Annotated in this window: 57 protein-coding genes (1 of these 57 cut by a window edge); 15 read left to right on the top strand and 42 right to left on the bottom strand. The window is 60.7% G+C overall.

Annotated elements, in window-relative coordinates; all coding sequences use genetic code 11:
• The 14 genes from J3P73_RS11555 to J3P73_RS11490 form a co-directional block, all read right to left on the bottom strand.
• Positions 1–445 carry the 5' portion of an AAA family ATPase gene (locus tag J3P73_RS11555; protein WP_207580008.1) on the bottom strand. The gene continues 104 nt to the left of window position 1, outside the view, so the window shows 445 of its 549 coding nt (coding positions 1–445); its start codon is at positions 443–445; the stop codon falls past the left edge of the window.
• Between the two features lie 68 nt (positions 446–513).
• Complete coding sequence (lipA, locus tag J3P73_RS11550; RefSeq protein WP_018073481.1) at positions 514–1,485, bottom strand: lipoyl synthase; 972 nt, start codon at positions 1,483–1,485, stop codon at positions 514–516.
• A gap of 143 nt (positions 1,486–1,628) precedes the next feature.
• Positions 1,629–1,877, bottom strand: a complete 249-nt coding sequence (locus J3P73_RS11545) for a GlsB/YeaQ/YmgE family stress response membrane protein (protein ID WP_012757333.1) — start codon at positions 1,875–1,877, stop codon at positions 1,629–1,631.
• 25 nt (positions 1,878–1,902) lie between these two features.
• Complete coding sequence (locus J3P73_RS11540) at positions 1,903–2,157, bottom strand: GlsB/YeaQ/YmgE family stress response membrane protein (RefSeq protein ID WP_003539329.1); 255 nt, start codon at positions 2,155–2,157, stop codon at positions 1,903–1,905.
• 114 nt (positions 2,158–2,271) lie between these two features.
• Positions 2,272–3,738 (bottom strand): dihydrolipoyl dehydrogenase, encoded by a 1,467-nt coding sequence (lpdA, locus tag J3P73_RS11535; RefSeq protein ID WP_024320713.1) that lies wholly within the window; start codon positions 3,736–3,738, stop codon positions 2,272–2,274.
• 16 nt (positions 3,739–3,754) lie between these two features.
• Positions 3,755–4,336, bottom strand: coding sequence for a GNAT family N-acetyltransferase (locus tag J3P73_RS11530; RefSeq protein WP_018073479.1), 582 nt, complete (start codon positions 4,334–4,336; stop codon positions 3,755–3,757).
• Positions 4,337–4,338: 2 nt separating this feature from the next.
• Entirely contained in the window at positions 4,339–4,980 is a 642-nt protein-coding gene (locus J3P73_RS11525) for an SGNH/GDSL hydrolase family protein (RefSeq protein ID WP_012757330.1), read from the bottom strand.
• A 19-nt stretch (positions 4,981–4,999) separates the two neighbouring features.
• Entirely contained in the window at positions 5,000–6,349 is a 1,350-nt protein-coding gene (locus J3P73_RS11520) for a pyruvate dehydrogenase complex dihydrolipoamide acetyltransferase (RefSeq protein ID WP_018073478.1), read from the bottom strand.
• 15 nt (positions 6,350–6,364) lie between these two features.
• Entirely contained in the window at positions 6,365–7,744 is a 1,380-nt protein-coding gene (locus J3P73_RS11515) for a pyruvate dehydrogenase complex E1 component subunit beta (protein ID WP_130691681.1), read from the bottom strand.
• A gap of 15 nt (positions 7,745–7,759) precedes the next feature.
• Positions 7,760–8,806, bottom strand: a complete 1,047-nt coding sequence (pdhA, locus tag J3P73_RS11510) for a pyruvate dehydrogenase (acetyl-transferring) E1 component subunit alpha (protein ID WP_062943634.1) — start codon at positions 8,804–8,806, stop codon at positions 7,760–7,762.
• 145 nt (positions 8,807–8,951) lie between these two features.
• Positions 8,952–9,272, bottom strand: a complete 321-nt coding sequence (locus J3P73_RS11505; protein ID WP_018073475.1) for an FtsB family cell division protein — start codon at positions 9,270–9,272, stop codon at positions 8,952–8,954.
• A 136-nt stretch (positions 9,273–9,408) separates the two neighbouring features.
• Positions 9,409–10,683: a phosphopyruvate hydratase gene (gene eno / locus J3P73_RS11500; protein ID WP_003559096.1), complete on the bottom strand. Its 1,275-nt coding sequence runs from the start codon at positions 10,681–10,683 to the stop codon at positions 9,409–9,411.
• 141 nt (positions 10,684–10,824) lie between these two features.
• On the bottom strand, positions 10,825–11,670 hold the full coding sequence (gene kdsA / locus J3P73_RS11495; RefSeq protein WP_130691679.1) for a 3-deoxy-8-phosphooctulonate synthase: 846 nt from the start codon (positions 11,668–11,670) through the stop codon (positions 10,825–10,827).
• Entirely contained in the window at positions 11,667–12,563 is an 897-nt protein-coding gene (locus J3P73_RS11490; protein WP_130691677.1) for a VOC family protein, read from the bottom strand. Before J3P73_RS11490 ends, kdsA begins: the two co-directional genes overlap by 4 nt.
• A 199-nt stretch (positions 12,564–12,762) precedes the next feature.
• Here J3P73_RS11490 and lexA point away from each other — a divergent pair, with 199 nt between their 5' ends.
• Entirely contained in the window at positions 12,763–13,482 is a 720-nt protein-coding gene (lexA, locus tag J3P73_RS11485; protein WP_018484707.1) for a transcriptional repressor LexA, read from the top strand.
• On the opposite strand, the gene J3P73_RS11480 is transcribed toward lexA, so the two are convergent.
• Positions 13,463–15,895, bottom strand: coding sequence for a ComEC/Rec2 family competence protein (locus tag J3P73_RS11480; RefSeq protein ID WP_130693075.1), 2,433 nt, complete (start codon positions 15,893–15,895; stop codon positions 13,463–13,465). The two genes, lexA and J3P73_RS11480, sit on opposite strands and share 20 nt — an antisense overlap.
• A gap of 289 nt (positions 15,896–16,184) precedes the next feature.
• Here J3P73_RS11480 and gltA point away from each other — a divergent pair, with 289 nt between their 5' ends.
• On the top strand, positions 16,185–17,474 hold the full coding sequence (gene gltA / locus J3P73_RS11475) for a citrate synthase (RefSeq protein WP_018073470.1): 1,290 nt from the start codon (positions 16,185–16,187) through the stop codon (positions 17,472–17,474).
• Positions 17,475–17,505: 31 nt separating this feature from the next.
• Here the strand turns inward: gltA and lpxB are convergent, their stop codons facing one another.
• The 18 genes from lpxB to J3P73_RS11385 form a co-directional block, all read right to left on the bottom strand.
• The gene (lpxB, locus tag J3P73_RS11470) at positions 17,506–18,684 is read right to left on the bottom strand and encodes a lipid-A-disaccharide synthase (protein ID WP_130689600.1); all 1,179 of its coding nucleotides are present in this window, start codon (positions 18,682–18,684) and stop codon (positions 17,506–17,508) included.
• A complete protein-coding gene (locus tag J3P73_RS11465; protein ID WP_018073468.1) occupies positions 18,681–19,562 on the bottom strand; it encodes an LpxI family protein in 882 nt (293 codons plus the stop codon). The genes lpxB and J3P73_RS11465 overlap by 4 nt, the downstream gene beginning before the upstream one ends.
• 3 nt (positions 19,563–19,565) lie before the next feature.
• On the bottom strand, positions 19,566–20,384 hold the full coding sequence (gene lpxA / locus J3P73_RS11460) for an acyl-ACP--UDP-N-acetylglucosamine O-acyltransferase (RefSeq protein WP_018073467.1): 819 nt from the start codon (positions 20,382–20,384) through the stop codon (positions 19,566–19,568).
• Positions 20,381–20,848: a 3-hydroxyacyl-ACP dehydratase FabZ gene (gene fabZ, locus J3P73_RS11455; protein ID WP_018484702.1), complete on the bottom strand. Its 468-nt coding sequence runs from the start codon at positions 20,846–20,848 to the stop codon at positions 20,381–20,383. The genes lpxA and fabZ overlap by 4 nt, the downstream gene beginning before the upstream one ends.
• On the bottom strand, positions 20,841–21,905 hold the full coding sequence (lpxD, locus tag J3P73_RS11450) for a UDP-3-O-(3-hydroxymyristoyl)glucosamine N-acyltransferase (RefSeq protein WP_024320705.1): 1,065 nt from the start codon (positions 21,903–21,905) through the stop codon (positions 20,841–20,843). Before lpxD ends, fabZ begins: the two co-directional genes overlap by 8 nt.
• 50 nt (positions 21,906–21,955) lie before the next feature.
• Positions 21,956–24,289 (bottom strand): outer membrane protein assembly factor BamA, encoded by a 2,334-nt coding sequence (bamA, locus tag J3P73_RS11445; RefSeq protein ID WP_130693074.1) that lies wholly within the window; start codon positions 24,287–24,289, stop codon positions 21,956–21,958.
• A 198-nt stretch (positions 24,290–24,487) separates the two neighbouring features.
• Positions 24,488–25,621 carry an RIP metalloprotease RseP gene (rseP, locus tag J3P73_RS11440; RefSeq protein ID WP_018073463.1) on the bottom strand — a complete coding sequence of 378 codons (1,134 nt, stop codon included), beginning with the start codon at positions 25,619–25,621 and terminating at the stop codon, positions 24,488–24,490.
• A gap of 28 nt (positions 25,622–25,649) precedes the next feature.
• Complete coding sequence (locus J3P73_RS11435; protein ID WP_130655311.1) at positions 25,650–26,480, bottom strand: phosphatidate cytidylyltransferase; 831 nt, start codon at positions 26,478–26,480, stop codon at positions 25,650–25,652.
• Complete coding sequence (locus J3P73_RS11430) at positions 26,480–27,223, bottom strand: isoprenyl transferase (RefSeq protein ID WP_018073461.1); 744 nt, start codon at positions 27,221–27,223, stop codon at positions 26,480–26,482. The genes J3P73_RS11435 and J3P73_RS11430 overlap by 1 nt, the downstream gene beginning before the upstream one ends.
• A gap of 37 nt (positions 27,224–27,260) precedes the next feature.
• Positions 27,261–27,821 carry a ribosome recycling factor gene (gene frr, locus J3P73_RS11425; protein ID WP_017964143.1) on the bottom strand — a complete coding sequence of 187 codons (561 nt, stop codon included), beginning with the start codon at positions 27,819–27,821 and terminating at the stop codon, positions 27,261–27,263.
• A gap of 52 nt (positions 27,822–27,873) precedes the next feature.
• Positions 27,874–28,596 carry a UMP kinase gene (gene pyrH, locus J3P73_RS11420; RefSeq protein ID WP_003539289.1) on the bottom strand — a complete coding sequence of 241 codons (723 nt, stop codon included), beginning with the start codon at positions 28,594–28,596 and terminating at the stop codon, positions 27,874–27,876.
• 96 nt (positions 28,597–28,692) lie between these two features.
• A complete protein-coding gene (tsf, locus tag J3P73_RS11415) occupies positions 28,693–29,619 on the bottom strand; it encodes a translation elongation factor Ts (protein ID WP_064250069.1) in 927 nt (308 codons plus the stop codon).
• A 256-nt stretch (positions 29,620–29,875) separates the two neighbouring features.
• Complete coding sequence (rpsB, locus tag J3P73_RS11410) at positions 29,876–30,643, bottom strand: 30S ribosomal protein S2 (protein WP_018073459.1); 768 nt, start codon at positions 30,641–30,643, stop codon at positions 29,876–29,878.
• 181 nt (positions 30,644–30,824) lie between these two features.
• On the bottom strand, positions 30,825–31,931 hold the full coding sequence (locus tag J3P73_RS11405) for a type 2 periplasmic-binding domain-containing protein (protein ID WP_018073458.1): 1,107 nt from the start codon (positions 31,929–31,931) through the stop codon (positions 30,825–30,827).
• A complete protein-coding gene (locus tag J3P73_RS11400; protein WP_018073457.1) occupies positions 31,931–32,548 on the bottom strand; it encodes a 5-bromo-4-chloroindolyl phosphate hydrolysis family protein in 618 nt (205 codons plus the stop codon). The genes J3P73_RS11405 and J3P73_RS11400 overlap by 1 nt, the downstream gene beginning before the upstream one ends.
• A 7-nt stretch (positions 32,549–32,555) precedes the next feature.
• Positions 32,556–34,124 (bottom strand): substrate-binding domain-containing protein, encoded by a 1,569-nt coding sequence (locus J3P73_RS11395; protein ID WP_207580007.1) that lies wholly within the window; start codon positions 34,122–34,124, stop codon positions 32,556–32,558.
• 14 nt (positions 34,125–34,138) lie between these two features.
• Positions 34,139–35,215: a toxic anion resistance protein gene (locus J3P73_RS11390; protein ID WP_207579974.1), complete on the bottom strand. Its 1,077-nt coding sequence runs from the start codon at positions 35,213–35,215 to the stop codon at positions 34,139–34,141.
• Between the two features lie 191 nt (positions 35,216–35,406).
• A complete protein-coding gene (locus tag J3P73_RS11385) occupies positions 35,407–36,243 on the bottom strand; it encodes a cell envelope integrity EipB family protein (protein WP_018073454.1) in 837 nt (278 codons plus the stop codon).
• A gap of 136 nt (positions 36,244–36,379) precedes the next feature.
• Here J3P73_RS11385 and J3P73_RS11380 point away from each other — a divergent pair, with 136 nt between their 5' ends.
• The 5 genes from J3P73_RS11380 to J3P73_RS11360 all read left to right on the top strand — a co-directional run bounded on the left by J3P73_RS11380 (position 36,380) and on the right by J3P73_RS11360 (position 39,770).
• Positions 36,380–36,850 (top strand): RidA family protein, encoded by a 471-nt coding sequence (locus tag J3P73_RS11380; RefSeq protein ID WP_130713431.1) that lies wholly within the window; start codon positions 36,380–36,382, stop codon positions 36,848–36,850.
• Positions 36,847–37,566 (top strand): glycerophosphodiester phosphodiesterase, encoded by a 720-nt coding sequence (locus J3P73_RS11375; RefSeq protein ID WP_018073452.1) that lies wholly within the window; start codon positions 36,847–36,849, stop codon positions 37,564–37,566. Before J3P73_RS11380 ends, J3P73_RS11375 begins: the two co-directional genes overlap by 4 nt.
• A gap of 78 nt (positions 37,567–37,644) precedes the next feature.
• A complete protein-coding gene (locus J3P73_RS11370) occupies positions 37,645–38,835 on the top strand; it encodes a GNAT family N-acetyltransferase (RefSeq protein WP_024320700.1) in 1,191 nt (396 codons plus the stop codon).
• Positions 38,836–38,990: 155 nt separating this feature from the next.
• Positions 38,991–39,422 (top strand): HIT family protein, encoded by a 432-nt coding sequence (locus J3P73_RS11365; RefSeq protein WP_024320699.1) that lies wholly within the window; start codon positions 38,991–38,993, stop codon positions 39,420–39,422.
• 57 nt (positions 39,423–39,479) lie between these two features.
• A complete protein-coding gene (locus J3P73_RS11360) occupies positions 39,480–39,770 on the top strand; it encodes a Dabb family protein (protein ID WP_018073449.1) in 291 nt (96 codons plus the stop codon).
• Positions 39,771–39,842: 72 nt separating this feature from the next.
• On the opposite strand, the gene clpA is transcribed toward J3P73_RS11360, so the two are convergent.
• From clpA to J3P73_RS11330, 6 genes are all read right to left on the bottom strand, one after another.
• Positions 39,843–42,335 (bottom strand): ATP-dependent Clp protease ATP-binding subunit ClpA, encoded by a 2,493-nt coding sequence (gene clpA, locus J3P73_RS11355; protein WP_018073448.1) that lies wholly within the window; start codon positions 42,333–42,335, stop codon positions 39,843–39,845.
• Between the two features lie 10 nt (positions 42,336–42,345).
• Complete coding sequence (clpS, locus tag J3P73_RS11350) at positions 42,346–42,696, bottom strand: ATP-dependent Clp protease adapter ClpS (RefSeq protein ID WP_017988219.1); 351 nt, start codon at positions 42,694–42,696, stop codon at positions 42,346–42,348.
• Between the two features lie 276 nt (positions 42,697–42,972).
• Entirely contained in the window at positions 42,973–43,344 is a 372-nt protein-coding gene (locus tag J3P73_RS11345) for a phasin family protein (RefSeq protein WP_018073447.1), read from the bottom strand.
• A gap of 274 nt (positions 43,345–43,618) precedes the next feature.
• On the bottom strand, positions 43,619–43,822 hold the full coding sequence (locus J3P73_RS11340) for a DUF3126 family protein (protein WP_003539277.1): 204 nt from the start codon (positions 43,820–43,822) through the stop codon (positions 43,619–43,621).
• 140 nt (positions 43,823–43,962) lie between these two features.
• Positions 43,963–44,796, bottom strand: a complete 834-nt coding sequence (gene cysE / locus J3P73_RS11335) for a serine O-acetyltransferase (RefSeq protein WP_003539276.1) — start codon at positions 44,794–44,796, stop codon at positions 43,963–43,965.
• 128 nt (positions 44,797–44,924) lie between these two features.
• A complete protein-coding gene (locus J3P73_RS11330; protein WP_064251098.1) occupies positions 44,925–45,710 on the bottom strand; it encodes an alpha/beta fold hydrolase in 786 nt (261 codons plus the stop codon).
• Positions 45,711–45,868: 158 nt separating this feature from the next.
• Between J3P73_RS11330 and J3P73_RS11325 the strand changes: the two genes are divergently transcribed.
• Complete coding sequence (locus J3P73_RS11325; protein ID WP_003539274.1) at positions 45,869–46,114, top strand: zinc-finger domain-containing protein; 246 nt, start codon at positions 45,869–45,871, stop codon at positions 46,112–46,114.
• Between the two features lie 27 nt (positions 46,115–46,141).
• Positions 46,142–47,296: an FAD-dependent monooxygenase gene (locus J3P73_RS11320; protein ID WP_064251096.1), complete on the top strand. Its 1,155-nt coding sequence runs from the start codon at positions 46,142–46,144 to the stop codon at positions 47,294–47,296.
• A gap of 31 nt (positions 47,297–47,327) precedes the next feature.
• Here J3P73_RS11320 and J3P73_RS11315 read toward each other — a convergent pair whose 3' ends face one another.
• Positions 47,328–48,518, bottom strand: coding sequence for a cystathionine beta-lyase (locus tag J3P73_RS11315; RefSeq protein ID WP_018073443.1), 1,191 nt, complete (start codon positions 48,516–48,518; stop codon positions 47,328–47,330).
• A gap of 361 nt (positions 48,519–48,879) precedes the next feature.
• On the opposite strand from J3P73_RS11315, the gene J3P73_RS11310 reads away from it, so the two are divergent.
• The 4 genes from J3P73_RS11310 to J3P73_RS11295 all read left to right on the top strand — a co-directional run bounded on the left by J3P73_RS11310 (position 48,880) and on the right by J3P73_RS11295 (position 53,176).
• The gene (locus tag J3P73_RS11310; protein ID WP_017964125.1) at positions 48,880–49,905 is read left to right on the top strand and encodes an amino acid ABC transporter substrate-binding protein; all 1,026 of its coding nucleotides are present in this window, start codon (positions 48,880–48,882) and stop codon (positions 49,903–49,905) included.
• Positions 49,906–50,008: 103 nt separating this feature from the next.
• Positions 50,009–51,211, top strand: coding sequence for an amino acid ABC transporter permease (locus tag J3P73_RS11305; RefSeq protein WP_018073442.1), 1,203 nt, complete (start codon positions 50,009–50,011; stop codon positions 51,209–51,211).
• A gap of 1 nt (position 51,212) precedes the next feature.
• A complete protein-coding gene (locus J3P73_RS11300; RefSeq protein WP_018073441.1) occupies positions 51,213–52,367 on the top strand; it encodes an amino acid ABC transporter permease in 1,155 nt (384 codons plus the stop codon).
• Positions 52,368–52,402: 35 nt separating this feature from the next.
• Positions 52,403–53,176 (top strand): amino acid ABC transporter ATP-binding protein, encoded by a 774-nt coding sequence (locus tag J3P73_RS11295; RefSeq protein ID WP_018073440.1) that lies wholly within the window; start codon positions 52,403–52,405, stop codon positions 53,174–53,176.
• 161 nt (positions 53,177–53,337) lie between these two features.
• On the opposite strand, the gene J3P73_RS11290 is transcribed toward J3P73_RS11295, so the two are convergent.
• Complete coding sequence (locus J3P73_RS11290) at positions 53,338–54,003, bottom strand: hypothetical protein (protein WP_130661506.1); 666 nt, start codon at positions 54,001–54,003, stop codon at positions 53,338–53,340.
• 401 nt (positions 54,004–54,404) lie between these two features.
• Here J3P73_RS11290 and J3P73_RS11285 point away from each other — a divergent pair, with 401 nt between their 5' ends.
• Positions 54,405–54,833, top strand: a complete 429-nt coding sequence (locus J3P73_RS11285; RefSeq protein ID WP_018073439.1) for a DUF3597 domain-containing protein — start codon at positions 54,405–54,407, stop codon at positions 54,831–54,833.
• A gap of 212 nt (positions 54,834–55,045) precedes the next feature.
• Positions 55,046–55,357: a hypothetical protein gene (locus J3P73_RS11280; protein ID WP_130655303.1), complete on the top strand. Its 312-nt coding sequence runs from the start codon at positions 55,046–55,048 to the stop codon at positions 55,355–55,357.
• A 152-nt stretch (positions 55,358–55,509) separates the two neighbouring features.
• Here the strand turns inward: J3P73_RS11280 and J3P73_RS11275 are convergent, their stop codons facing one another.
• The gene (locus tag J3P73_RS11275) at positions 55,510–55,689 is read right to left on the bottom strand and encodes a hypothetical protein (RefSeq protein WP_017964118.1); all 180 of its coding nucleotides are present in this window, start codon (positions 55,687–55,689) and stop codon (positions 55,510–55,512) included.
• Positions 55,690–56,016: the final 327 nt, after the last annotated feature.

Here is a 56,016-nt window from a genome sequence, read left to right as displayed (position 1 = left end):
CGGCATCGCGCTCGAAATTCCAGATATAGGCAAGCGCGTCCAGCGAAAGGCGTTCGGGGCAGCCGGCAGGCAGTTCTGGGCGGTTGCGCCCAAAATAACGGAACGCTCTCGAGGTGGCGCCGCACAGGCATGCATATCTGGGCAGCCGAAGCCAAATGACGGCGTCGGCGCGCGGCAGGCGAAGATGGAAGGAGCTGAGGCCGGTTCCATCCATGATCCAGCGTTGTTCCGCCACGGCCCTGGCGATCCGGCGGTCGATCTCGTCGCGCGGTCTCTTTCTCCAGCCCGGTTGCCAGTAGAAGTCGCGGTCCATGGAGATGTAGTCAAGGTCGAGCGCTCGCGAAAGCCGCGTTGCGAACGTGCTCTTGCCGCTGCCGGGGCAGCCGATCACCAGGATACGGTTGGCTTCGATCAGCGGCGATTTCAATCCGGAGGTGATATTCATCATCGGCTGCCCAAAGAAAAACCGCGGCGAAAATCGCCGCGGTTCGATCAAAAAGCAAGTGCCGGCGCTTACTCAGCCGCCAGCAGCAGCTTCTTCTCACGCGCCGCTCTCAGCCGGGCAAAGTCGTCGCCGGCATGGTGGGAGGAGCGGGTCAGCGGGCTCGAGGCGACCATCAGGAAGCCCTTGCTGTAGGCGACGGTCTCATAAGACTTGAACTCGTCGGGGGTGACGAAGCTTTCGACCTTATGGTGCTTGCGCGTCGGCTGCAGGTACTGGCCGATCGTCAGGAAGTCGACATCGGCGGTGCGCAAATCGTCCATCAGCTGGAGGACTTCGTTTCGCTCTTCGCCGAGACCGACCATGATGCCCGATTTGGTGAACATGGTGGGATCGAGTTCCTTCACCCGCTGCAGCAGGCGGACGGAATGGAAGTAGCGGGCGCCAGGGCGAACCGTCAGATAGTTGCCGGGCACCGTTTCCATATTGTGGTTGAAGACGTCGGGCTTGGCGGCGACGACGCGTTCCAGCGCACCAGGCTTCTTCAGGAAGTCGGGCGTCAGGATCTCGATCGTCGTCATCGGCGAGGCGGCACGGATTGCCCAGATCACCTTTTCGAAGTGTTCGGCGCCGCCGTCCTCCAGGTCGTCACGGTCGACCGAGGTGATGACGACGTGGGATAGGCCCATCTCCTTGACCGCCTTGGCAACATTCTCCGGCTCGGCCATGTCGAGCGCATTCGGCTTGCCGGTGGCGACGTTGCAGAAGGCACAGGCGCGGGTACAGATCTCGCCCATGATCATGAAGGTCGCGTGCTTCTTGTCCCAGCACTCGCCGATATTCGGGCAGCCGGCCTCCTCGCAGACGGTGACGAGCTTGTGCTCCTTCACGATCGCGCGCGTTTCGGCATAACCCTTGGAGGTCGGCGCCTTGACGCGAATCCAGTCCGGCTTGCGCATGACTTCCGTATCAGGCCGATGCGCCTTCTCGGGATGCCGCACGCGCTTGGCGTCGGGATTGATCGTATCGAGGATCGTCACCATTGCAGTTTCAGCTTTCTACCGCCCCTATGCGGCAAATCATCTAAAGAGCATCGCGTCAAACCGGAGTCATGCGACGCTCTTTAAGTCTTTGTTTTGTGCAAGTCGTTATCCCAAAACCGCTGCGCACTTTTGGGCGACATGCATTAGCGCCGCACCAGCCGCGCAAGGAATATCAACAAGCAGGCGCCGAGGAAACCCGTCACGAAGTAACCGAGCCGCCCGCCGACCACCTCGACATGGAACTGCGCGAGGACGGCGCTTGCGACGACCGAACCGACGATGCCGAGCACGATGTTCAGGAAAATACCGTATCGCGCTTCCATCAGCTTGCCGGCGAGCCAGCCCGCAAGCCCGCCGATGATGATTGCCGAAATCCAGCCGACGCTTTCCATGTCTTCCCCTACCCTCAGTTACGCCTCAAGCGACCGCCCTTGCGATCAGAACCACGATGATGGCGCCGACGGTGGCGTGGATGATCTGCACCACCAGCGCGTTTTCAATGCCCAGCGAAATGCCGAGCGCGCTGAACAGATAACCGCCGACAAAGGCGCCGATAATGCCGCTCAGCAGGCATCTTATCAGCCCGCCGCCACCGACGACCAGGCTTGCGAGGAAGCCTGCAACCAGGCCGATCAGCAAAAATACCAGCAACGCCTGCGTCTCCATAGACATGATGATTTCCTTTCGTTTTTTCCACCCCAGCGGAATGGCTTTACACTCCGGGGGATGGCCCACCCCGAGGGGATGGATTCTCCACCCCGGGATAAAGGGCAGCTTCGGAAATTCTCAAGCGTTCAGCACACGGCCGTAGGCATCTAGCACCGCTTCCTTCATCGTTTCGGACACGGTGGGATGCGGGAAGATCGTGTGCATCAGCTCTTCCTCGGTCGTTTCGAGGTTCATCGCGACGACGAAGCCCTGGATGAGTTCGGTGACTTCGGCGCCGACCATGTGGGCGCCGAGGAGCTCGCCGGTCTTCTTGTCGAAGATCACCTTCACCATGCCCTGGTCTTCGCCGAGCGCGATCGCCTTGCCGTTTGCCGCGAAGGAGAAGCGACCGACGCGGATGTCGCGGCCCTGCTCCTTGGCTTTGGCTTCGGTGATGCCGACGGAGGCGACCTGCGGATTGCAATAGGTGCAGCCCGGGACCTTGCCCTTGTCTGTGGGATGAACGTTCGGGAGGCCGGCGATCTTTTCGACGCAGACGACGCCCTCATGCTCTGCCTTGTGCGCCAGCATCGGTGGGCCGGCGACATCGCCGATCGCATAGATGCCGGCGACATTGGTCTTGCCGTAGCCGTCGATGACGACGCAGCCGCGGTCGGTCTTGACGCCGAGCGCCTCGAGACCGAGGTTTTCGATATTGCCCTGAACACCGACGGCCGAAATCAGCCGGTCGGCAGTGATCTGCTGCACCTTGCCATCGGCCGTCTCGACATGGGCGGTAACGCTGTTCGTGGCCTTGTCGACCTTCGAGACCTTGGCGCTGGTGAAGATCTTGAGGCCGCGCTTTTCAAGCTGCTTGCGGGCGATCGCCGTTATCTCGGCATCCTCGACCGGCATGATGGTCGGCATGACTTCGACGACGGTCACATCGACGCCCATCGAGCGATAGAAGCTGGCGAATTCGATGCCGATCGCGCCGGAACCCATGACGATCAGCGACTTCGGCAGCACGTCCGGCTTCAGCGCCTCGAAATAGGTCCAGATCAGCTTGCCATCCGGCTCGATGCCGGGCAGCGCGCGCGGGCGGGCGCCGGTAGCGATGATGATGTGTTTGGCGGTATAAGTGCCCTCGCCGCTCTTGACGTTCTTCGGCAGCGGATGCTGCGGCTCGACGACCGGCTTCGACGACTTGCCGACGACGATCTCGCCCGCCTGGGTCCCGGTCGAAGCCTTGGTGATCTTCGCTTCGCCCCAGATGATGTCGATCTTGTTCTTCTTCATCAGGAAGCCGACGCCGGCATTCAGGCGGGCGGAGACGGCGCGCGAGCGGCCGACGACGGCTTTGGCATCCGGCTTGACCGTGCCTTCGAGAACGAGGCCGTAATCCTTGAAGTGATTGGCGTGGTCGAGCACCTCGGCCGAGCGCAGCAGCGCCTTGGTCGGGATGCAGCCCCAGTTCAGGCAGATGCCTCCCATATGCTCGCGCTCGACGATCGCGGTCTTAAGACCGAGCTGGCTGGCGCGGATGGCGGCGACATAGCCGCCGGGACCGGAGCCGATGATGATGACGTCGTAGGATTCAGCCATGTGTTTCCTGCCTTTGTTACGCTGCGCTGCGGGTCATGAGCACCCACGCGTGTCTCTTGCTGTTTTCGAAGAGCGGCACGGCATCGGCGCGCGCAGCCTCCAGGAATCCGTTTTTTCCATAAAGCGACAAAGCCGCTTCGTTGTCGCTTGCGGTGATCAGGCTGACGGGCCGCCGATCGGCCCTTTCGATCTGATCGTCCAGCAGCCTGCGTCCGATGCCGATGCCGCGCAGATGGCGATAGACGCCGAGACTGCCGATGAACCAGCTTCCCACAACCGTTTTCTGCAAGGCGAGCATCGGTGCGGTCGCCGGAATCGTCGCTTCGATATCGCCTATCCCCTCATCCAGCGCATGGCCGATCGCCACACCCGCGACCTCGCCATAGGCCTCGGCAATGACGGCATTCCGCCAGCTGCCGACAGCTTCGTCCTCGCTCATCTTCAGCCGGCCCCGCTCCAGCGGCGTGTCGCTGACGCCGTTTTCCACATCGGCAAACCAGAGCCAGGTGGCAAAACCGCGCGATGCGATATCCGCCAGAATCGCCAGCTCCGAGGCATCCCGCCGTGAGGCCTGCCGGAGGGCGATGAAGGAGGTCATGGTCAGATCCCCAGCATCATCCGCACGATCGATTCCAGCCCGCGGCCGAGCGCACGCGTATTCTCCGCATCGAGGTGAATGCCATCGATCGGTGTGGTCTTGGCGACGGAATTGCCGTCGAAGAAGCCACAACCGAGTTCGTCGGCAAGATCACGATAAAGCGTTGCAAGTTTTGCCGATTCCTCGATGCCGCCCGGAAACGACGCGGCGAAGGGCACATTGCCCGTCGCGCGGATCGCCGGCGGCGCCACGATCAGAATCTCCGGCCCATCGAATTCGAAGGGCCAGGCGTGATTGCGGATCAGCCGCACGAGCCGGCTGATGCCCTGGCATGCGGCAAAGGCCGAGCCCGCCACGACCGGCTTCATGTCATTGGTGCCGAGCAGAAGGACAACGAGGTCGAGCGGCGCATGCGTCTGCAGGATCGTCGGCAGGATGCGCGCACCGTTGCGGTCGCAATCGGCGAGGTGGTCGTCGAAAGCGGTCGTGCGGCCGTTCAGGCCTTCGGCGATGACGCGCGCCTCACTGCCGAGCGCGGCTTGAAGCACGCTCGGCCAGCGATTCTTGTAGTCATGACGGCCGATCGTCTCGGCGTCATAACCCCAGGTCAGCGAGTCGCCATAGCAAAGAACGGTCTTGGTCATTTCCGCCTCCGCGCCGCTATCAGACAAGCATGCCCATCGGGTTCTCGATGTAGCCCTTGAAGGCCTGGAGCAGCTCGGCGCCGAGCGCGCCGTCGACGCAGCGATGGTCGGTCGAGAGCGTGACTGACATCACGGTGGCGATTGCCATTTCGCCCTTCTTGACGACAACCCGCTGTTCGCCGGCACCGACCGCGAGGATCGTCGCATGCGGCGGGTTGACGACGGCTGCGAAGTTCTTCACGCCCATCATGCCCATGTTGGAGACCGAGCTGGTGCCGCCCTGATATTCCTCAGGCTTCAGCTTGCGATCCTTGGCCCGCTTGCCGAGATCGCGCATCTCGTTGGAGATCGTCGACAGGGTCTTTTCCTCGGCCTTGCGGATGATCGGCGTGATCAGGCCGCCGGGGATCGAGACAGCAACGCCGACATCGGCGTGCTTGTGCTTGACCATGTTGCTGTCGGTCCAGGAGACATTGGCATCCGGAACGTCGCGCAGCGCCAGCGCCATGGCCTTGATGACCATGTCGTTGACCGAGAGCTTGTAGGCCGGAGCGTTGTCCTTGCGCGGAGCCGCATCGTTCAGCTGGGCGCGCAGCGCCAGCAGCGCATCGAGTTCGCAATCGACGCTGACGTAGAAATGCGGGATCGTCTGCTTGGATTCGACCAGGCGCCTGGCGATCGTCTTGCGCATGCCGTCATGCGGCACGAGCTCGTAGGAACCAGGTTCGAAGAGCTTAAGCACGGCTTCTTCGGACGCGCCCTTCGGTGCAGCGGCGGCCGGAGCCGGCGCGGCGGCCGCAGATACGGGCGCAGCAGCAGCCTTGGCGCCACCGCCGGCAACGGCGGCTTCGATGTCGCTCTTGACGACGCGGCCGTGCGGGCCGGAGCCTGCAACTGCCGAAAGGTCGATACCGGCTTCCTTGGCCAGCCTGCGGGCAAGCGGCGAAGAGAAGGTGCGGTTGCCATCAGATGAAACCGAGGCGGCTGCGGCGGTGGTTACAGGTGCCGCAGCCGGAGTAGACTGGGCGGGAGCCGGTGCAGCCTCGGCCTTCGGCGCGGCTGCACCGTCAGCTTTCGGGGCCGGAGCGGCGGAACCCGCACTGCTTGCGGCAGCGGAGACATCCTCGCCATCGGCGGCGAGAACCGCTATCAGCGCATTGACCTTGACGCCTTCGGTGCCGGCGGCAACGACGAGCTTGGCGACAGTGCCTTCATCGACGGCTTCGACTTCCATCGTCGCCTTGTCGGTTTCGATCTCGGCGATCACATCGCCGGACTTGACCTTGTCGCCTTCCTTGACCAGCCATTTGGAAAGATTGCCTTCCTCCATGGTCGGAGAGAGGGCGGGCATCGTGATATTGATCGGCATCGAAACACCCTCCCCTTATTTGTAGCAAACAGCCTTCACCGCATCGACCACTTCGCCGACGTTCGGAAGGGCGAGCTTTTCGAGATTGGCGGCGTAAGGCATCGGAACGTCCTTGCCTGCGATCGTCAGGATCGGCGCATCGAGATAATCGAAGGCCTGCTGCATGACGCGGGTGGCGATTTCGGTGCCGACTGATGATTGCGGATAACCTTCCTCGACGGTCACCAGACGGCCGGTCTTCTTCACCGATTCGATCACAGCCGGCAGGTCCATCGGGCGGATAGTGCGAAGGTCGATCAGTTCGACATCGATGCCGAGCTTTTCGAGTTCGGCGACAGCCTTGATCGCATAGGTCATGCCGATGCCGAAGGAGACGACCGTGACGTCCTTGCCCGGACGATGGATGCGCGCCTTGCCGATCGGCAGGACGAAATTGTCGAGCTTCGGCACATCGAAATGCTGGCCGTAGAGAATTTCGTTTTCGAGGAAGATGACCGGGTTCGGATCGCGGATCGCAGCCTTCAGCAGGCCCTTGGCATCGGATGCCGTGTAGGGCATGACGACCTTCAGGCCGGGAATGGCGCTGTACCAGGCTGCATAATCCTGGCTGTGCTGGGCGCCGACACGGGCCGCTGCACCATTCGGGCCGCGGAAGACGATCGGAGCGCCCATCTGGCCGCCTGACATATAAAGCGTCTTGGCAGCGGAGTTGATGATCTGGTCGATTGCCTGCATGGCGAAGTTGAAGGTCATGAATTCGACGATCGGCCGAAGGCCGGCCATTGCGGCACCGACGCCGACGCCGGCAAAGCCATGCTCGGTGATCGGCGTATCGACGACGCGGCGGGGGCCGAATTCCTGCAGCAGCCCCTGCGTGACCTTGTAGGCGCCCTGATATTCGGCGACTTCCTCGCCCATGACGAAGACGTTTTCGTCGGCGCGCATTTCCTCGGCCATGGCGTCACGAAGCGCTTCGCGCACGGTCGTCGACACCATTTCGGTGCCGGCCGGGATTTCGGGGTCGTTCTGCACCTGGGCTTTCGGCTCGGCCGGAACGGGTGCGGATGCCGGAGTTGCGGCAGCCGGTTTTTCCTCCTGCGCGGCCTGCGGTGCAGCAGCCGGAGCGGACGCAGACATGTCGGATGCGGATTCACCGTCCTGCAGGAGAACGGCGATCTTGGCGTTCACCTTGACGCCTTCGGTTCCGGCAGGAACCAGAAGCTTGCCGATGACGCCTTCGTCGACGGCTTCGACTTCCATCGTCGCCTTGTCGGTTTCGATTTCGGCGATCACGTCGCCTGAGGTGACCTTGTCACCTTCCTGCTTCAGCCATTTGGACAGTGTGCCTTCTTCCATGGTCGGAGAGAGGGCGGGCATGAGGATATCGATAGGCATGGGTTCCCTCCCCGATTAGAGCAGAATGTCGGTATAGAGCTCGGATACATCCGGCTCCGGATCGGCCTGGGCGAAGTCGGCGCTGTCGGCGACGATGTCGCGGACATCCTTGTCGATCGCCTTCAGATCGTCTTCGGAAGCCCAGCCCTTTTCGACGAGGCGAGCCTTGACCTGTTCGATCGGGTCGTGCTCGGAGCGCATCTTCTGCACCTCGTCCTTGGAGCGATACTTCGCCGGGTCGGACATGGAGTGACCGCGATAACGATAGGTCAGCATTTCGAGAATGATCGGGCCCTTGCCGGAACGGCAATGTTCGAGCGCCTCGTCGGCCGCCGCCTTGACGGCGCGGACGTCCATGCCATCGACCTGAATGCCGGGGATGCCGAAGCCGGATCCACGCAGCGAGTAATTCGACTGCGCGGTGGCGCGGGCGGTCGAGGTGCCCATGGCGTAACGGTTGTTCTCGACGATATAGACGATCGGCAGCTTCCAGAGAGCAGCCATGTTGAAGCTCTCGTAGACCTGGCCCTGGTTGGCAGCGCCGTCGCCGAAATAGGCGATGGAGACATTGTCGTTGCCGCGGTAGCGGTTTGCGAAGGCAAGACCCGTTCCGAGCGAGACCTGGGCGCCGACGATGCCGTGACCGCCGTAGAAATGCTTCTCTTTCGAGAACATGTGCATCGAGCCGCCTTTGCCGTGGGAATAGCCGCTGCGACGCCCGGTCAGTTCCGCCATGACGCCGCGCGCTTCCATGCCGGTTGCCAGCATATGGCCGTGGTCGCGATAGGCGGTGATGACCTGGTCGCCATCCTTCTGCGCCATCTGCATGCCGACGACGACAGCTTCCTGACCGATGTAGAGGTGACAAAAGCCGCCGATGAAGCCCATGCCGTAAAGCTGACCGGCCTTCTCCTCGAAGCGGCGGATCAACAGCATCTCGCGATAGGCCTTCAGCTCTTCATTGCGATCGAAGTCGGCTACCGGGCCGCCATTCGATGCTTTGGCTGCCGGTTTTGCTGCAGTTTTGCGGCTGGAAACGGTCGCGGTCTTTCGCGGCGCCATTCAACCCTCCCTATGGGTTTGTCGTTTCTTGGTGGCGCGTACCATAGGGAAGAAATATGACCACAGCAATGCCATAATTGCATGGCTCGTATTCGGCACTAAATTATTGATAAATATACAGAAATAGCAATTAACCAATTTCAAGTTAATTGGAATAGTGATTGAATACGACGATCTCGTCCGCGCGCGACATATTGAGCTGATAGCGCGCTTTTTCGTCCAGCATATCCTTGTCGAGCGAGCCGTCACTCAGGAGCGCGACCTGATTTTCCAGATGTTCGCGCTTCGCCTTCAAGATCGCAAGCTCTTTGTCACGCGCGACACGCTGATGCTCGAACGCCTCCGTCGCGCGCAGGCCGTAATCGCCATGGATGCAATGATAACCGAAATAGGAGAGGAAGGCGACCGTCATGGCCGGAATGACGAAGCGGCCGATCTTTCTCTTCTTATGATGCTTTGTCCACATACACGCATGCTCTTGAACGCATTACCAATTCGTTCAATCTAGCGCGCAGAGATTAACCGTTCGTTGACTCTAAAAACCGCGCAATAAAAAACCCGCGCCGAGAGGCGCGGGCCAAACCATTGGAAATCAGATCCGATCAGCCGCGAATGATCGAGCGGCCGGCATACTGGGCCTGCGGGCCGAGGCCTTCCTCGATGCGGATCAGCTGGTTGTACTTGGCAAGACGGTCAGAACGCGACAGCGAGCCGGTCTTGATCTGACCGCAGTTGGTGGCGACCGCGAGATCGGCGATGGTCGAATCTTCGGTCTCGCCGGAGCGGTGGGACATGACGGCGGTATAGGCCGCCTTGTGCGCCGTGTTGACGGCATCGAGGGTTTCCGTCAGCGAGCCGATCTGGTTGACCTTGACGAGGATCGAGTTGGCAACACCCATGCGGATGCCGTCGCGAAGACGGGCGGAGTTGGTGACGAAGAGATCGTCGCCGACGAGCTGGGTCTTCTTGCCGGCCAGGTCGGTCAGCGTCTTCCAGCCATCCCAGTCGTCTTCGGCCATTCCGTCCTCGATCGAGATGATCGGATACTTGGCGGCGAGCTCGGCCAGATATTCGGCCATGGCGCCCGATTCCAGCGTGCGGCCTTCCCCTTCGAGAACGTATTTGCCGTCCTTGAAGAATTCCGTCGAGGCGCAATCGAGGCCGAGGTAGATGTCCTCGCCCGGCTTGTAGCCGGCTTTCTCGACCGACTTCATGATGAAGTCGAGAGCTTCCGGCGCGCTCTTCAGGCCCGGTGCGAAACCGCCTTCGTCGCCGACATTGGTGTTGTGGCCCTGTGCGGCAAGTTCCTTGCGCAGCGTATGGAAGACTTCCGAACCCATGCGCACGGCTTCGGCGATCGTATCGGCGCCGACCGGCAGGATCATGAACTCCTGGAAATCGATCGGGTTGTCGGCGTGGGCGCCGCCGTTGATGATGTTCATCATCGGCACCGGCAGCAGGCTGGCGGAAGCGCCGCCGACATAACGGTAGAGCGGCAGGCCGGAAGCCTGGGCGGCAGCCTTGGCAACGGCGAGCGAGACGCCGAGGATGGCGTTGGCGCCGAGGCGCGACTTGTTCGGCGTGCCGTCCAGCTCGATCATGATGTTGTCGATCTGGATCTGGTTTTCGGCGTCAATGCCGCCGATCGCGTCGAAGATCTCGGTGTTGGCGGCGTCGACCGCCTTTTGGACGCCCTTGCCGAGGTAGCGCTTGCCGCCGTCGCGCAGTTCGACCGCCTCATGCGCGCCCGTCGAGGCGCCCGAGGGAACGGCCGCGCGGCCCATGCTGCCATCTTCGAGATAGACATCGACTTCGACGGTGGGGTTGCCACGGCTATCGAGAATCTCGCGGGCGATGATATCGGTGATTGCAGTCATGGGTTCTTCCTGCTCGGTGGGTGATAAGTCGGTTCGAAAACTGTCTTAGTCGAAGGCGGGCAAATTACAATGCTGCAATTTCCAGCCTTCGAACCGTGTTCGGATCTCGCCTATAGCACGATCATGTCAGGCTGTTGAACGTCAAGCCTTGGCGACCGCATCGAAGGCGAGCAGCTTTTCAAGCAGCCGCGGCATGTCCTTGAGATAGACCATGTTGGGGCCGTCGGAAGGTGCATTGTCGGGGTCCTGATGGGTTTCGATGAAGACCCCGGCGATACCGGCAGCCACCGCTGCGCGCGCCAGCGTTTCCACGAATTCCCGCTGACCGCCGGAAGAATCGCCCTGCCCGCCCGGCTGCGCCACAGAATGGGTCGCATCGAAGATAACAGGGGCGCCCATCGCTGCCATGATCGGCAGCGAGCGCATGTCGGAGACCAGCGTATTGTACCCGAAGGAGGCGCCGCGCTCACACAGCAGCACGTTCGGATTGCCGCTGGCATTGAGCTTCTTCAGGACGTTCTTCATATCCCAGGGAGCGAGGAACTGGCCCTTCTTGACATTGACGACGCGGCCGGTCTTGGCGGCGGCGATGAGAAGGTCGGTCTGGCGGCAAAGGAAGGCCGGGATCTGCAGGACGTCGACGACCTTTGCCACCTCCGCGCATTGCTCTGCGGTATGAACGTCGGTCAGGACAGGAAAGCCGAATTCCTTCTTCAGGTCGGCAAAGACCTCCATGCCCTTTTCGATCCCGATACCGCGTTCAGCCGAGAGCGAGGTCCGGTTCGCCTTGTCGAAGGAGCTCTTGTAAACGAGGCCGATGCCGAGCTTTTCACAAAGCTCTTTCAGCGTGCCGGCAACCATGAAGGCGTGGTCGCGGCTCTCCATCTGGCAGGGGCCGGCAATCAGCGACAGGCGGCCGGTATTGGAAAAGCTGACCTGGCCTTGGCCCTCGCCGATCCTGACTTCTGAATTCGTATCAGTGCTCATCGTGTTTCCTCGAAGGCGAAGAGCGCGCCCTGCCCGGGCGCAGGCTTCACCACAATGCGATTGTTCTTGCGCGTGTATGTCACCCCGTTAGCAGCCAAATGCGCTTCTGTCACGGCAAGATCGGCGACGGCAAAGAGGATTGCCCTGCCGCGCAGGCCGCGATCGCCGGATGAGACGGCGATGTCGAAATAGGCTTCCAGCCCTTCCTGCGTCATCAGGCTGATTTTCGCGTTCGACGCTGCGATATTGACGCCAAAACTCGTTTTCTCGACTGTCGCTTGCGCCACGGCAAGGCCGACGAAGGCAGCAAAGGCGGCGGCGTCGGGTGCGCAAAGCGCTATCTCGGTTATGCCGCTGACGCCATTGGCATGCGTCTCCAGCGCGCCGCGGTCGGCCGGCAGCGGATTGACGCGCTCGACGGTGAAGAGGAAGAGGTCAGGCGCGCGCAGGTCGCCGGCGAAAGCCAGTTTGAAGCCGGCAATCGTCTGCGCACCGTCCGGCATCGTCATCGGCCGGGTGAACTGCAGCACTTCGCCAGCGCTCGATCCGTCGCCGACGAAGTTCTGATGATCGAGGCTGGCATCCTCACTGCCGAAAGCCAGCCCCGAAAGCCCTTCCTCGCCGCAGCGGAAGCGGAAGGCACGGTTGCGGGCGGTGAAGACATTGCCTTGCCGCGCAGAAGCCTCGCTCTCCTCGGCGCTCGCAATCCCGAGCGGCTCCAGATAGGTCTTGTCGGCAAAAAAGACGCAGGCATTCTCCGTTCCGAAGGGATGGCGCGCATCGGCGGCAACGGTGAAGCCGAGCTTGCCGATCCTTTCGCGCGCCACATCAATATTGACGACGGGCAGCACGACATGATCCAGCGGATGCGGTTTGGCGGAATGCGTGTTCATCATAATCCCTCCTCAAAACGGCAAGAGATTTGCGACAGCGCCACCCTCAATGCAAGACTTGTGTCCCAATCCGGCCAATGAAAATAAAAATCTCGACGAGTTGGCGCGAAGTTTTACGGAAATTTAGCTACTTGCGGAACACATATGGAACATATAGTGTCTGTTCTGGATTTGTTTCAATCACGAGGTCACAACGTCGATGCTCACGCGCAAACAACAGGAGCTTCTCCTTTTCATTCACGAGCGCATGAAAGAATCCGGCGTTCCGCCGTCTTTCGACGAAATGAAGGATGCGCTGGACCTCGCCTCGAAGTCCGGGATTCACCGGCTGATCACGGCGCTCGAGGAACGTGGCTTCATTCGCCGCCTACCGAACCGTGCTCGTGCGCTTGAGGTCATCAAGCTTCCGGAGGCCTACAGCCCCAGCATTCAGCCCCGGCGCGGCTTTTCGCCGAGCGTCATCGAGGGCAGCCTCGGCAAGCCCCAGCCGGTCGCCGCCCCCGCTGCCGCAAAACCCGTTGCCGACAACGGCAACTCGGTTTCCGTGCCGGTCATGGGCCGTATCGCCGCCGGCGTTCCGATCTCGGCGATCCAGAACAATACCCACGACATCGTCGTTCCGGCCGACATGCTCGGTTCCGGTGAACATTATGCGCTGGAGGTCAAGGGCGATTCGATGATCGACGCCGGCATCTTCGACGGCGACACGGTGATCATTCGCAACGGCAGCACCGCAAGTCCCGGTGACATCGTCGTGGCTCTCGTCGACGACGAGGAAGCAACACTCAAACGCTTCCGCCGCAAGGGCGCCTCGATCGCGCTCGAAGCCGCCAACCCGGCTTACGAGACCCGAATCTTCGGGCCGGACCGCGTCAAGGTGCAAGGCAAACTCGTCGGTCTCATTCGCCGCTATCACTGACACTGGGCGGGCCGGATTCGGCAAAACTGTTGCTGCGCCAGTCATAGGCGCGATGGCGCATCCATGGCCGCGACAGATCATCGAATGCGGCTGTGACGTCCAGGCCGGCATCGGCGAAGCGTAATTCGACGGAACCGGTCCTGCGCAGCGTCTCACCGGTGAAGAGCGTCGCACCTGAGCGGCAGCTGTTGAAGCGCAGGCGCACCGACGTCACGACGATATCGGCCGCATCGCAGGCCGGACCGAGATAGGCGGCATTGTCGATGACAGCAACCACGCGACCATTGCCAAGCCTTGATGTGCACCAGGCCTTCTTGACGCAAGAAAAGCGGTTTGCGTCAGCGCTCGTTGCAGCCGCCCGCATCGCCGACCTTGCTTCGTTCTGCTGATCGCGGGAAAGCCTGACGCGGCGGTCTTCTCCCTCCGGCGGGATAGCAGGCCCCTCCAGCATCTTCGGCGGGTGATGCGTCGGCAGGACCAGCGCTCTCTGCCACTGGTCGAAGATGAAATCCGGCGGTCTTTCGCGGTTGGAAGCCATGGCCGCCGTCTCGACGACCGCGACGAGACCACCATCCTCCGAAATTACCAGATCCGGCGGCCGGGGAACTGGCAGAAGCAACAGGATGAGTGTTGCGACCGCGATGATTGATGTGCCGATATGGCGCAGCCGGGTGCGGAGCAGCGTCAACAGCAGAAAGCCGGCGACGGCGACCGCGAAATACCAGGCGGGCAAGCGGCCGACGTCGATATTGCCACCCCAGCCGGACACGGTCTTTGCGACCGCGATCACCAGATCGAGGCCGAATCCGACGACCTTCCAGGGCAAAACGTCCAGACCGAAAGGCATGAGCAGCATCGCCAGCAGGCCGGCCGGCATGATGATGAAGGAGATGATCGGCATCGTCGCGAGGTTTGCCGGCAGGCCGTAGGCGGTCAAGCGATGAAAATGCTCGATCGAAAACAGCGCGGTGGAAAACCCACCGATCAGCGAGGTCAGGAAGACGCCGCCGAAGAAGCCCGCAACCGTAACGATGGGCCGAAACACCGGCAGCTTCAGGAAGGCGTTTTCGCGGATGCCCCGGTCCTTCCACAGCTGATAACCCGATACCAACGCCAACGTCGCGGCAAAGGACATCTGGAAGCTCGGACCCAAGACCTCGGACGGTGAAATGGCGATGATGACAAGCGCGGAGAGCGCGACGTTGCGCAGGCTGATCGACGGCCGGTCGAAGAAGACCGCAATCAACATGATGGCCATCATGATGAAGGCGCGTTCGGCGGAGACCGCAAAGCCCGAGATCAGGAAATAGGCCGTGACGGCAAGCAGCGCGCCGGCGGCGGCGATCTTCTTGGTCGGATAGGCCTGGGCGACGCCGGGAAAGAGGCTGAGCAGCATCCGGAAACCGACGAAGAAGATGCCGGCCGACAGCGCCATGTTGAGGCCCGAGATGGCGATGATATGAGCCAGGCCGGACTGGCGCAGCGCCTCCGTCGTTTCATTCGAGATGGCACGCCGCTCGTCCGTCACGAGAGCAGCGGCGAAAGCGCCGGTGTCGCCGGGTAGGATCGACCTTATGCGGTCGCCAATGCCGCTGCGCAGCCGGTAGAGCCCTTCGAGCAGTGCTTCCCACGTCGATCTTGCGGCCTGCGGACCTGCCTGCAAGTCGACCTTCTCCGGCGCCCCGTAGAAGAAGCCGTTGGCGCCGATGCCATCGAAATAGGCACCGAAGCAGAAGTCGTTGAGCTCAGGAAGTGCCGGGCCTGCCGGCGGCGTCAGCCGCGCCCTGCCGGTGATGATATCACCGATTTCGAAAGGCGCCTCCGCGCCGCGGGCGATCGCGGTTATGCGTTCCGGCGGCCGCTTCACCTCCGGCGCCTCCGTGCCGGTGACGGCAAGAATATAGCGCCACCGGCCGCGACCGTCGCCTTCGCGCCGTTCGACACGGCCGGTCACCGTCGTCGTGACGGCGGAATCGAGGATCACGGTCGAAGCCCGCCGGCTCTCGAGCTGCGCCGAAACCACGCCGCAGGCCACAAGTGCAAGCGCCAGCAGCGTTGCCCGCAACGCCGCCCGGCTGCGGCTGGCGATGAGAACCGCGACGGTCAGCACCAACAGGCAGAGCAGCGATGCAACGAGCGGAAAGTCCGATGCGGCCAGAAACCAGAAGGCTGCCCCGGCGCCGAGGAAGACCGGCGAGACCAGCAGCAGACGGCCATGGTCCGCCTCTTCGCCCAGCAAGCGCATGCCGATACACAGCGATTGCGAGGCTGCCGCCGGCAGCCGGTACCGCAAGGGGCTCGTCGACTGCGTCCTTGCCGGCCGCGTCACCACAACAGGCGGAGAAAAACCGGCAGTGTCGGCAAGGCCGGCGCCTGCTTCCGGCCGCAATTCGACTGTCGTCAACTCCTGCATGTGCCGCCCAAGATCACCCGCCCAGGCAGCCAGAATGCAACCGCCAATCAAATCCGGCAAGAATAATCGATTGAAAAGCGAGGGAAAATTGAAGGAGCCAAAAGAGCAGTCGAATCATCGGCTTCGATATGCGTATAGCTCATCGCTGCACTGCCTAAAAGATGATGCCGCAATGCACAAAATGCCGCCACGGTAACTTGGCATTAGCCTCGCGATCATATAGCTATCGATGAGGACGCTTAACCCCTATGGCGCTTTTATGGCGCCACCGCCATTTCGGAGGATCAGCATGACGGATCAAAGCGCTACAATAAAAATCGGTGACAAGTCTGTCGACCTTGCTGTCAAAAGCGGCACGATCGGCCCGAGCGTCATCGATATCGGTGCCCTCTACAAGAACACGGCTTCCTTCACCTACGATCCGGGTTTCACCTCGACTGCATCCTGTGAATCGAAGATCACCTACATCGACGGCGACGAAGGTGTCCTGTTGCATCGCGGCTATCCGATCGAGCAGCTCGCCGAGCATGGCGACTTCCTCGAGGTCTGCTACCTGCTGCTTTACGGCGAGCTGCCGACCACCGTGCAGAAGAAGGATTTCGATTACCGCGTCACGCACCACACCATGGTGCACGAGCAGATGAGCCGCTTCTTCACCGGCTTCCGCCGCGATGCGCATCCGATGGCTGTCATGTGCGGCTGCGTCGGCGCGCTGTCGGCCTTCTATCACGACTCCACAGACATCACCGATCCGCACCAGCGCATGGTCGCCAGCCTGCGTATGATCGCCAAGATGCCGACACTTGCCGCAATGGCCTACAAGTACCATATCGGCCAGCCCTTCGTTTATCCGAAGAACGACCTCGACTACGCCTCGAACTTCCTGCGCATGTGCTTTGCTGTGCCTTGCGAGGAATATGTGGTCAATCCGGTGCTTGCCCGCGCCATGGACCGCATCTTCATCCTGCATGCCGATCACGAGCAGAACGCTTCGACCTCGACCGTCCGTCTCGCCGGTTCGTCGGGCGCCAACCCGTTCGCCTGCATCGCCGCCGGTATCGCCTGCCTCTGGGGCCCCGCCCACGGCGGCGCCAACGAAGCAGCGCTCAACATGCTGCACGAAATCGGCACAGTCGACCACATTCCGGAATATATCGCTCGCGCCAAGGACAAGAACGATCCGTTCCGCCTGATGGGCTTCGGCCACCGCGTCTACAAGAACTATGATCCGCGCGCCAAGATCATGCAGAAGACGACGCATGAAGTGCTCGGCGAACTCGGCATCAAGGACGATCCGTTGCTTGAAGTGGCGATGGAGCTGGAGCGCATCGCGCTCACCGATGAATATTTCATCGAGAAGAAGCTCTATCCGAACATCGACTTCTATTCCGGAATCACCCTGAAGGCGCTGGGCTTCCCCACGACCATGTTCACTGTGCTCTTCGCGCTCGCCCGCACCGTCGGCTGGATCGCGCAGTGGAACGAGATGATCGAGGATCCGGAACAGCGCATCGGCCGTCCGCGCCAGCTCTATGTCGGCGAACCGAAGCGCGATTACATCCCGGTTTCGAAGCGCTGATCGCTTCAAAAGAACCCAAAAGAAAACCCGGTCAGAAACGACCGGGTTTTTTCTTTTTTAAGACGTCGAGAAGGATCTCGGCAGCGTGCTCGCCGGGCGGCGTTTCGGTCTGCATGCGTTGCCAGACGAGATCGTAACCCTCGTTCATCGCCTTCAGTTGGAACGTGTCGGCCGACAGCCGCTCCATCCAGCGCGCCAGGCTGGCGCCGCGAACGATCTCGTTCAGATATTCCGGCACGACGGCATAATCGGCGATGATATTGGGCAATGCGCCCGTCCACACCTTGATGCGCGGGGCGAGCAGGCGGATGATCCAATCCGTCTTGTAGACGGACACTGTTGGCACGCCGGCAAGGGCGAGTTCGAGGATCACCGTGCCGGAGGCTGCCATCGCTGCATCCGCTTCGGCAAAGGCCTTCCATTTCTGCGCCGGCCCGACCGCCACCTCCGGCGGCGTGGCCCAGCCGGCAACCAGACCCTTCACCAGCGCTTCGTTGTGCGGCACGGTCGGCAGCAGGAATCGCATCGGGCCGTTGCGGGCGACGAGTTCCTTGGCCGCGTCCTCGAAGAACGGCAGGAGCTTGGCGATTTCGGAGGATCTTGATCCCGGGAGCATCAGGATCGCCCTGCCCGCTTCGCCGGCGAGTGCACGCGCGGCACGCAGCCGCCGCGCTTCGAGCAGCGCTGGGTCGGCGGTCAGACGATGGCCGACATAAGTGGTCTCAGGCCCGCCGAGCGCACGCATCGTCGCCGGCTCGAAGGGCAGGACGGCGAGCACGTGATCGACATAGGGCAGCATGCGCGTCGCGCGATATTCCTTCCAGGCCCAGACGCTCGGACAGACATAATTGACGACAGGCAGATCGGGCAGTGCGGTACGGACACGCTTAGCGACTCGGTGGGTGAAATCCGGGCTGTCGATGATGAGCAGGATATCTGGCCTGGTAGCGATGATGGCCGCTGTCGTCTGGCGGATCAGGGTATAGAGCCTTGGCAGCCGGCTCAGCACCTGGGTGATGCCCATGATCGACAGCTCGGAAAAATCGAACAGCGATTTCAAACCTTGGGCCTGAAGCCCCTCACCGCCGACACCGACGAGTTCGATCGGTCCGGCATGGATCCGCTTCAGGGCCGCGACCAGATCGGCGCCGAGCAGGTCACCCGACACCTCGCCGGCGATGACGGCGATCTTCAGCGGCGCCCCGGTCATTCAAGCCCCCATGCCGGCAGCTCGCGATCGATGCCGCAGACGAAAAGCCCGGCCTCATCGGCGGCCTTGAGGACGGCGGCGCGATCGAGCACGAGCGAACGGCCCGCCTCGACCGCAACGCCGGCAAGGCCCGCCTTCTTTGCATTCAGGACCGTGGAAACGCCGATCGCCGGCAGGTCTGCGCGAATATCCTGCTGAGGCTTGCAGAGCTTGACGAGCGCGCCGCGACGGCGTGGAGAGATGCGTCCGGCGGCTCTGAGACCGGCGACACGCTCCAGCATCTCGTCCGTGCCTTCCGGCCCCTCCAGCGCGACGATGCGCCCGCCGATGGCCACGGCGCCCTGGCCGACATCCAGCCGGCCGAGCATTTCGGCGGCTTCCGCCGCGCGGTTGATATCGCGCCGGTCTTCTTCGCCCGGTATCGCCGTGCCGAGCGGGCCGACGGCGGCAAGAAGGTCGGGGGCGATCTCATGGGCGCCGACGACACGCCGGCCGTTTCCCTCGATCAGCCGGATCACCATCTGCAGCACCGTATCGTCGCCGCCGGACAGCAAGGTGCGGATCGCGGCCGGCATCTTCATGAGAGTGCGCAGCGTCGGCCGCACCTCGCGCCATTCCGGCCGGCGGCGCACGCTGCCGGACATGACGACACGGCCGATGCCATAGCGGTTGAGCAACCCCTCAAGGGCTGCAAAATCGCCGATGGCGATGACGGCGTGGTCATAACCTTCCCAGCGCCGGTCGCTTTCATCCTTCAGCGCGACGATGACGGGATTTTCGCCCGCCGCGCGCGCGGCTTCGGCGACATAGGAAGGCAGAAGACCGCCGCCGGCGATGATCGCCAGCCGGCCCGCAGCGGTGTCGCCTGATAAAGCCACGGACTAACCCTTCTGCCCCCGGGTCGGCGAGGACAAGGCGCGGTCGCTGTCGGCGGCGATGAAGTCGAGGATGTGGACCACCGGCTCGCAATCGGCATATTCTTCGCGGATGGCGGCAGCGTTTTCACGGACGGAGCCCGTTCCTTCGAAGATCGACTTATAGGCGCGACGTACCCTGTGAATGACGGCGCGGTCGACGCCGGCGCGCGTCATGCCGACGACGTTGAGGCCGCTCAGCAGCCCGGGATTGCCGTTCAGCATGCCGTAGGGAATGACGTCGTAACTCACTGCCGAGAGCCCGCCGACGAAGGCGTGACGGCCGACGCGGGTGAACTGGTGAACGGCCGAACCGCCGCCCAGGATGACGCGATCCTCGATGACGACATGGCCGGCGAGCATGACGTTGTTCGACATGATCACATGATTGCCGACCCGGCAGTCGTGCGCGACATGCGAATTGGCAAGGAAGAGGTTATTATCGCCGACGATTGTCTGGCCACCAAAATCGGCCGTGCCGGTGTTCATCGTCACGCCTTCGCGGATCGTGCAGTTGGCGCCGACCGTCAGCGTCGTCTCCTCGCCGCCGTGATGCACGCTCTGCGGATCGCCGCCGACGACCGCCATCGGGAAGATGCGCGTGCCCTTGCCGATCACGGTGCGGCCGGTCACGACCGCATGCGACAAAAGCTCGACATTCGCATGCAGGATGACGTGCGAGCCTACATGGCAGAACGGACCGATCTTGACGCCCTCACCGATGGTCGCGCCGTCTTCAACGACAGCCATCGGATGAATGCGGGCGCTTTCGGCGATAGTACTCATGCCTGATCCTTACGAACGATCATCGCGCCGATATCGGCCTCGGCAACAAGCGCGCCGTCGACCTTGGCATCGCAATGGAATTTCCAGATATTGCCACGCTGCTTCTGCTTCCTGACATGGAATTCAACACGATCGCCGGGTAAGACGGGCTTGCGGAAGCGCGCATTCTCGATGGTCATGAAATAGACGAGGTTGCCGGGCTGGCCATCCTTCTTGGCACAGATCGCACCCGCGGTCTGAGCCATGCCCTCGATCAAGAGAACGCCGGGCATGATCGGAGATTCCGGAAAATGGCCGGTGAAATGTGGTTCGTTCACTGTGACGTTCTTGATGCCGATCGCCGTGTTATCGCCGTCGATCTCGATGATCTTGTCGACCATGAGAAACGGGTAACGATGCGGCAGCAGCTTCATGATCTCGATGATGTCAGCCGAAGAAAGCGTTGTCGTGGCTTCCTCAGTCATTTTGCTCGCCTCCAGGTTTCTTCCCGCGCAACTTCGTCTTGGACATTTGTTGCGCGACATCTCTCAGATAGTCATTCAGCGGACGCGCAGGTGTACCACCATATTGTCCGCCGGCGGCAAGATCGGTCATGATACCGCTTTGGGCGGCGATCTGCACGCCGTCGCCGATCGTCACATGCCCCTTGATGCCGACCTGGCCGCCGATCTGCACGCCATTGCCGATCTTCGCGCTGCCGGCAATGCCGACCTGCGCGACGATGGCGCAATGGCGGCCGATCTGAACGTTGTGGCCGATCTGTACCTGGTTGTCGATCTTGGTGCCTTCACCGATCACCGTATCGTCCATGGCGCCACGGTCGATCGTGGTGTTGGCGCCGATCTCGACATTATCCTGGATGATCACCCGGCCAATCTGGACGATCTTGATCATGCCGCGCGGACCCGGCGCATAACCGAAACCATCCTGGCCAATGCGGGCGCCGTTGTGGATAATGACGCCGTTGCCGAGCAGAGCGCAGAGAATGCTCGCGCCGGCCGCAATCGAACAATCCCGGCCAATCTTGACATTCGGGCCGATGATGCTCTGCGCGCCAATACGCGTCCCTTCGCCGATCTCGGCATGCGCACCGATGACGGCCATCGGCTCGACGATCACACCTTTTTCAAGCTTGGCGCTCGGATCGATCACCGCGCTTGGCGCGATCTCACTTTCACCGGAAATGGCGACCGGGCGCAGTGCCGCGGGATAGAATAGGCCGCCAGCCATCGCGAAGGCCGCATGCGGATTAGACGACAGCATGACCGGGAGATGTTGGGGGACGAGATCGGCGAGCGCCTTGTCGCAGATCACCGCCGAGGCTTCGCATGTCGCCAGTTCATCGCGGCTGCGGCGCGACAGGATATAACAGATATCGCCTGCCCGTGCCCGACTGATGGGGGCAACGGACTTGACGATAACATCGGCATGGTCGGAATTGACAAGCTCCGCCCCAAGAAACTCTGCCAGCTCAGCGAGCCTCAGACCTTCATGGGGCAGAAAAAAAACGTTTTGCTCCATCGGCAATGCTCCAGAACGGAATTGAGTCTTACAGTTCCGGACTGCCGATATCAGAATTGGTTGTTGATGCCAAACTTGAAGTTCTGCGTCTTGTCGAAGTCTTCCTTGAGGACCGGGATCGCGTAATCCAGACGCAATGCACCGAAGGGAGACTGCCAGACAACACCGACACCGACGGAAGCACGCAGCGAAGCGCTGGTGCCCTCGGCCTGGTCGGACCCGAGAAGCTCGACATCATTGCCAAACAGCGTGCCGGCATCGGCAAAGACTGCGCCGCGCAGATTGAAGTCACGCGGGAAGCCCGGCATTGGGAAGGTCGCTTCAGCAGACGCCGTGAAATAGGTCGTGCCACCGAGCGGATCGTCGTGGTCCCCGGTGATGCGCGGGCCGATACCCTTGTTCTCGAAACCGCGAATATCGCCGTTGGTCAGCGTGAACTGGTCGAAGACGTTCAGATGGTCTCCGAAAGGAACGACATAACCAGCCGAACCCGAGACCGAGCCGATGATATCAGCATCGTCGGCAAGCAGATGGTAATAGCGGGCCTTGCCGTAGATCTTGTAGAACTGCGAGTCGCCGCCGAGGCCGGCAATTTCCTGCGTCGCCGTCGCATAGATGCCTTCACGCGGCAGGACGGTGTCGTCAAGCGTGTTGTAGGTCAGCGTCTGCGAGACGGAAGAGCGTGTCCACGGGCTCTCGTCGACCAGATTGGCGTAGGTCGCCGACAGGTCAGAGGTATCGCCGTCGTATTTCATCTGCTTGTAGTTATAACGGAAGGTCGTCGCCAGATCTTCGGTAATCGGCGCGGTGACGCGCAGGACGACGCTGGTTTCCTCGTAATCGTAGTCGTCATTGCTCGACGTTTCGCTGCGATTGACGTCGAAGCCTGCCGCCAGACGGTAGCCGAGGAAATAGGGTTCGGTGAAGCTGACGCCGTAAGCGCGCGAGCCTTCCTGGCCGCCGCCGGCCGAGATGCGGATGTATTGGCCGCGGCCGAGGAAGTTCTTTTCCTCGATCGATGCTTCGAGCAGCAAGCCGTCGCCGCCGGCGGCATAACCCGCGCCGATACCGAACGAACCGGTCGACTGATCCTGCACGTCGACGACCACCACGACACGGTCCGGGGAACTGCCCGGCTGGGTGGAGATGTTGACCGAGGAGAAATAACCGAGCGCTTCGAGACGACGCTTGGCCTTGGTGATCATCTGCTGGTTGAAGGCGTCGCCTTCGCTCATGTCGAATTCGCGGCGGATGACGTAGTCGCGCGTGCGGCTGTTGCCGCGGATCTCGATGCGCTCGACATAGGCGCGCTCGCCCTGGTCGACGAGATATTCAACACCGATCGTGTCGTTGTTGAGGTCGCGGTTACCGCGCGGCGTGACGCGTGCAAAGGGATAACCGGCAGACGCCACCTGATCGGAGATCGCCTCGATCGACTTCTGCACTTCCTTGGCGCTGTAGACCTGGCCTTCGCGGGTGCGCACGAGCGGCTGCAACTGGTCTGAGCCGACGCCTTCGACGGTCGACTGGACGGTCACCGGTCCGAAGTCGTAACGCTGGCCTTCCTCGATGTTGAAGGTCAGCGTATATTTGTTGGTCGCATCGTCGAAGGTGGCATCGGAAGAGACGATGCGCATGTCGGCGTAGCCGCGATTGTAATAGAACTGGCGCAGCGCTTCTTCGTCGGCGTGGAGCTTGTCTTCGTTGTAGACGTCCTTGCGGGTCAGGAACGACAGGAAGTTCGAACGCTTGGTGGCGATCACGGCAGCCAGGCGGCCGGCGCTATAGGCATTATTGCCGACGAAGTTGATCGAATCGATCTTGGTGCGGTCACCCTCGTTGATGACGAAGGCAAGGTTGACGCGGCCTTCGCCGAGCGGCACCACCTGCGTCGTGACTTCGACCTCGCTGCGACCGGTGGCCGCGTAGGCGTCCTTGATCGACTGGATGTCAGCCTGAATCTGGGTGTCGCTATAAGGGCCGGCAGCATGGGTCTGGACGACAGTCGCGAGCTTGTCGTCCTTGATCTTGCGGTTGCCGTTGAAGACAACCTGATTGACGAGCTGGGCTTCCTGGACGTTGACGACGAGCGTGCTTCCGGAGACCGAGATCTTGACGTCGGAGAAGTAACCCGTCCCGTAGAGCTGCTTGACCGAGGCATCGATATCGCTGTTGGAAAAACTCTTGCCGGGAGCGATGGTAAGGTTCGACCGTACGGCTTCCGCGCCGACGCGGCTTGCGCCGCGCACATCGATGCGCTGGATAACCGCGGCCTCAGCGGCCGTAGCGGAAACGAACGTCAAAGCACCTGCGCCCGAAGCAACAACACTAGCAGACAGCGCAACCGCCGATACTGCGTTCAAAAACTTTGAACCAGCCTTCATTTCACCCATTACCTTTGTTTCCCTCGTCCCCGGTTCCGGGAGAACCCGATTCCGGTCACGTGTGTCGTTTTACCCGCTTTTGACATACAAGCAAGGCAGGTCGTTAATTTCTGTTTACTTCATTTGCAAGCGTGACCCATTCGCCACTACAGCCTTGAAACATCGTAAATAAATAGTAATTAGCCTCGCCCTGCGCGTTTACCCTATCCACGACCCGATGTCATTCCAAGTCGTGAAAACCATCAACGTCAGGATCATCGCCAGGCCGATGCGAAATGCAATTTCCTGGGCTGTGGAACCCAGCGGCTTCCCCCTCACCGCTTCCACCGCATAGAACATCAAGTGGCCGCCATCAAGTACCGGAACCGGCATCAGGTTAAGCAATCCTATCGAAACAGAAAGCACCGCCGCAAGCTGCAACACTGCGCCTATCCCAAGCGACGCCATCTGGCCCGAGGCTTGCGCGACGCGGATCGGCCCACCCAATTGATCGGCGCGCATCGTTCCGCTGAAGATGTTACCGATATATTTGAAGGTGCCTGTGACGATATCCCGGGTCTGGAGCACAGACTCACGCAGCGCCTGGAGCGGCGTATAGGTCTGCAGGCGGAAATTGCCGGCCTGCTGGTTGGTGACGATGCCGATCTGGCCGACCTCAGCCTTGTTACCGAACTGGTCAGTCGTGTCGGTGCGTTGCGGCACCATCGGCACGTCGAGCTTCTGGCCGGCGCGCTCGATCGTCACGACGATCTGCTGGCTCGGCCGGATGCTGACATAGCGGCGCACGTCGTCGAAGGTCTCGACCTTGCCGCCATCGATGGCGACCAATAGATCGCCTGGAAGGATGCCGGCGGCAGCAGCAGCGCCATCAGGCTTGACCTCGGCAACGACAGGATCGGCGATCATGCGGCCGTAGACCGAGAAAAGAATGGTGAAGATGGCGATCGCCAGCAGAAAATTGGCAATCGGGCCAGCCGCGACGGTTGCAGCGCGTTTCCACAGCTTGGCGCCGGCAAAGGAGCGCGCCCTGTCCTCTTCGGACATGGCGGCGATCTTGTCGGTGTCGGGCTTGCTCGAAGCATCCTCGTCGCCGAAGAACCGGACGTAGCCGCCAAGCGGGATCACCGAGATCTTCCAGCGGGTTCCGTGGCGGTCGGTGAAGCCGAATATCTCCGGACCGAAACCGACGGAAAAGGCAAGGATGCGAATGCCGCTCCAACGCCCGACGAGGTAATGGCCCATCTCATGCACGAAGACGAGCAGTGACAGCACGAGGATGAAGGTAACGATATTCCCCATCAAAAATGCGTATATGCCGCTCAGCGTTTCCATGAGTGCCTTCCGTCAGACTGCCGCGTTGTCAGAGTCCGAACAATGCCGCACCGAGCGACGTCATTCCGGTCCCCTTTATCAGGGAAAAAAGCCCTGCAAGCAAGAACGCCGAAAAACAGGCAAAAATCAGTCCGTCGACACGGTCCATGACGCCGCCATGGCCCGGAATGAGACGGCTGGAATCCTTGACGCCGAATTTCCGCTTGATGAACGATTCGAAAAGATCGCCGGACTGGCTGCAAACCGACAGAACAAGCGCCACGAAGGCGGCGATGATTTCAGCGCCCGGAAGGAGAAAATGAACGAGAACGACGCCGGCTGCGAGCGCCGAAACGGCGCCGCCGATTGCACCAGACCAGGTCTTTCCAGGCGAGATCGAAGGGGCAAGCTTCGGTCCGCCGAGCGCCCTGCCGACGAAATAGGCAAGGATATCGGTTGCCCAGACGACCGCAAAGACGAAGAGCATGGCGTAAAGGCCGGGCCGGTCATCGCTTCTGATCGCGGCAAGCGCCAGGCCGGTAGCGCCGGCATAAAACAGGCCAGCCGGAAACCAGCGGCTCGTGCCCTGCAAGATGATCAGGGCGATGCCGACGGCGGTGACGCCGGCCAGCATGCCGGCGGCGAATTCGAAATTGCCGACAAGCACGAGGAAGGCGATCGCCGCCTCGCCGATCCAGCCGACGGCATTGGCAACCCAATCGCGGGCGATACCGGTGATCTTCGACCATTCATAGTAGATCAGCAAGCCAATGACGACCGCCAGAATGCGGAAGGCAAGGCCGCCATACCAGGTGGCGGCGAGAACGATGGCCGCAAGAATCAGTCCTGAAACAATGCGGAGCTTCAATTCCCTCTGCATCAGGTGCCGACCGCGGCTGCCTGCGACGAGAGGCCGCCGAAGCGCCGGTCGCGAGAGGCGAATGTCTCGAGCGCCGAACGGAAGATCTCGGGGGTGAAATCCGGCCAGTATTCCGGAAGGAAGATGAATTCCGAATAGGCGGCCTGCCAAAGGAGGAAGTTGGAAAGCCGCTCCTCGCCGCTGGTGCGGATGATGAGATCCGGATCGGGGATACCTGCCGTGTCGAGACGGGCGTTGATCAGCGCCGGGGTGATGTCCTGCGCCCTCAGGCGGCCAGCCTCGACATCCCTGGCGAGGCTCACCGCGGCACGGGCGATCTCGTCACGAGAGCCATAGTTGAAGGCGATGACCAGCGTCAGCGCCGTGTTGTCCTTGGTCGTTTCCTCGGCTTCGAGCAGCAGGCCGAAAATGTCGCTGCGCAGGCTGTGGCGGTCGCCGATCACCTTGATCCGCACGTTCTGGCGATGGAGCTCGGCGAGGTCACGGCGGATGAAAGCCTTGAGCAGACCGAGCAGATCGGAGACCTCGGCTTCGGGCCGACGCCAGTTCTCCGAGGAGAAGGCAAAGAGGGTCAGATATTTTATGCCGACGGCGCCGGCGGCGCGTACTGTCTCGCGTACCGCCTCCACACCCTTGCGATGACCCATCGTGCGCGGCAGACCACGCTGCTTGGCCCAACGGCCATTGCCGTCCATGATGATGGCAACATGCTCTGGCACAGTTACAAATACAGATTCCGACATTTCCCGTCCGGTCTTTCCAGGCAAAGGCACAGATCCACTAGACCTGCATGATTTCCTTTTCCTTCTCGCCAAGCAAGCGGTCGACTTCGGAAATCGTTTCGTCCGTCATCTTCTGTACACGTTCCGACTGCGCCCGGCTCTCGTCCTGGCCGATGACGCCGTCCTTTTCGGCCTTCTTGAGGCCGTCCATGCCATCGCGGCGGACATGGCGAATCGCCACCTTGCTCTTTTCTGCATAGTCGTGCGCTACCTTGACGAGCGACTTGCGGCGCTCCTCGTTCAGTTCCGGCAGCGGAATGCGCAGGTTCTGGCCGTCGATGATCGGGTTGAGGCCGAGATTGGATTCGCGGATGCCGCGCTCGACGGCGCTGACCATCGACTTGTCCCAGACGGAAACCGACAGCATGCGCGGCTCAGGCACGGTGATGTTGGCGACCTGGTTCAGCGGCATGCGCGAACCATAGGCCTCGACCGTGACCGGGTCGAGGATGTTTGCCGAAGCACGGCCGGTGCGCAGCGATGCGATGTCGCCCTTGAATGCGGAAATCGCGCCATCCATGCGGCGCTTCAGTTCCTTGATATCGATACCTTCACTCATGTCGATGCTCCCGTCTGGCGAGGGCTGCGCCGAAACCGCGGCGCAGCTTATATCAGTTGTCGGAGACGATGGTCTTGAGGCCACCGCCCGTCAAGATTTCAGCAAAACCGCCTTTCTCGTGGATCGAGAAGACGATGATCGGAATGGAATTTTCTCTGGCCAGCGCCACGGCGGCAACGTCCATCACCGCCAGCCCCCTGTCCAGCACTTCCTGGTGCGTCAGCCGGTCGAGGCGGGTCGCATCGGGATATTTCTTTGGGTCGGCGGTGTAGATGCCGTCGACCTGCGTGCCCTTGAAGATCGCTTCCGCACCCATTTCGGCGGCGCGGAGTGCTGCAGCGGAATCGGTGGTGAAGAAGGGATTGCCGGTGCCGCCGGCAAAAATCACCACGCGTCCCATCGACAGATGGTAGAGGGTCGCGCGCTGCGAGAAACTTTCACAGATCTCCGGCATGGAGATGGCCGAAAGCACCACCGTATCGATGTTCAGCTTGCGCAGCGAGGTCGCCAGCGCCAGCGCGTTGATGATGGTGCCGAGCATGCCCATATGGTCGCCGGTGACCCGGTCGCCGCCCTTGGACGCTACCGCGACACCGCGGAAAATATTGCCGCCACCGACGACGACGCCGACTTCCACGCCCATATGCCTTGCCTCGGCGATGTCGGATGCAATGCGGTCCGCCACCGTCACATCGATCCCGAAACCCTGGCCACCCATGAGCGCTTCGCCGGAAGCCTTGAGTAGAACACGTTTATAGACAGGCTCTAAAGACATCTTGGCTCCTCGTAAATTGCCGTGAATGCCCGATACACGAAGGGCACCGCGTTGTCACGCGATGCCCTACGTGTTTTCCCAATTATGGCTGGAAGATCAACCCTTGACGGCGGCCGCGACTTCGGCCGCGAAGTCGGTTTCTTCCTTCTCGACGCCTTCGCCGAGCAACAGACGGGCCATGCCGGCAACCTCGATCGGCGCGCCGACGGCCTTTTCAGCTTCCTTGATGGCGGCTGCGACGGTCAGATCCGGATTGATGACGAAAGCCTGCGAGAGAAGAGCGACTTCCTCGAAGAACTTGCGCATGCGGCCTTCAACCATCTTTTCGATGATGTTGTCAGGCTTGCCGGAAGCGCGCGACTGCTCGATGAAGACGTTGCGTTCACGCTCGGCGACGGCGGCATCGACTTCTTCCGGGCGGATCGCCAGCGGCGCGGTCGCGGCGATGTGCATGGCGACCTGACGGCCGATGGCGTTCAGGGCTTCCTTGTCGCCGGTCGACTTCAGCGCGACGAGAACGCCGAGCTTGCCGAGACCGTCGGAAACAGCATTGTGGATATAGGTGGCGACGACGCCGTCCTCGACGGAGAGAGCGGTCGAACGACGCAGGTTCATGTTCTCGCCGATCGTTGCGATCGCATCCTTGATCGTGTCGGAAACCGACTTGCCGGATGCCGGGTAGGTCGCGGCGGCAACGGCCTCGACGGTGCCGTCGGTCGAGACAGCGACTTTGGCGATGCCGCGGACGAGTTCCTGGAAGGCATCGTTACGGGCAACGAAGTCGGTTTCGGAATTGACTTCGACGACGACGGCCTTGGTGCCCTGGCTCGAAACGCCGATGAGGCCTTCGGCGGCGGTGCGGCCGGACTTCTTGTCGGCCTTGGCGATGCCCTTGGCGCGCAGCCAGTCGATCGCCGCTTCCATGTCGCCACCGGTTTCAGCAAGAGCCTTCTTGCAGTCCATCATGCCTGCGCCGGTCTTTTCGCGCAGTTCCTTCACCATTGCAGCCGTAATCTCGCTCATTAGCTTCCTCTTGTCGGTTCATACGGTGGACCGCAAAGCGCGGCTCGGCACCGGATTGAGGCACGAAATGTACCTGTATGTATGACAGCGTGATGAAGACGCGTCATAACGAAACTTATCGGGCGGAGAGCCTGACGCCCTCCCCTTGAAACAGGCAAGGCCGCCGAACTTCGATGAGTCGCGAGCGGCCTTTCCCAGTCTCTGCAAGCCCAGTCCCTGCAAGCATTGGCGGATCTTTTCGATCCGCCTGCTTTCATCAGCCTTCGGCTGCTTCCTCGAGAGCCGGCTCAACCGGAACTTCGAAGGATGCGCCGAGATCGCGGCCGGAAGAGCCCTGCTGACGCGCGATGCCGTCGATGGCGGCGCGGGAGATCAGCTCGCAGTAAAGGGCGATCGCGCGCGATGCGTCGTCGTTACCCGGGATCGGATAGTCGATCAGGTCCGGATCGCAGTTCGAATCGATGATGGCGACAACCGGGATGCCGAGGCGCTTGGCTTCGTCGATCGCGATCTTTTCCTTGTTGGTGTCGATGATGAACATCAGGTCGGGCGTGCCGCCCATATCGCGGATACCGCCGAGAGCCTTGTCGAGCTTTTCACGCTCGCGCTCAAGGTTCAGGCGTTCCTTCTTGGTGAAGCCCTGGGCTTCGCCGTTCAGGATCTCGTCGAGCTTGCGCAGGCGCTGGATCGAGTTGGAGATCGTCTTCCAGTTCGTCATCATGCCGCCGAGCCAGCGCGAGTTGACGTAGTACTGGGCCGAGCGCTTGGCGCTGTCGGCAATGATCTCAGACGCCTGGCGCTTGGTGCCGACGAAGAGAACACGGCCGCCGCGGGCAACGGTGTCGCTGACGACCTGAAGGGCGCGCGACAGCATCGGAACGGTCTGGGCCAGGTCGATGATGTGGATGTTGTTGCGATCGCCGAAGATGTACGGCTTCATCTTCGGGTTCCAGCGATGCGTCTGGTGGCCGAAGTGGACGCCTGCCTCAAGCAGCTGGCGCATAGAAAAATCAGGCAATGCCATGCCTTGTTACTCCTTTTCCGGTTGAACCTCCGCAAGGCGAACAGCACCCTCTTCGAGAATGCCACCGGGCGGAACAGCCCGGATTTCTCCCGGACGATCCCATGCCTTACGTGTGGAATGCCGGTGCCCATACATTCGATTTGGCACAAAAGCAAGGCTTATGCGGAAAAAACCTGGCCGCTTAGCTTACCAGTGTCGGCAGCAGCGACAGCAAGACGCCTGCATCCGGCATCGGCAGGATGGCATCGACCTCGGCCGGCAGCAGAGAGCCGATCGCGCTGTCGGCATTGCCGGTGGCAGTCCCCAGCGGACCACGGAAGCCGTGTCTCGTCCAGGCAAGTTCCTGGAGCTTCGGGCTCACCAGTGCTTCGATCAGCCGGTTGGCGTTCTCGTCGACGACGATCAGCGGATGTGCTGAATAAACGGTCGGGCGCGGATAGAGCACCACGGGCTTTGCGCCGGCGCTCGCCTTGATCCGCTCCCATCGCGCGGGATCGGCGAGGATCCATTCGACCAGCTGGTTTTCATAGCCGACGATCATCGGCTCGCCGCCGAGGCCGCCTGCCAGATACTGATCGAAAAGCTTGCCTGAGGATGGCGACTTGAAGCCCATGTTGCGGAAGATCGCCTGCACTTTGCCGCCAAACGTAGCAAGGTCACCTGATGTCGCGACATTGCCGCTGAAAAGGCTGAGCACCAGGCCTGCGAACATGAAGCCGGAATTGGAGCGGTTCGGATCGGTCGAGACGATGCGGGCGCGGCCATAGAGCGAATTGACGCCGAGCTTCGACCAGTCGGATCCGGCAAGAATCGCATCAAGCAACGCCTTGAGGTCGAGCTGATGATGACCTTCGTTCGTCACCGTCACCAATCCCGCTTTCATCAGTCCGTCGACAACGGGCTGCCAGGAATAGACCACGATCGGTGTGTTCAGCACGACGCGGTCGTTGCGGATATTGATGCCGTTTTGCCTGGCGATATCGACCATGATCGAGGAGGACGGCCAGAGGAATTGCGGACGCTGCGACAGCAGCGCCTGTTCGCGGACCATCTCGACGGAGCCGGCGACGCGGCTGTCCACCGTCAACCCGTATCCGCCGAGCGCCCTGATGACGTCAGGATCGGCCAGGAAGGCCTCCTTTTCGCCGCCGACGAAGCCGAACAGCGTCGTGCGGCTGCCGAGCAGGCCCTGCAATTCCGGCCGATCCCGGACGGCGAAATAACCGCCGGTGCCCGCGACGCCGGCTCCGAGCAGTCCCACTCCAAAGGCGCGACGAGAAAGGGCCATCAGCGTCCGATATCCTCTTTGAGCGATGCCTGGATGAGGCGCAGATCAGTGTCGAGCGTGCCGAGTTCCTCATCAACCAGGCTGTCGGCATAATGGACGAAGGCCTCTTCGAGCTTCACCAGCACGCCGCGCACTTCCTCCAGCTGCTTGGGGTCGGGAACTCGCTTGGCCTCGATGACGGCAAAACCTTCCGCCACCTCGGCAGAACGCGGCAGATAATAGGAGAGGAACCGCCGCACGGCATTGGCACTTTCGGGCTTGGCTTCGACCTTGCGAAAGACATCGGCGGCGATTTCAGCGAGATGCCGGACTGCGGCCGCCATCTGTTTGTCGCCGATCACATCCGCGGCAGTCTCCAGGCGTTCGGCAAAGGGAACGGCGGCCACCAGCAGCTCACGGGCAAAGGCGACGCGTCCGCTGCCGATGCTCTTGATATCGAGGCCTTCGAACAGCCGGCGCGGCGCAAGCAGAATGACGAGGCCGGCAAAGACCAGGAGGGCGATGATGGCAGCGATCCAGAACGGCATGCCGGCGGCAAAGCTCAAGAGCGGCACGGTGATTGCCGCCGCCAGTCCCGCTACGATCCAGTTGCCGTCATTGCCGAGCCAGTTGCGCATGCCTGTCCTAATTATAGCCTCGCGCCGTACGAAAGGCGGTGGCGAGATCCGAACCGCCGTCGAACACGCGCGCTGAGGTCAGCTTGGCGAGGCTGTCGAGCTGGGTCTTGTCGGCATCGCCGAATGTGATGCCGAAGATCGGCACATGTGGCTCCATCGCGTTCCATGAACGCATGAAAGCCTGGCTTTGATCATCGGACTTGCCGTCGGTCATGATGACGATGGCAGGCAGATAAGTCGAGAGCCTGTCAGTTCGGGTAATCTGCTGCAGAGCCTGTTCAGCGCAGGCATACATATTCGTGCCGCCATCGGCCTTCTGCCGGGAAATCTCGTTCAGCAGCCCTTCCTGCTCCAGCGGGTTTCCACTGGCCATGAAAGTGTTGCGCACGCTGCCGTCGAAGGGAATGACGATAATCTGGTCGGCGGGCGACCATTGCACCAGCACCTTGCTCGCCTCGTCGGGCGTCAACAGGAAACGCATCGCCTTCTGCAGCTGGTCTTCGCCGTCACCCTGCATCGAGCCGGAAAAATCGAGACAGAGCGCGGTCAGCGACGGTTTGCGCAGCGCCGCCTGATAAAGGTTGAGCGCCTGGCGGATGACGCCGGCCTCCGGCATGCGGATCGCCGTCACCAGCCGGGCGGGGTCGAAATTCCAGCTTGGGTCCGGTTTTGCGGCAACGCCGGTCAGCGGAATGCGCCGGCCGGTATCGGCGATGCGCTGCTGCACGGGGGCAGAGCTCAGATAGGCGAGCAGATCGTTGAAGAAGGTCTGGACTTCTGGCCCGCGGCCATGATCGACGAAACCGATCGGTGAATCCGCCATGGCCACACCATCGGCCGGATAGATCGCGTAAAGCGGTTCCTGCGACAGGGCGACAAGCTTGTCGTTGGTTTCCTTCAGCACCGCCTCGTAATTCCACATCGCGTCGTAGACCGTGCCCTTGCCGGCGGATTCGACATAGAGATCGGCAAGCCAGCCGGAAGAACCGGAAGAGCGCACGACACCTGACAGCAGCGACCGGACGCTCTCTTGGACGTGTTTGTCGTCGAGATCGCCGGGTTCGATCACCGGTTTATTACCGAGCGCGCTCGACAGCATGGCAAGATAGGCGCTGGCGCCCGAATTGGATTGCGTCGCCGAGGTCATCAGGAACTTCAGGGATCCGCTCTCGACGGCAGCGAGAATGTCCTTCATGAAGACATCCTTGTCGATCCAGCCGAGCTGCTGCGCTTTCGACCTGCGCACACCCAATACCACCGGCGTCTGGGCGATCGAGGTCAGGTTCTTGACGCGGCGCCTGGTGTCGAACATGTCGACCCAGACGCTGGAGGCCGGCCAGACTGCATCCTGCGCGACGCCCTCGTCGCTCTGCAGCGCCAGGCCGATATCGAGCGTGCCTTCATATTTGAAGGTGCAGGCGGCGTTCTTCTGCATGCAGAATTCCTCGACGATCGGCTGCAGAACGGTATTCTCCGATCCCGATACGATCGAAAACTCCGGCCCCTGGCCGAAGGGATTGCAGCCGGACAGGGACAGAAGGGCAAGAAGTGCCAGGCCTGAAAGCAGTGCTCGCATCGTCATCTTGCCGATCACGCCTGGGTCATCGCCTTCTTGAGTTCGATCGTCATCTGCTCCATCTGCTGCTCGGCGAGCGCCCGTTTCCGACGCCCCTCCTCCTGAACCTGCAGCACGCCTGATATGGTATCGATCAGATCCCTGTTCGCCTTGGCGAGCGTGTCGATATCGACGATGCCGCGCTGCGACTGCTGCTCGATGGCGATCGCCTGGTCCTTCATCATCTCGGATGCCTGGCGGATCATGTCGTTGGTGGCGTCGGTCACCGCCTTCTGCAGATCGAGCGCCGATTTCTGCCGCGTCAGGCCGAGCAGGATCAACATCTTCTGCTTCCAGGCCGGCACCGTCAGCGCCGAAGTCGCCTGCAAATTCTCGATCAGCGTTTCGTCGCCCGCCTGAACGATGCGGATCTGCGGCAACTGCTGAATGCCGAGCTGGCGGGCCTGCTGCAGGTAGAAGACCCGCTTTTCCAACCGGTCGAGCGCCTGCAGGCTGTCCTGATAGGTCTGCGCCTCGAGCATGCCGCCGCCGGGGCCGGTCGCCGCCGCCTCGGCTTGCGCCTTCAGCCTCGGCAGATCGACACCGCGGAAACGCTCGGCGAAAGTCTTGCCGGCCTGAACATAGGCCTCGAGCCGCATGATCGATTGCCTGGTTTCCTCATGCAGGTCGTCGAGCAGCGCGATGTCGCGCCTCAGCGTATCCTTATGGCGGTCGAGCTCCAGGCCGATCCGGTCGATCTGGCCGGCCACGTCTTCGAACTCCGCCTTGAAGCGTTCGAGCCGGGCCTTGGCCGAGAGAAACATGCGGCTGAAGAAACCCTTATCCTTCAGCGATGCCGGATCGAGGCTTTTCGATTTGAGGATGATGTCGGTCAGCAGGCGGCCGACATCGCCGAGATCCTTGTTGCGGACTTCGCGCAGGATCCTGTCGGCATAATCGCTGACCGCCTGCTGGGCGCGGTCGCCATAGACCGAGATGCCGGCGCGGTCGGTGATATTGATGCTATCGGAAATGCGGGCAATTTCCGCCGGATCGGCGACGACAACCGGCAGGGCGGCATTCTGAACAGTCGCGAGATCGGTATCGGCCATGGCTCGGGCTTTCAAGCTTGCGGTGCGTAATGGTCTACGCAGTCTGACGGAGAGACGTCATCGCAATGGCTTGGCCGCTGGGATCGCACCGACCCGAAAAGCAGGACGACAGACGGCGACTCAGTCATCGCTGATCGCCGAACCATAGTGAATTTTATGATACAGTTTTATGACAGGCGTGCTCTCGCCGCCTATTTGCAAACCTCGGCCTTGCGGTCGAGCAGCTCCAGCTTGGCGAGCTTGCCGGTCAGGACGAAATCGCCGTAATCCATCGTCAGGTCGCGGGTGATGCCGTTCTCATAGAGCTTGAACGACATGCGGTAGACCGGCAAAGCATCGGATTTCGCATTCTCGTTGAAATAGGCGATCGTTACCGGCCAGAAGGCAGTCTTGGAGAAGGCGCCGGCATTACCGGCATCGGTTTCCTCGGCGATCGGGGTCTCCTGCTTGCCGACGATCGTCGTCGTCGCAAGCGACTTGTCGCCGTCATCGGAACCGTCGAAGACGCGCGCCTCGAAGAAGCGCTTGCCGTCCTTGGCGTGCTGGATGACGTCGAGCATATGTTCCGTGGGAAAACGGCTTTCTAAAAGCTGGAGCTCGCGGCTCGCCGGCTGCGTCAGATCGACCTTGACACCATCCGGCTGATCCTGAGCCGCACCGTTGACCTCCTTGTCGAGCTGGTCGTCAGTGAAGGACTTGGTGTCGAAGGTGAACTTGCCGTCCTTCAGGTTCTCGAAGGTCTTCGTCTGCTGGTCGCTGACGCGTACGCTGTCGCCGGTGTCGATCTGCGTCACGAAGCGGAAATTGGTGGTGAAGCCCTGGCAATAGCTGCCATCGAACTCATAAACCATGCGACCATACATGGCGGCGATGCCAGAGCGGTCCGAGGCGTCCTTCAATTCCAGATCGTAGACCGCACGATGTGCAACGAGGCCGGTCGCGATCGCAGCGCTTACCGCGGGCGCAGCCGCCCATGCATTGGCGGAAACACTGGCGAGAAGCAGAGCGACAAGACTCGATCGGAACATTCATTAACTCCTGTTGGACTCGGTCGCGATGTTATAAGAACGCTTTCGGCCAAATCGAGGCTCGAAACTGTCATATTAAAGATTCTAGTCTTGATGCATAATTTTAGAAGAATTGACAACAAAAGCGGAGACGAAAATGTCCGATGAAATAGCAGCGCGCCTGATTGAGATGGGGATAACCCTGCCCGAAGCCGCAGCACCTGCTGCAAATTACGTTCCCTATGTCATCAGCGGCAACCTCCTCTACATCTCCGGCCAGCTGCCTCTCGAAGGCGGCAAGGTCGCCGTATCGGGCCATCTCGGCAAGACCGTCGACGTTGCAGCAGGCAAGCGCGGCGCCGAACTCTGCGCCATCAACATCCTTGCCCAGGCGAAGGCGGCACTTGGCGGTGATCTCGGCCGTATCCGGCGCGTCGTCAAGCTGAACGGCTTCGTTGCCTCGGCGCCCGACTTCATTGAGCAGCATCTCGTCATCAACGGCGCTTCGAACCTGATTGCCGGCGTGCTCGGCGAAGCCGGCAAACATGCGCGTGCTGCTGTCGGCATGGCCGCCCTGCCGTTGAACGCCGCCGTCGAGATAGACGCTATCATGGAAATCGCCGAATGACCAATGCTGCCTGGATCAGGGACCTGCCGGTCGCCCATCGCGGCTATCACGATCTCAACACCCATATCTGGGAAAATACGCTTTCGGCATTCTCGCGCGCCGTCGAAGCGGGCTTTGCGATCGAATGCGACCTGCATTACGCCTCCGATGGCGTGCCGGTCATCTTTCACGACGAGGACTTGCAGCGCCTGTGCAATCTCAATGGCGACATCCGCGAGCGCACCTCCAGGGAACTCGGACTGATCGCCGTCGGCGGCACCAGCGACAAGGTGCCGACGCTGCGCCAGCTCCTCGACCTCGTCAAGGGCAAGGTGCCGCTGGTGCTGGAGCTCAAGGGACGCGAGGCCGATGACGAAGGTTTTGCCGAAGCCGTGCTCGAGGTGCTCGAAGGCTATGAGGGCAAGGTGGCGCTAATGAGCTTCGACCACTGGCTGCTGCGCGATCTGAAGACGCTTGGCTCGCCCTACCCGCTCGGGCTGACCGCCAACGGCAACACGCCGGACGCATTCAACACGCATGCGAAGGCGATGGAGATCGGCCTCGATTTCATCTCCTATTATTATGGCGATCTGCCGAACGCCTTTATCACCAGCGAACGCGAAAAGGGCATTCCTGTCATCACCTGGACGGTGCGTGACGAAGAGGCGCGCCGGCTTACATTCGCAAACGCAGACCAGATGACATTCGAAGGCTTCGATCCGCGTGTGGCTGCTTGACGCTCGCTTTTTGGCCAAGATCATGCGCAGACTGAGACAGAGCCGAAACCATCCTCCCACAGGCTTCGCATTTGTCCCATGACTGACGAACTATCCATTCGCGTCGAACGCTCCTTCACCGCGATTTCCCCGGAGAGCTGGTCCAAGCTTTCCGGAGCGTCGAAGACCTGCGCTACGATTGCCTACAACCCTTTCGTTTCACACGCTTTTCTATCGTCGCTTGAGGAATCCGGCTCGGCCGACGCAGAGACGGGATGGCTCGGCCACCATCTGCTGCTCGAGACCGATCGCGGCGAGTTGATCGGTGCCCTGCCCGGCTATCTCAAGAACCACAGCCAGGGCGAATATGTCTTCGACCATGGCTGGGCCGACGCCTTCGAGCGGGCCGGCGGGCGTTATTATCCCAAACTTCAGTGCTCGATCCCGTTCACCCCGGCGACAGGCCCGCGTCTTCTTGTCGCCGAGGGGCTGCAGCGGCTACCGATCCAGAGCGCGATCGCCGAAAGCCTGAAGGAGGTCGTGCGCCGGCTCGGTATCTCCTCGGCCCATATCACCTTCGTGCCGGACGAAGAGATCGGCGTCTTCGAGATGGACGGCTATCTGCACCGCACCGACCAGCAGTTCCATTTCATCAATGACGGCTATGCCAATCACGAGGAATTTCTCGAAACGCTTGCCTCGCGCAAACGCAAGGCATTGCGCAAGGAGCGCCGCGCCGCCCTCGAAAACGGTATCAGCATCGACTGGCTGACCGGCCGCGACCTGACCGAACGCATCTGGGACCAGTTCTTCAAGTTTTACATGGATACTGGCGGGCGCAAGTGGGGCCGGCCCTACCTCACCCGCAAGTTCTACTCGTTGATCGGCGAGCGCATGGCCGACGATATCCTGCTCGTCATGGCCAAGCGCGACGGGCGCTATATCGCCGGCGCGATCAACTTCATCGGCGGCGATACACTCTACGGCCGTCACTGGGGCTGCATCGAGGATCATCCCTTCCTGCATTTCGAGGTCTGCTATCACCAGGCGATCGACTTCGCCCTTTCGAAAGGGCTGAAACGTGTCGAGGCCGGCGCCCAGGGCGAACACAAGCTCGCCCGCGGCTATCTGCCGGTGACGACGCATTCCGCCCACTATGTCGCTCATGCCGGCCTTCGCCGGGCGATCGGCGACTATCTCGCGCGAGAGCGCGCCGATGTCGAACAGATGAGCGAGCTGTTGACCGAACACAGTCCTTTCCGCAAGGGCGAGCGTCTGCAGGAGGATTGACGCCGCCGCACCGGTCGCGCTACCCGATCAACGACGCATATTCCTTAAATCGGAATCGATTTAAGGATAAAACTATGCAGCAATTCAAAGCGCTACAGCGTCCTTTGCGCGTTTGAAAAGACGCGCGGCGCTGTGAAAAACGAGGAGATTTCGTGATGACCAGCCCGGCCGCTTATGACGACAACAACATCTTCGCCAAGATCCTCCGCGGCGAAATCCCCTCGCACCGGGTTTACGAGGACGAGTATACCATCGCGTTCATGGATGTGATGCCGCAGGCGCCGGGCCACGTGCTCGTCCTTCCCAAGGCGCCGTCGCGCAATCTCCTCGATGCCGATCCAGCCACCCTCACCCATGCGATATCAGTCGTCCAGAAGATCGCCAATGCGGTCAAGGACGTCTTCGACGCCGATGGCGTGTTCATCGCCCAGTTCAACGAACCGGCGGCCGGGCAAACGGTGTTCCATCTGCATTTCCACGTCATCCCGCGGCATGAGGGCGCGGCCCTCAAGCCGCATTCCGGCAAGATGGAGGACGGTGCCGTGCTCGCCGCCAACGCCGAAAAGATCAGGGCCGCGCTGGCGTAGGGTCAACACCTGTCGATTTCAGAGAATTCAATCCAGACAATCATTTGGAACAAGATCATGATCCGCCACACGGTCGCATTCCGACTTAAGCACGAATCCGGCTCGGCTGAAGAAAAGTCATTCCTCGCCGACGCGCTGGTGCTTGCCAATATCCCGAGCGTGCGGAATTTCGAGCAGCTCCGGCAGACAAGCCGGAAAAACGATTTCACCTTCGGCCTCTCGATGGAGTTCGACGATCAGGCTGGCTATGACGCCTATAACGTCCATCCACTGCATGTTGCCTTCGTGCGCGACCGCTGGGTGCCCGAGGTCGCCGACTTTCTCGAGATCGACTACACCAGGCTCTGAAAAGGGCGCATGCAGATCCGAAAACGAAAAAGGCCGCAGTGACGCGGCCTTTTCCAATTCGGTGACGGTATCTTACTTCTTGCGTGGAACCTTCGGAACCGCGCTTCCCTTCTTCGGGGCGTCGCGAACCTCGGGCTCGGCCTGCGGCACTGCTTTGGCGCGGGTCTTGCGGGCCGCCTTCGTCTTCAGCTCGCCGTCATCCCCATCATCGCCTTCGGGATGCACGACTTCGGCTTCGGGCTTCGGCTTGATCGGCGCCGTTTCCGAGATGGCTTCGAGCACGATGCCAGGCTTGCCATCTTCCTTCGGGCCGACGGTGACGTTGACGACACCGCCCTTCTTCAGCTTGCCGAAGAGGATTTCGTTGGCGAGCGGCTTCTTGATCGTATCCTGAATGACGCGAGCAAGCGGGCGGGCGCCCATCTTCTCGTCGTAACCCTTTTCCGCCAGCCATGCGATCGCATCCTCGTGCAGGTCGAAGGTGACGTTCCTTTCGGAAAGCTGGGCCTCCAGCTGCATGATGAACTTCTGCACGACCTTGTGGATGACGGCTGTCGGCAACGCCGCGAAAGGAATGATCGCGTCGAGACGGTTGCGGAATTCCGGCGTGAAGAGACGGGTCAGCGCCTCCTCGTCCTCGCCCGTGCGCTTGGACGAACCGAAGCCGATCGCCGCCTTGGCCATTTCGGATGCGCCCGCATTGGTCGTCATGATCAGGATGACGTTGCGGAAATCGATCTTCTTGCCGTTATGGTCGGTCAGCGTGCCGTGGTCCATGACCTGCAGCAGGATATTGTAGATGTCGGGATGCGCCTTCTCGATTTCGTCGAGCAGCACCACGCAATGCGGATGCTGATCGACGCCATCTGTGAGAAGGCCGCCCTGGTCGAAGCCGACATAGCCGGGAGGCGCGCCGAGTAGACGCGAAACCGTGTGCCGCTCCATATATTCCGACATGTCGAAACGCAGGAGTTCGACGCCGAGCGACGATGCCAGCTGCTTTGCCACCTCGGTCTTGCCGACGCCGGTCGGACCGGAGAAGACATAGGCGCCGATCGGTTTGTTCGGCTCGCGAAGACCGGCGCGCGCCAGCTTGATCGAAGTCGAAAGGGCTTCGATGGCGATATCCTGGCCGTAGACGACCGAGCGCAGTTCCTTCTCGAGATTGGCAAGCACGGCTTCATCGTCCTTGGAGACGGTCTTCGGCGGAATGCGCGCCATCGTCGCGACCGTCGCCTCGATCTCCTTTTCAGTGATCAGCTTGCGGCGCTTGGACGGCGGCAGCAGCATCTGCGCCGCACCGGTTTCGTCGATCACGTCGATAGCCTTGTCGGGCAGTTTGCGGTCGGAGATGTAGCGGGCCGACAATTCGACGGCCGACTTGATGGCGTCGTTCGAATAACGCAGGTGGTGATACTCTTCGAAATAGGGCTTCAAGCCCTTCATGATCTCGATCGCATCTTCGATCGACGGCTCGCTGACGTCGATCTTCTGGAAACGACGGACCAGCGCCCGATCCTTCTCGAAGAACTGGCGGTATTCCTTGTAGGTGGTCGAACCAATGCAGCGAATCGCGCCCGATGACAGGGCGGGCTTCAGGAGGTTCGATGCATCCATTGCGCCGCCCGAGGTGGCGCCGGCGCCGATCACCGTGTGGATCTCGTCGATAAAGAGCACGGCGCCTGGATATTCTTCCAGTTCCTTGACGACCTGCTTCAGGCGTTCCTCGAAATCGCCGCGGTAGCGCGTGCCGGCCAAAAGCGTGCCCATGTCGAGCGAAAAGATCGTTGCATCGGCGAGCGCTTCCGGAACCTTGCCTTCGACGATGCGCTTGGCAAGGCCTTCGGCGATCGCCGTCTTGCCGACGCCGGGATCACCGACATAGAGCGGATTGTTCTTCGAACGGCGGCACAGGATCTGGATCGTGCGGCTCACTTCAGCGTGACGGCCGATCAGCGGATCGATCTTGCCGCCCTTGGCTTTCTCGTTGAGATTGACGCAATAGGCCTTGAGCGCGTCCTGCTGCTTTTTGGGGCCGCCCTCTTCCTCGCCGCCGCGCGCCGTCGGCTTGCTGCTTTCGGCTTCGTCCTCGGCGCCGCGCGGGGGACGCGCTTCCGAAACGCCCGGACGCTTGCCGATGCCGTGGGAGATATAGTTGACGGCATCGTAGCGGGTCATCTCCTGCTCCTGCAGGAAATAAGCGGCGTGGCTTTCGCGCTCGGCGAAGATCGCGACGAGCACGTTGGCGCCAGTCACCTCTTCGCGGCCGGACGATTGCACGTGGATGACGGCACGCTGGATGACGCGCTGGAAGCCGGAGGTCGGCTTCGAATCCTCGTCATAACCGGTGATCAGGTTGGAAAGTTCGTTATCGACATATTCGACGAGCGTCTTGCGCAGCGCGTCGAGATCGACATTGCAGGCACCCATGACCGCGGCCGCATCGGCATCGTCGATCAGGGCGAGCAGCAGATGCTCGAGCGTCGCATATTCGTGGTGCCGCTCGTTGGCAAAGGTCAGTGCCTGATGGAGCGCCTTCTCTAAACTAGGCGAAAATGTTGGCACGTTCAGATCCTCACTTCTTTTCCATGACGCATTGCAGCGGATGCTGGTGCTGCCGGGCGAAGTCCATCACCTGGCTGACCTTCGTTTCCGCTACCTCGTATGTGAATATTCCGCATTCGCCGACGCCGTGGTTATGGACATGGAGCATGATGCGGGTGGCACTTTCACGATCCTTCTGAAAAAAACGCTCCAGAATATGAATGACGAATTCCATGGGAGTGTAGTCGTCATTCAAAAGCAGCACACGATAAAGATTGGGCTTCTTGGTCTTCGGCTTGGTGCGCGTGATGACCGAGGTTCGATTTGCGTTGTCCCCGTTCCTTTCGCTGTCGTTCTGCATCCGGATCGGCTTTGCGATCATTGTCATTCATTCCTCAAGCAATCCAGCGGAGCATGGGAGGGTGCTTTTCCCGCCGAATATCTGAAACACTAACTTAGTTCATAATAGGCTGATTTTAAGCCCCCTGTCAGACACTGCAATCAAGAAATGGCCGGCATGCACGGGAAAGACCAAAAAAGTCCCCGGTCGATCCCATGCGGGCGCTGCAGCGAAAGTGGAAACAAAAAGACCGGCTACAGATGCGTAGCCGGTCTTCATTTTTCAATATGTAGCGCAGGTTGCGCCTTTGAAATCAGTTCAAGCAGCAGCAGGCGTCGCCGCCGACACCGACTTGGCGGTCTTGACGACCGCAGCGGCGATGGGTGCCTCATAGGGCTTGTAGGCTGATTTGGCGAGATCGGCATACATCTCACTGAGCTTCGTCGTCTCGGAGACAAAGCCTTCAAAATACGCCTTGACGTAGCTCGTCTGCAGCTCGAAGGCAGCCTCGAAGCTCTTGACGCCGGCCAGCGTTTCGAAATGCGTCACCGCGTCCTGAAAAGATTTCTTCGAATATTCAGTGGCTTCTGCGGCGATTGCCTGAAAGCCCTTGGACGTGTCGGTATAGGTCTTCAGGGCCGTGTCGACGGCTTCCTTGCTCTTCTTGTTGGCGTCTTCAAAGTTGAACATGAGCCATCCTCCGTTGGGCTGTTGGTGGCCGCAGGGTAGCTGCAATGCACAAATAGTCAAGTAGTCTTGTGCGTTGCAAAACATCCAAAGGTTGCATTACAATAACATAACAAAGGCAGCGCGCCGGGGTACGTACGTCTTTAACTGATTTTGCTAAAATATATCAGAATGCCGCAACCGGAAGTTTTGAATAAATTCTCGTTGCGAATCGAAAAAACGAAAAAAGGACCGAACGGATCGCGCCGTTCGGTCCTTTTGAAGCTTTCGAACGCGATCAGAGATCGACGTCGAGGATCGCCATCGAAAAGTTGTAGGAGCGGTCGCCGTCCTCGTCATCGATATAGACGACACCCAGAAATTCTTCGCCGAGATAGACTTCCGCAGAATCATCCTTGCGCGGACGCGCCTTGACGATCATCTGCGGATTGAACATGCGCTTGAAATAGGCGTCGAGCTTCTTGATTTCTTCTGGCTTCACTCTGTCATCTCCGTAAGCAGTCTTGATTGGCCGCTTCTTGCACAGGAAATGCAGCGGTGTAAAGGCAAGGTTGCCGTTTGCTCATGGCCCTCCCCGCTCGGATCCCGCCGACTTTTCCTATCCTTGTTTCCAACGAGCGCTCAAATATCGGCGCCGATTACCTGGTCCATGTTGCGCGACGGCTCGGAACAACCGGCCTCCCCTACGACCTTGGCCGGCACGCCCGCGACCGTCTTCTTGGGTGGCACCGCCTTCAGGACGACAGAGCCGGCGGCGACGCGTGAGCAGTAGCCGATCTCGATATTGCCGAGGATCTTGGCGCCGGCACCGATCATGACGCCAGAGCCGATCTTCGGATGGCGGTCGGCGCCCTCCTTGCCGGTGCCACCGAGCGTCACGCCGTGCAGGATCGAGACGTTGTCGCCGATAACGGCCGTCTCGCCGACGACGAGGCCGGTGGCGTGATCGAGGAAGATGCCCTTGCCGATACGAGCGGCTGGATTGATGTCGGTCTGGAAGACGCTGGAGGAACGGCTCTGCAGATAGAGCGCGAAATCACGCCGGCCGCGGTTCAGTAGCCAATGGGCCAGACGGTGTGTCTGCAGCGCATGGAAGCCCTTGAAATAAAGCACCGCCTCCATGAAGCGCAGGCATGCGGGATCGCGGTCATAGATCGCCTGGATATCGACGCGCAGGATGGAGCTCCAGTCAGGCCAGTCGAGAAGCATTTCCTCGAAGGTCTGGCGAAGCAGGTTCGCCTGCATGTCGGGATGATCGAGACGTTCGCAGATGCGGTGGATGACGCATTCCTCGAGCGAATGGTAGTTGATCACCGTAGAATAGAGGAAGGCGGCGAGAACCGGGTCCCGTTCGGCGGCGAGCCGGGCTTCCTCGCGTAGGCTGTCCCAGATGGGGTCCATCACCTTCAGCGGATGGCCTGTGTCAAAAGCACGGATGTCAGTCTTTGCGACCATCGCCGCTCTCCTCGTTGCCAGCCGGAATGCCGTTTTCGGAATGCCAATATATAGAGGAAAACGCCAATAACATAAATGGGTGCCGTCGCCATGGTTTTTTAGCATGGTTTTTCGGCATCACGATGTTGTCAGCGATGGGCGACCCTTGCATAGAAGGTCAGCACCGCCTGCTTGAAAACCCTGTCGCCGACGGCGAGCATATGATCGCGGCCTGGAATATCGAGCGCTTCGGCATTTTGCATCAGCGCCGCCAATTCCCGCGGCGAGCCGGCGATATCATCCTTGGTGCCGACACCGATCAGCGTCGGCATGTCGAGCTTGGCCATATCGGAACGGGCAACGAGATCGCGCGAGCCGCGGATGCAGTCGGCAAGGGCGACGCGGTCACTCTTCGTCTGCTCGGCGAAGGCGCGGAACATCCGGCCGCGGGCATGCGTCACCGCGTCGAGCGAGGGAGCCAGCAGCGCATCGGCGATCGGGTCCCAATCGCCGACGCCGTCCGTCATGCCGATGCCGAGGCCGCCGAGAACCAGCGAACGGACCCGATGCGGATTGGCAAGTGCGGCAAAGACGGAAATGCGCGCGCCCATCGAATAGCCCATGACATTGGCTTCCGGGATGCCGAGATGGTCGAGCAGCGCGATCGCATCGCCGGCCATGATCCATGGACGATAGGCTTCGGCATCGTGCGGCTTGTCGCTTGCGCCGTGGCCGCGATTGTCCATGGCGATCACCCGGTAGCCGGCATCACCGAGCGTCTTCAGCCAGCCCGGATGCACCCAGTTGACATTTGCGGTCGAGGCAAAGCCGTGGATCAACAACACGGGCACACCGGCCGGATCGCCCTCATCGAAGAAGGCGAGCTGTAATCCATCATGGGTGAAGCTTGAAAATGCGGGTGTATTCAGGTTCATCGGGCCTTCCTTTTTGGCGCGACCATAGTCGAGCGGCCTTTCATCGTGAAGCCAAAAACTGCGGCTAAAAACTGTGCCCGGCGCGGCGGTTTGGCTCTACACATTTGCGGCGAAGGCTTATAAGGTTCGCGCACATTTCAAAGCATTCGGAGAGCGACATGGCCGGCCACAACATTCCCCACTTCCAGAACGACGGCGGTCACCGCGTTATCGAAGTCGGCGTCAAGGAATTCATGTGCACCGGCGCTTCGGCTCCCTTCGATCATCCGCATATCTTCATCGACATGGGCGACGACAACGAGAAGGTCTGTTCCTATTGCTCGACGCTCTATCGCTTCAATTCCGCGCTCAAGCCCAGCCAGACCAATCCGGCCGGTTGCGTTTTCCACGTGAAGGCGGCGTAGTCAGTCCAGATCCGGATCGGACGGAGAATGCCGGTCGAACATGCCGCCATCATCGGCGCCGGGATATCAGGGCTGACAGCTGCCCTTGCGCTTTCGCGCCGGGGTATCAGTTCGGAGATCTTCGAGCAGGCGGGCGAACTCACCGACGTCGGCGCCGGATTGCAGGTTTCGCCGAACGCCTCCCGCATCCTTGCCGAATTCAGTATCCTTGAAGGACTGTCAAAGGTCTGGCTCGAGCCGGACGCCATCCGGCTGATATCGGGCAGTTCGCTTCGCCAGCTCGCGGCGGTGCCGGCTGGTAAATTCGCGCGGGAACGCTGGGGCGCTCCCTATGGCGTCCTGCACCGCACCACATTACAAAAAGCCCTTTTGGCTGCGGTTACGGCCGATCCGCTCTGCCGGCTTCACCTCGGCGTGCGGATGGACACGACCCTACCGCCTTTCGAGCGGGCGGCCGATGTCGTCATCGGCGCCGACGGCGTCTGGTCGAAGCTTCGGCAATCCGTTGTGGGCAGCCCCTCGCCGCGTTTTTCCGGCAATATCGCCTATCGCTTTACCATTCCCGAAAATGAGGCGCCTAGTTTCCTCGACCGGGCAAGCGTTTCGGCTTTTCTCGGCGGTTCGGCACATCTCGTCTGCTACCCGCTCAGGGAGACCGGCAGCTTCAACATGGTGGCGATCACCGCCGGTAATATCGCGCCGCAGGCCTGGCAAAGCGAGCCAACGGCCGAGCAGCGGGCGCAGCTGCGGGCGCGCCTTTCCGGCTGGAACGCCGCGATCGTCTCGCTGCTTGAAAAACACCGGAAGCTGACGTTCTGGCCGCTGTTCGAAACCACGTCAGGCGCATGGCAGGACGGCCGAAAGACGGTTCTGATCGGCGACGCCGCACATGCGATGATGCCGTTTGCCGCCCAGGGAGCGGCGATGGCGATCGAAGACGCCTACGAACTGGCCGCGTTTCTTTCGAACCGTCCCGTGGCGGAAGCGCTGGCGCTCTTCGAACGACATCGCGCGCCGCGCATCGCGAAGCTTCGCCAGCGCGGCGCCTTCAACCGGTTTGCCTATCATGCCAAAGGGCCGATCCGGATCGGCCGCGATCTCGTGCTCGGCCTCAAGCCGCCACTAAGCCTGGCGGCAGATCTCGACTGGATCTACGGTTATCGGGCTGCAGATCTGCCGTGAGCAGCTGCCAGGGACGACAAAGCGTGTCCGGTCAGATGGCGCTTGCGGCGGCAAATCCCCGCTCGATATCGGCCTTGAGGTCGGCCACGTCCTCGATGCCGATCTGCAGGCGGATGACCGGACCGTCCGTCGGCGCCTTGGCGACCGTGCGATCGTTGAGATAGGCGTGCAAGGCGAGGCTTTCATAGCCGCCCCAGGAATAACCGAGACCGAAAATCCTGAGCGCGTCGAGGAAGGCATGCGCCTTTGCCCTGGACTTCTCGGGGCCATCAGCGGCAAGCACGAAGGAAAAGATGCCGCTGGCGCCTTTGAAATCGCGCTTCCAGAGATGGTGGGAGGGGAAACTCGGCAGGGCCGGATGCAGTACGCGGGCGACATCCTCCCTGCCCTCCAGCCATTCCGCGATATCAAGCGCGCTTTCATAGTGCCGCTCGAGGCGCAGGCCCATGGTGCGCAATCCGCGCAGGATCTGGTAGGCATCATCGGGTGCGCCGCAGATGCCGAGCACACCGTTCGCCTCCTTCAGCCGCTCCCAATGCTCGGCATTGGCCGAAACGGTTCCGAGCAGAATATCGGAATGGCCGGACGGATATTTCGTCGATGCGTGGATCGAGATGTCGACGCCGTGATCGAGCGGCCTGAAATAGAGCGGCGTTGCCCAGGTATTGTCCATCATGACGACGGCGCCATGGCGGTGCGCAACCGCCGAGATCGCCGGAATATCCTGCATTTCGAAGGTATTGGAGCCTGGGGCCTCGGTATGGACGAGTTTCGTGTTCGGCCGGAACAATGCCTCGATGCCGGCGCCGATCTCCGGATCGTAATATTCCACCTCGACGCCGAGGCGCTTCAACATCGTGTCGCAGAAATGGCGGGTCGGACCATAGACCGAATCGACCACCAGCGCATGATCGCCGGCAGCGACGAAACCCAGGAACGGGATGGTGACGGCCGCAAGGCCCGAAGGGACGAGGATCGTGCCGGCCGAGCCTTCGAGCGCGTCGATCGCCTCGCAGAGCGCATCCGTCGTCGGTGTGCCGCGCGTTCCGTAGGTGTATTTCTGCGTACGCGTCTCCATCGCCCGCGCATTCGGAAACAACACCGTCGAGGCATGCACGACCGGCGGATTGATGAAGCCGTGATAGTCGAAAGGGTCGTTGCCGATATGGGTCAGGCGGGTGTTGATGCCGGCATTCTGCAGCAAGCTGTCTTTGTCTTTCATGTCGGGAATAGCCTTTGGCGAAGGGTCGCGAAACCAGACTTTTGGACGCCCCGCCGTTTCGGGTCAACCCCTTGAAGATCGGTTGCAGGCGAGGATCCGAAATGATGGAAATTTCGATTTTCGCGTTATTTTTCCGCAATCGGACGCCTATTTCATAGCCAACCGCCCATGAATGCAGCGCAATCTACCAAAATTCTGAATTTTGCCGCAATTATTGGGCGCGACACTTGACCATAGTGACATTTGCGACTGTGATAGGGTCACTCGCGCCGGGAGGGTGTCGAGACAATGGGGGGGCGGCACGGATTGTCTGCACGCACTCTCCACAAGAAAAGATAAGACAACGGAAAAGGTTGGGAAAATGAAAAATAAGCTCCTGTCCGCCGCCATCGGCGCAGCAGTTTTGGCAGCTGGCGCCTCGGCCGCCTCCGCCACCACTCTCTCAGACGTCAAGGCAAAGGGTTTCGTTCAGTGCGGCGTCAATACCGGCCTTACCGGCTTTGCCGCACCTGACGCTTCCGGCAATTGGGCCGGCTTCGACGTCGACTTCTGCAAGGCCGTCGCTTCGGCCGTGTTCGGCGACCCCACCAAAGTCAAGTACACGCCGACAAACGCGAAGGAACGCTTCACCGCTCTGCAGTCCGGTGAAATCGACGTCCTCTCGCGCAATACGACCTGGACGATCAATCGCGACACCGCACTCGGCTTCAACTTCCGTCCTGTCACCTATTACGACGGCCAGGGCTTCATGGTGCGCAAGGGCCTGAACGTGAAGTCGGCTCTCGAACTCTCCGGCGCCGCAGTCTGCGTACAGTCAGGCACGACGACCGAACTGAACCTCGCCGATTACTTCAAGACGAACAATCTGCAGTACAATCCGGTCGTCTTCGAAAATCTTCCTGAGGTCAACGCGGCCTATGACGCCGGTCGTTGCGACGTTTACACGACCGACCAATCCGGTCTCTATTCGTTGCGTCTGACGCTGAAGAATCCCGACGAACACGTCATCCTTCCTGAGATCATCTCCAAGGAGCCGCTTGGCCCGGCCGTCCGTCAGGGTGACGACCAGTGGTTCGACATCGTTTCCTGGACGGCTTATGCGCTGATCAATGCCGAAGAGTTCGGCATTACCCAGGCAAATGTCGACGAGATGAAGAACTCGCCGAACCCGGATATCAAGCGCTTCCTCGGCAGCGAGGCCGACACCAAGATCGGCACCGATCTCGGCCTGACCAATGATTGGGCCGCCAACGTCATCAAGGGCGTCGGCAATTATGGCGAAATCTTCGAGCGCAACATCGGTCAGGGTAGCCCCCTCAAGATCGCACGCGGCTTGAATGCTCTGTGGAACAAGGGCGGCATCCAGTACGCACCGCCGGTTCGTTAATCGAGCCCTGGCATGAAATACCGGGAAGGCGGCCAAGCCGCCTTCCCACTTCCAAAAAGCTAAAAAGAAAGCCCGAAAACGGGCACAAGGGGATTGGCGCGGCATGACGCATGAGGCTGTGGATACGACACCTTTGCATGGCACCGGCTGGAGTTTCCGGTCGGCAATGTACGACCCGAAATACCGGAGCATATTTTACCAGGTTCTGACAATCGTTGTTCTCGTGGGCTTTGTGTGGTGGGTGGCCCACAACACGGCCGTGAACCTTGCCCGCAGCAATACGGCATCGGGTTTCGGCTTTCTTCGCGGTCGCGCCGGTTTCGAAATCGGCCAGTCGCTGATCAGCTTTTCGAGTGACTCGACTTATGCGCGCGCACTTCTCGTCGGCATTCTGAATACCTTGCTGGTGGCGGTGACGGGGATCTTCACGGCGACCATCATCGGCTTCCTGATCGGGATCGGCCGGCTGTCGCGCAATTGGCTGATTGCCAAGCTCTGCACGGTCTATGTCGAGATTTTCCGCAACATTCCGCCGCTGCTCGTCATCTTTTTCTGGTATCTCGGCGTTCTCTCCGTCTTGCCGCAGCCGCGCGAGTCGGTGGGTCTGCCGTTCAACATGTTCCTCAACAACAGAGGACTAGCCTTCCCGAAGCCGATCTTCGAGACAGGTATGATAGCGGTCGGCATCGCCCTGCTGATTGCGATTGTCGCCACCATCATCATCGTGCGCTGGGCCCACAAACGCCAAGCCGCGACCGGCCAACCGTTCCACACCGTATGGACGTCGATCGCGCTGATCGTCGGCTTGCCATTGCTGGTCTTCGTTGTCTCCGGCTTTCCGCTTACCTTCGACGTTCCGGTTGCCGGAAAATTCAACCTCACGGGCGGTTCCGTCGTCGGCCCCGAATTCATGTCGCTGTTTCTCGCTCTGTCCTTCTATACCGCCTCGTTCATCGCCGAGATCGTTCGCGGCGGCATTCGCGGCGTTGCAAAGGGACAATCCGAAGCAGCCGGCGCGCTGGGGCTGCATCCGTCGAGCGTGACGAGACTTGTCGTGGTGCCGCAGGCGCTGCGCATCATCATCCCGCCGCTGACGAGCCAGTACCTGAACCTGACCAAGAACTCCTCACTCGCCATCGCGATCGGTTTCTCGGATCTCGTTGCCGTCGGTGGCACGATCCTCAATCAGAGCGGTCAAGCGATCGAGATCGTCTGCATCTGGGGTATCGTCTATCTCAGCTTGAGCATTCTCACGTCGCTGTTCATGAATTGGTTCAATGCCAAGATGGCACTGGTGGAGAGATAAGATGTCGGTCGCCGATAAACCCTTTGTCAGAACGTCCATCCTTGCCGCCGAACCGCCGCCCCCCGGCGAGAGGGGAGCCGTCGCCTGGATACGTCGCAATCTCCTGGCAACTCCGAAGGACGTGATCCTGACGATCCTGGCTCTTGCGCTCATCGCATGGGCCGTGCCGCATCTCGTCAACTGGCTGTTCATTCAGGCCGTATGGTCAGGTCCGGACCGCACATTCTGCGCGACCACGATCCAGGGCGGCATCCAGCCTGACGGCTGGAGCGGTGCATGCTGGGCCTTCATCAGCGCCAAGTACGATCAGTTTATCTTCGGCCGCTATCCGCTCGATGAGCGTTGGAGGCCGGCGATCGTCGGGATCCTGTTCATTCTGCTGCTGGTTCCGATGTTGATCCCGTCGGCGCCGCGCAAGGGCCTGAACGCCATTCTTCTGTTCGCCGTCCTGCCGGTCATCGCCTTCTGGCTTCTTCACGGCGGCTTCGGCCTCGAAGTGGTGGATACTCCGCTCTGGGGCGGGTTGATGGTGACGCTCGTTCTGTCCTTTGTCGGTATTGCCGTCTCCTTACCCTGCGGCATTCTGCTTGCGCTGGGACGCCGCTCGAAGATGCCCGTCATCCGGATGCTCTGCGTTACCTTCATCGAGGTCATTCGAGGCGTTCCGCTGATCACCGTTCTGTTCATGGCAAGTGTCATGCTGCCGCTCTTCCTTCCCACAGGCTGGAACGTCGACAAACTGCTTCGGGCGCTGATCGGTGTGTCGATCTTCACATCGGCCTATATGGCGGAAGTGATCCGCGGCGGCCTTCAGGCGATCCCGAAGGGACAGTTCGAAGGCGCCGATTCACTTGGCCTCGGCTATTGGCAAAAGACCCGGCTGATCATCATGCCGCAGGCCATCAAGCTGGTGATCCCGAGCATCGTGAACACCTTCATCGGAACGTTCAAGGACACGTCGCTGGTCACCATTATCGGCATGTTCGATCTGCTTGGCATCGTCAAGCTGAACTTCTCCGATGCCAACTGGGCAAGCGCTGTCACGCCGATCACGGGTCTGATCTTCGCGGGCTTCATCTTCTGGCTATTCTGCTTCGGCATGTCGCGCTATTCAGGTTTCATGGAACGCCATCTCGATACCGGCCACAAACGATAAGAACGCTAAAACGATAAAAATGAGGGAAAATAGTCATGGCTGAAGCTCCAGCGAAAAAGCTCACCGTTTCCGCAACGGAAGTGGCGGTCGAGATCATCAACATGAACAAGTGGTACGGCGATTTCCACGTGCTGCGCGACATCAACCTGAAGGTCATGCGTGGCGAGCGCATCGTCATCGCCGGTCCGTCGGGCTCGGGCAAGTCGACGATGATCCGCTGCATCAATCGCCTGGAAGAGCATCAGAAGGGCAACATCATCGTCGATGGCACCGAGCTCACCAACGACCTGAAGAAGATCGACGAAGTCCGGCGCGAAGTCGGCATGGTGTTCCAGCACTTCAACCTCTTCCCGCACCTGACGATCCTCGAAAACTGCACGCTGGCGCCGATCTGGGTGCGCAAGATGCCGAAGAAGCAGGCCGAAGAAGTGGCCATGCACTTCCTCAAGCGGGTCAAGATTCCGGAGCAGGCCAACAAATATCCGGGCCAGCTCTCCGGCGGCCAGCAGCAGCGCGTGGCGATCGCCCGGTCGCTGTGCATGAACCCGAAGATCATGCTGTTCGACGAGCCGACCTCGGCGCTCGATCCCGAAATGATCAAGGAAGTGCTCGACACCATGGTGGGTCTTGCCGAGGAAGGCATGACCATGCTCTGCGTCACGCACGAAATGGGCTTTGCCCGCCAGGTCGCCAACCGCGTCATCTTCATGGACCAGGGCCAGATCGTCGAGCAGAATTCACCGGCCGAGTTCTTCGACAATCCGCAGCACGAACGCACCAAGCTGTTCCTCAGCCAGATCCTGCACTAAAGCGCGTCACGATCTTTCAGATTCGCTGCTCGCGCTTTAGGTCGTTGTTGTTGCGCATGTCGTTGTCGCAAAACCGCTGCACACCTTTGCGCAACATGCCTTAGATCGAAGCAGCCTTTGAAAAGACCCGCCGAGCCGCTGGCTCGGCGGGTTTTGCATGTTCAGCGGGAGGCTGTCGCCTGCAGCAGACTGCAGAGACCGGCAAGGCCGGAATCACCGCCAGAGGCGGAGATATCGGCGCAACGGACGAGCATCTTGCGCTGGTCATTGACAGGCATGTTGCGGAAGGCCTCCAGGGTGCGTGTCTGCGACGCGCTGAGGGTGCTGCCGGGCGTCGCCGTGGCATTGCCGCCCGCTTCGTCTACGCGGCCGATAGCGAGATTGGCATCGACGCCATTACCGCTGCCGACCGAGGCCGTGGCCTTGGTATCGATTCCGTTCGAACCGCCGGTGTGCGCATTCAGATTGGCATTGACGCCGCGCCCGACGCCGAGCCTGGCGTTGGCGTCTGCGTCGACACCGCTGCCGCCGGCATTGGCCGTCGCATCGGCATTGACGCCGTTCGAGCCGCCAATCGAAGCCCCGACATCGGCGCTGACGGCATTGCCTGCATTCACCGACACACCGACATCGATCGCACGCGCATCGCTTGCCGTCATGGCAAGGAGGGCGCAGGTGGATGCGAGCACTGCAAAGGACAGTCTATGGTGGTTATGGGTCATGTTTTCCTCCGTTTCCATTCCGCCGAACGATCTGCCCGGCAGTCGAAAATCGAGGAACGCGCGTGCCTTCGATCGATCGGACGCCTGCAACTTCAGGACGTCCATGGCAAGGCAACGTGAAGGGATGACGAATGTTTCACGAGACGGCGCGGCAAGTCGGTTCGGCGGCGTGTAATGATGATTCACGGTTATTGAAGTGCGAATTATCTGCCCGACTGTGCCGAAAGCAAACATGTCGTGCAGCAACTGGAGAGCCGGCGGAGTATTTCCTCCCCATTGCGCCAGAAATCTTCGGAGCCCAGCAAGCAAAGCTCAGTTTGCGATACGGTTGGCGGCGATTGATCCATTTGCAACGTTTTCGCGCAGACCGACTACACCCTGCCCCCGAATTGACTTTTCCACCTCCGATTTAGATTGCTAAAAATAACTCCCCTTCCGTCTGGATATATCAGGCGGGAAGGCCATGTTTCAGCATGTTCTCATCTGATGGAACTGGAGGTTCAAGAATGGGCATTTTCGACAAAATCAAACATGCGATCTTCGGAGAGGCGAAAGCAGCTGAACCCGTTGCTGCCGGCGCGCCGAAGATAGAGCCAGCGCAAGCGCCTGCCTCACCGTCGGCAGCGCCCAGTCCGACGCCTGCGGCCTCTCCTGCTCAGAGCAAGCCGACCACAGCCACAATCGATATCGTGCCCATCCTCGACGCGGCTGTGAAGAAGAACGGCCAAAAACTCGATTGGCGCCACTCGATCGTGGACCTGATGAAGGCTGTCGGGATGGATGCAAGCCTGACCGAGCGCAAGGAACTTGCCGCTGAACTCGGCTATACCGGCGACACCAACGATTCCGCAAAAATGAACATGTGGCTGCACAAGGCGCTGATGAAGCGGCTTTCGGAAAATGGCGGCAAGGTTCCCGCCGATCTCTTGGATTGATCGGAACAAAATTGCTGCCGCCATCCTGTGGCGGCAGCTCTCAAGCCGCCGGTGCGCTTGGCGAGATGATCTCGCTCATTTCTCACGGTCGGCCATCCAGAAGATCACGCCGCGGATGTAGAGGCCGCAACAAGCGGGCCTTGCCCGCAGGCACTGGAACTAATAACATTCTGCTCGATACTTCGATAATCGATCAGGGGGGAATAAATCCAATGAGATTGATGGCAGTCGTTGGTCTTGCACTTAGTCTGGGCTGTATATCGGCCGCAGAATCTCCTTCAAACTATCAATCCTACAGCGGCATTCGGGTCGATACCGACAGGGTGCTCCTGGCTCGATACGATAAAGCGCTCCAGCGGTGCGTGCCGGAGGCAGGCTCATGGCGACGCGGCTCAACGGACCCGCACAGCCTCTATTACAACGCGGCTCTCAGAAGTTGCCTCTACAGGTACAGTTTCGTCGACAGGGGCGTCTACGCCTACCCCATCCCCAAGGTCTACTTCGATCATTTCCTGGATCGCTGAGAAGAGCCGAGCAGATCCAATCCGCCGGAGGCGTTCAGAGGCCCATCAAACAAAAACCCCGCCATTATGGCGGGGTTGTCTTCAATCGCGATGCAGCCATTCAAAGTGCTACAGCGTCCTTTGCGCGGCTTAAAAGACGCGCGGCGCTGTCGTCAGCGCTTGCCGCCACTTGGCGGCCTGCCCTTGCCTGCCGGGCGATTGCCGCTTCCGGACGAGGTCTTGGCGTCATTGCCCTGACCGAAGTTGGTGCCGCCGAGATGGCCACCGCCACTGGTATTGGCGACCTGGCGCTGCATTTTGCGCAACAGTGCTTCTGCATTGGTCTTGCTCATGAAATTCTCCTCAATGGCTGGAAAACCCAGCCTGAATGCCGCCGCTGACATCCGCGGTCAAAGACCGAAGGCATATCAGGCAGCGACGATGGGTGTTTGGCGGAGGCTTGCGTCGATCAAAGAATTGCCCGCGTTCATGACGATCTCCCTCAACCGGCATGACAATCACCCTCCGGCGGCTGCCGGACGGCGCAGAAATCGATTTTGAAAGGAAAGATCAGCTGGGACGCCAAGGGCGCAAACCAAGCTCGACAAGCAATTTCGATAGAAGAATCAATAAGACGGCAATGTGTTTAAAACAAGTTCCCGGCCACTTGGTTGTGTAGG

The sequence above is a fragment of the Rhizobium ruizarguesonis genome (assembly GCF_017357285.1).
GTDB lineage: Bacteria > Pseudomonadota > Alphaproteobacteria > Rhizobiales > Rhizobiaceae > Rhizobium > Rhizobium ruizarguesonis.
The sequence above is the reverse complement of the archived record's forward strand: the minus strand, read 5'-3'. Positions and strand labels throughout refer to the sequence as shown.

What these genes read in the sequence shown, in the direction of transcription:
- rpsB (WP_018073459.1), bottom strand. Translation starts at nt 30,643, where the DNA reads ATGGCATTGCCTGATTTTTCTATGCGCCAGCTGCTTGAGGCAGGCGTC.
- lpxD (WP_024320705.1), bottom strand. Translation starts at nt 21,905, where the DNA reads ATGGAGCAAAACGTTTTTTTTCTGCCCCATGAAGGTCTGAGGCTCGCT.
- J3P73_RS11390 (WP_207579974.1), bottom strand. Translation starts at nt 35,215, where the DNA reads ATGGCCGATACCGATCTCGCGACTGTTCAGAATGCCGCCCTGCCGGTT.
- kdsA (WP_130691679.1), bottom strand. Translation starts at nt 11,670, where the DNA reads ATGAGCACTGATACGAATTCAGAAGTCAGGATCGGCGAGGGCCAAGGC.
- J3P73_RS11285 (WP_018073439.1), top strand. Translation starts at nt 54,405, where the DNA reads ATGGGCATTTTCGACAAAATCAAACATGCGATCTTCGGAGAGGCGAAA.
- clpS (WP_017988219.1), bottom strand. Translation starts at nt 42,696, where the DNA reads ATGATCGCAAAGCCGATCCGGATGCAGAACGACAGCGAAAGGAACGGG.
- J3P73_RS11395 (WP_207580007.1), bottom strand. Translation starts at nt 34,124, where the DNA reads ATGCGAGCACTGCTTTCAGGCCTGGCACTTCTTGCCCTTCTGTCCCTG.
- rseP (WP_018073463.1), bottom strand. Translation starts at nt 25,621, where the DNA reads ATGGAAACGCTGAGCGGCATATACGCATTTTTGATGGGGAATATCGTT.
- lpxB (WP_130689600.1), bottom strand. Translation starts at nt 18,684, where the DNA reads ATGACCGGGGCGCCGCTGAAGATCGCCGTCATCGCCGGCGAGGTGTCG.
- J3P73_RS11530 (WP_018073479.1), bottom strand. Translation starts at nt 4,336, where the DNA reads ATGACCTCCTTCATCGCCCTCCGGCAGGCCTCACGGCGGGATGCCTCG.
- lpxA (WP_018073467.1), bottom strand. Translation starts at nt 20,384, where the DNA reads ATGAGTACTATCGCCGAAAGCGCCCGCATTCATCCGATGGCTGTCGTT.
- J3P73_RS11295 (WP_018073440.1), top strand. Translation starts at nt 52,403, where the DNA reads ATGGCTGAAGCTCCAGCGAAAAAGCTCACCGTTTCCGCAACGGAAGTG.
- J3P73_RS11540 (WP_003539329.1), bottom strand. Translation starts at nt 2,157, where the DNA reads ATGTCTATGGAGACGCAGGCGTTGCTGGTATTTTTGCTGATCGGCCTG.
- J3P73_RS11315 (WP_018073443.1), bottom strand. Translation starts at nt 48,518, where the DNA reads ATGAAAGACAAAGACAGCTTGCTGCAGAATGCCGGCATCAACACCCGC.
- J3P73_RS11325 (WP_003539274.1), top strand. Translation starts at nt 45,869, where the DNA reads ATGGCCGGCCACAACATTCCCCACTTCCAGAACGACGGCGGTCACCGC.
- pyrH (WP_003539289.1), bottom strand. Translation starts at nt 28,596, where the DNA reads ATGTCTTTAGAGCCTGTCTATAAACGTGTTCTACTCAAGGCTTCCGGC.
- J3P73_RS11275 (WP_017964118.1), bottom strand. Translation starts at nt 55,689, where the DNA reads ATGAGCAAGACCAATGCAGAAGCACTGTTGCGCAAAATGCAGCGCCAG.
- J3P73_RS11515 (WP_130691681.1), bottom strand. Translation starts at nt 7,744, where the DNA reads ATGCCTATCGATATCCTCATGCCCGCCCTCTCTCCGACCATGGAAGAA.
- J3P73_RS11405 (WP_018073458.1), bottom strand. Translation starts at nt 31,931, where the DNA reads ATGGCCCTTTCTCGTCGCGCCTTTGGAGTGGGACTGCTCGGAGCCGGC.
- J3P73_RS11545 (WP_012757333.1), bottom strand. Translation starts at nt 1,877, where the DNA reads ATGGAAAGCGTCGGCTGGATTTCGGCAATCATCATCGGCGGGCTTGCG.
- J3P73_RS11525 (WP_012757330.1), bottom strand. Translation starts at nt 4,980, where the DNA reads ATGACCAAGACCGTTCTTTGCTATGGCGACTCGCTGACCTGGGGTTAT.
- pdhA (WP_062943634.1), bottom strand. Translation starts at nt 8,806, where the DNA reads ATGGCGCCGCGAAAGACCGCGACCGTTTCCAGCCGCAAAACTGCAGCA.
- J3P73_RS11345 (WP_018073447.1), bottom strand. Translation starts at nt 43,344, where the DNA reads ATGTTCAACTTTGAAGACGCCAACAAGAAGAGCAAGGAAGCCGTCGAC.
- eno (WP_003559096.1), bottom strand. Translation starts at nt 10,683, where the DNA reads ATGACTGCAATCACCGATATCATCGCCCGCGAGATTCTCGATAGCCGT.
- J3P73_RS11330 (WP_064251098.1), bottom strand. Translation starts at nt 45,710, where the DNA reads ATGAACCTGAATACACCCGCATTTTCAAGCTTCACCCATGATGGATTA.
- J3P73_RS11375 (WP_018073452.1), top strand. Translation starts at nt 36,847, where the DNA reads ATGACCAATGCTGCCTGGATCAGGGACCTGCCGGTCGCCCATCGCGGC.
- fabZ (WP_018484702.1), bottom strand. Translation starts at nt 20,848, where the DNA reads ATGACTGAGGAAGCCACGACAACGCTTTCTTCGGCTGACATCATCGAG.
- J3P73_RS11490 (WP_130691677.1), bottom strand. Translation starts at nt 12,563, where the DNA reads ATGAACACGCATTCCGCCAAACCGCATCCGCTGGATCATGTCGTGCTG.
- J3P73_RS11365 (WP_024320699.1), top strand. Translation starts at nt 38,991, where the DNA reads ATGACCAGCCCGGCCGCTTATGACGACAACAACATCTTCGCCAAGATC.
- J3P73_RS11380 (WP_130713431.1), top strand. Translation starts at nt 36,380, where the DNA reads ATGTCCGATGAAATAGCAGCGCGCCTGATTGAGATGGGGATAACCCTG.
- J3P73_RS11480 (WP_130693075.1), bottom strand. Translation starts at nt 15,895, where the DNA reads ATGCAGGAGTTGACGACAGTCGAATTGCGGCCGGAAGCAGGCGCCGGC.
- frr (WP_017964143.1), bottom strand. Translation starts at nt 27,821, where the DNA reads ATGAGTGAAGGTATCGATATCAAGGAACTGAAGCGCCGCATGGATGGC.
- J3P73_RS11290 (WP_130661506.1), bottom strand. Translation starts at nt 54,003, where the DNA reads ATGGACGTCCTGAAGTTGCAGGCGTCCGATCGATCGAAGGCACGCGCG.
- lipA (WP_018073481.1), bottom strand. Translation starts at nt 1,485, where the DNA reads ATGGTGACGATCCTCGATACGATCAATCCCGACGCCAAGCGCGTGCGG.
- J3P73_RS11435 (WP_130655311.1), bottom strand. Translation starts at nt 26,480, where the DNA reads ATGCAGAGGGAATTGAAGCTCCGCATTGTTTCAGGACTGATTCTTGCG.
- J3P73_RS11505 (WP_018073475.1), bottom strand. Translation starts at nt 9,272, where the DNA reads ATGTGGACAAAGCATCATAAGAAGAGAAAGATCGGCCGCTTCGTCATT.
- tsf (WP_064250069.1), bottom strand. Translation starts at nt 29,619, where the DNA reads ATGAGCGAGATTACGGCTGCAATGGTGAAGGAACTGCGCGAAAAGACC.
- lexA (WP_018484707.1), top strand. Translation starts at nt 12,763, where the DNA reads ATGCTCACGCGCAAACAACAGGAGCTTCTCCTTTTCATTCACGAGCGC.
- J3P73_RS11520 (WP_018073478.1), bottom strand. Translation starts at nt 6,349, where the DNA reads ATGCCGATCAATATCACGATGCCCGCCCTCTCTCCGACCATGGAGGAA.
- gltA (WP_018073470.1), top strand. Translation starts at nt 16,185, where the DNA reads ATGACGGATCAAAGCGCTACAATAAAAATCGGTGACAAGTCTGTCGAC.
- J3P73_RS11430 (WP_018073461.1), bottom strand. Translation starts at nt 27,223, where the DNA reads ATGTCGGAATCTGTATTTGTAACTGTGCCAGAGCATGTTGCCATCATC.
- bamA (WP_130693074.1), bottom strand. Translation starts at nt 24,289, where the DNA reads ATGAAGGCTGGTTCAAAGTTTTTGAACGCAGTATCGGCGGTTGCGCTG.
- J3P73_RS11400 (WP_018073457.1), bottom strand. Translation starts at nt 32,548, where the DNA reads ATGCGCAACTGGCTCGGCAATGACGGCAACTGGATCGTAGCGGGACTG.
- J3P73_RS11280 (WP_130655303.1), top strand. Translation starts at nt 55,046, where the DNA reads ATGAGATTGATGGCAGTCGTTGGTCTTGCACTTAGTCTGGGCTGTATA.
- J3P73_RS11370 (WP_024320700.1), top strand. Translation starts at nt 37,645, where the DNA reads ATGACTGACGAACTATCCATTCGCGTCGAACGCTCCTTCACCGCGATT.
- J3P73_RS11305 (WP_018073442.1), top strand. Translation starts at nt 50,009, where the DNA reads ATGACGCATGAGGCTGTGGATACGACACCTTTGCATGGCACCGGCTGG.
- lpdA (WP_024320713.1), bottom strand. Translation starts at nt 3,738, where the DNA reads ATGGCTGAATCCTACGACGTCATCATCATCGGCTCCGGTCCCGGCGGC.
- J3P73_RS11360 (WP_018073449.1), top strand. Translation starts at nt 39,480, where the DNA reads ATGATCCGCCACACGGTCGCATTCCGACTTAAGCACGAATCCGGCTCG.
- J3P73_RS11385 (WP_018073454.1), bottom strand. Translation starts at nt 36,243, where the DNA reads ATGTTCCGATCGAGTCTTGTCGCTCTGCTTCTCGCCAGTGTTTCCGCC.
- J3P73_RS11300 (WP_018073441.1), top strand. Translation starts at nt 51,213, where the DNA reads ATGTCGGTCGCCGATAAACCCTTTGTCAGAACGTCCATCCTTGCCGCC.
- J3P73_RS11320 (WP_064251096.1), top strand. Translation starts at nt 46,142, where the DNA reads ATGCCGGTCGAACATGCCGCCATCATCGGCGCCGGGATATCAGGGCTG.
- J3P73_RS11310 (WP_017964125.1), top strand. Translation starts at nt 48,880, where the DNA reads ATGAAAAATAAGCTCCTGTCCGCCGCCATCGGCGCAGCAGTTTTGGCA.
- cysE (WP_003539276.1), bottom strand. Translation starts at nt 44,796, where the DNA reads ATGGTCGCAAAGACTGACATCCGTGCTTTTGACACAGGCCATCCGCTG.